Source organism: Vreelandella massiliensis (assembly GCF_900155385.1).
Classification (GTDB): domain Bacteria; phylum Pseudomonadota; class Gammaproteobacteria; order Pseudomonadales; family Halomonadaceae; genus Vreelandella; species Vreelandella massiliensis.
In genome coordinates, this window is record NZ_LT699745.1 from 11578 (window position 1) to 69248 (window position 57671).

General features: G+C 60.3%; 49 protein-coding genes, 2 tRNA genes and 1 rRNA gene (1 of these 52 running past the window's edge). 20 read left to right on the forward strand and 32 right to left on the reverse strand.

Annotation, left to right across the window (positions count from 1 at the left end):
* Positions 1 to 49: 49 nt before the first annotated feature.
* Together BQ9846_RS04780 and tyrS are read right to left on the reverse strand one after the other, a co-directional pair.
* Positions 50 to 1583: ribosomal RNA gene (locus BQ9846_RS04780) — 16S ribosomal RNA — on the reverse strand.
* A gap of 431 nt (positions 1584 to 2014) precedes the next feature.
* Positions 2015 to 3214 (reverse strand): tyrosine--tRNA ligase, encoded by a 1200-nt coding sequence (tyrS, locus tag BQ9846_RS04785; RefSeq protein WP_075879509.1) that lies wholly within the window; start codon positions 3212 to 3214, stop codon positions 2015 to 2017.
* Between the two features lie 141 nt (positions 3215 to 3355).
* On the opposite strand from tyrS, the gene BQ9846_RS04790 reads away from it, so the two are divergent.
* Positions 3356 to 4495, forward strand: a complete 1140-nt coding sequence (locus BQ9846_RS04790; protein WP_075879510.1) for an anhydro-N-acetylmuramic acid kinase — start codon at positions 3356 to 3358, stop codon at positions 4493 to 4495.
* A 20-nt stretch (positions 4496 to 4515) separates the two neighbouring features.
* Here BQ9846_RS04790 and BQ9846_RS04795 read toward each other — a convergent pair whose 3' ends face one another.
* On the reverse strand, positions 4516 to 5667 hold the full coding sequence (locus BQ9846_RS04795) for a PilT/PilU family type 4a pilus ATPase (RefSeq protein WP_075879511.1): 1152 nt from the start codon (positions 5665 to 5667) through the stop codon (positions 4516 to 4518).
* A 22-nt stretch (positions 5668 to 5689) separates the two neighbouring features.
* Positions 5690 to 6724 (reverse strand): type IV pilus twitching motility protein PilT, encoded by a 1035-nt coding sequence (locus tag BQ9846_RS04800; RefSeq protein ID WP_075879512.1) that lies wholly within the window; start codon positions 6722 to 6724, stop codon positions 5690 to 5692.
* Between the two features lie 33 nt (positions 6725 to 6757).
* Here BQ9846_RS04800 and BQ9846_RS04805 point away from each other — a divergent pair, with 33 nt between their 5' ends.
* The 6 genes from BQ9846_RS04805 to BQ9846_RS04830 all read left to right on the forward strand — a co-directional run bounded on the left by BQ9846_RS04805 (position 6758) and on the right by BQ9846_RS04830 (position 11356).
* Entirely contained in the window at positions 6758 to 7462 is a 705-nt protein-coding gene (locus BQ9846_RS04805) for a YggS family pyridoxal phosphate-dependent enzyme (RefSeq protein WP_075879513.1), read from the forward strand.
* A gap of 63 nt (positions 7463 to 7525) precedes the next feature.
* The gene (proC, locus tag BQ9846_RS04810; RefSeq protein WP_075879514.1) at positions 7526 to 8353 is read left to right on the forward strand and encodes a pyrroline-5-carboxylate reductase; all 828 of its coding nucleotides are present in this window, start codon (positions 7526 to 7528) and stop codon (positions 8351 to 8353) included.
* A 62-nt stretch (positions 8354 to 8415) separates the two neighbouring features.
* Positions 8416 to 9009: a YggT family protein gene (locus tag BQ9846_RS04815; RefSeq protein ID WP_075879515.1), complete on the forward strand. Its 594-nt coding sequence runs from the start codon at positions 8416 to 8418 to the stop codon at positions 9007 to 9009.
* A gap of 60 nt (positions 9010 to 9069) precedes the next feature.
* Positions 9070 to 10287 carry a homoserine O-succinyltransferase MetX gene (metX, locus tag BQ9846_RS04820; protein ID WP_075881645.1) on the forward strand — a complete coding sequence of 406 codons (1218 nt, stop codon included), beginning with the start codon at positions 9070 to 9072 and terminating at the stop codon, positions 10285 to 10287.
* Positions 10287 to 10886 (forward strand): methionine biosynthesis protein MetW, encoded by a 600-nt coding sequence (gene metW, locus BQ9846_RS04825; RefSeq protein WP_075879516.1) that lies wholly within the window; start codon positions 10287 to 10289, stop codon positions 10884 to 10886. Before metX ends, metW begins: the two co-directional genes overlap by 1 nt.
* Before the next feature lie 17 nt (positions 10887 to 10903).
* Positions 10904 to 11356 (forward strand): DUF4426 domain-containing protein, encoded by a 453-nt coding sequence (locus tag BQ9846_RS04830; RefSeq protein WP_075879517.1) that lies wholly within the window; start codon positions 10904 to 10906, stop codon positions 11354 to 11356.
* On the opposite strand, the gene sfsA is transcribed toward BQ9846_RS04830, so the two are convergent.
* Both sfsA and BQ9846_RS04840 read right to left on the reverse strand, forming a co-directional pair.
* Positions 11353 to 12084 (reverse strand): DNA/RNA nuclease SfsA, encoded by a 732-nt coding sequence (gene sfsA, locus BQ9846_RS04835; RefSeq protein ID WP_075879518.1) that lies wholly within the window; start codon positions 12082 to 12084, stop codon positions 11353 to 11355. The two genes, BQ9846_RS04830 and sfsA, sit on opposite strands and share 4 nt — an antisense overlap.
* The gene (locus BQ9846_RS04840) at positions 12081 to 13232 is read right to left on the reverse strand and encodes an aminotransferase class I/II-fold pyridoxal phosphate-dependent enzyme (RefSeq protein ID WP_075879519.1); all 1152 of its coding nucleotides are present in this window, start codon (positions 13230 to 13232) and stop codon (positions 12081 to 12083) included. The genes sfsA and BQ9846_RS04840 overlap by 4 nt, the downstream gene beginning before the upstream one ends.
* A 198-nt stretch (positions 13233 to 13430) precedes the next feature.
* On the opposite strand from BQ9846_RS04840, the gene dksA reads away from it, so the two are divergent.
* The 5 genes from dksA to BQ9846_RS04860 all read left to right on the forward strand — a co-directional run bounded on the left by dksA (position 13431) and on the right by BQ9846_RS04860 (position 19346).
* Positions 13431 to 13868: an RNA polymerase-binding protein DksA gene (gene dksA, locus BQ9846_RS04845; RefSeq protein ID WP_075879520.1), complete on the forward strand. Its 438-nt coding sequence runs from the start codon at positions 13431 to 13433 to the stop codon at positions 13866 to 13868.
* Between the two features lie 100 nt (positions 13869 to 13968).
* Positions 13969 to 14859, forward strand: a complete 891-nt coding sequence (gene gluQRS, locus BQ9846_RS04850) for a tRNA glutamyl-Q(34) synthetase GluQRS (RefSeq protein ID WP_075879521.1) — start codon at positions 13969 to 13971, stop codon at positions 14857 to 14859.
* A gap of 18 nt (positions 14860 to 14877) precedes the next feature.
* Entirely contained in the window at positions 14878 to 15054 is a 177-nt protein-coding gene (locus BQ9846_RS16755; RefSeq protein WP_165697901.1) for a hypothetical protein, read from the forward strand.
* Positions 15044 to 17995 (forward strand): ATP-binding protein, encoded by a 2952-nt coding sequence (locus BQ9846_RS04855; RefSeq protein ID WP_075879522.1) that lies wholly within the window; start codon positions 15044 to 15046, stop codon positions 17993 to 17995. The genes BQ9846_RS16755 and BQ9846_RS04855 overlap by 11 nt, the downstream gene beginning before the upstream one ends.
* Positions 17973 to 19346 carry a sigma-54-dependent transcriptional regulator gene (locus BQ9846_RS04860; protein ID WP_075879523.1) on the forward strand — a complete coding sequence of 458 codons (1374 nt, stop codon included), beginning with the start codon at positions 17973 to 17975 and terminating at the stop codon, positions 19344 to 19346. Before BQ9846_RS04855 ends, BQ9846_RS04860 begins: the two co-directional genes overlap by 23 nt.
* A 206-nt stretch (positions 19347 to 19552) precedes the next feature.
* Here the strand turns inward: BQ9846_RS04860 and BQ9846_RS16455 are convergent, their stop codons facing one another.
* Entirely contained in the window at positions 19553 to 19930 is a 378-nt protein-coding gene (locus BQ9846_RS16455) for a hypothetical protein (RefSeq protein ID WP_144049378.1), read from the reverse strand.
* A 294-nt stretch (positions 19931 to 20224) separates the two neighbouring features.
* Here BQ9846_RS16455 and pcnB point away from each other — a divergent pair, with 294 nt between their 5' ends.
* The 6 genes from pcnB to BQ9846_RS04890 all read left to right on the forward strand — a co-directional run bounded on the left by pcnB (position 20225) and on the right by BQ9846_RS04890 (position 25700).
* On the forward strand, positions 20225 to 21631 hold the full coding sequence (gene pcnB, locus BQ9846_RS04865; protein ID WP_075879524.1) for a polynucleotide adenylyltransferase PcnB: 1407 nt from the start codon (positions 20225 to 20227) through the stop codon (positions 21629 to 21631).
* Positions 21632 to 21634: 3 nt separating this feature from the next.
* Positions 21635 to 22135 carry a 2-amino-4-hydroxy-6-hydroxymethyldihydropteridine diphosphokinase gene (folK, locus tag BQ9846_RS04870; RefSeq protein ID WP_075879525.1) on the forward strand — a complete coding sequence of 167 codons (501 nt, stop codon included), beginning with the start codon at positions 21635 to 21637 and terminating at the stop codon, positions 22133 to 22135.
* 85 nt (positions 22136 to 22220) lie between these two features.
* Positions 22221 to 23012 carry a 3-methyl-2-oxobutanoate hydroxymethyltransferase gene (gene panB / locus BQ9846_RS04875; RefSeq protein WP_075879526.1) on the forward strand — a complete coding sequence of 264 codons (792 nt, stop codon included), beginning with the start codon at positions 22221 to 22223 and terminating at the stop codon, positions 23010 to 23012.
* A 50-nt stretch (positions 23013 to 23062) separates the two neighbouring features.
* Positions 23063 to 23953, forward strand: a complete 891-nt coding sequence (gene panC, locus BQ9846_RS04880; protein WP_075879527.1) for a pantoate--beta-alanine ligase — start codon at positions 23063 to 23065, stop codon at positions 23951 to 23953.
* 14 nt (positions 23954 to 23967) lie between these two features.
* A complete protein-coding gene (gene panD / locus BQ9846_RS04885) occupies positions 23968 to 24348 on the forward strand; it encodes an aspartate 1-decarboxylase (protein ID WP_075879528.1) in 381 nt (126 codons plus the stop codon).
* Between the two features lie 173 nt (positions 24349 to 24521).
* Positions 24522 to 25700, forward strand: coding sequence for an acetyl-CoA C-acetyltransferase (locus BQ9846_RS04890; RefSeq protein ID WP_075879529.1), 1179 nt, complete (start codon positions 24522 to 24524; stop codon positions 25698 to 25700).
* A 110-nt stretch (positions 25701 to 25810) separates the two neighbouring features.
* Here BQ9846_RS04890 and pnp read toward each other — a convergent pair whose 3' ends face one another.
* The 15 genes from pnp to rlmE form a co-directional block, all read right to left on the reverse strand.
* Entirely contained in the window at positions 25811 to 27973 is a 2163-nt protein-coding gene (pnp, locus tag BQ9846_RS04895) for a polyribonucleotide nucleotidyltransferase (RefSeq protein ID WP_075879530.1), read from the reverse strand.
* A gap of 172 nt (positions 27974 to 28145) precedes the next feature.
* On the reverse strand, positions 28146 to 28415 hold the full coding sequence (gene rpsO / locus BQ9846_RS04900; RefSeq protein WP_075879531.1) for a 30S ribosomal protein S15: 270 nt from the start codon (positions 28413 to 28415) through the stop codon (positions 28146 to 28148).
* A gap of 127 nt (positions 28416 to 28542) precedes the next feature.
* Positions 28543 to 29466: a tRNA pseudouridine(55) synthase TruB gene (truB, locus tag BQ9846_RS04905; protein ID WP_075879532.1), complete on the reverse strand. Its 924-nt coding sequence runs from the start codon at positions 29464 to 29466 to the stop codon at positions 28543 to 28545.
* The gene (rbfA, locus tag BQ9846_RS04910; RefSeq protein ID WP_075879533.1) at positions 29466 to 29870 is read right to left on the reverse strand and encodes a 30S ribosome-binding factor RbfA; all 405 of its coding nucleotides are present in this window, start codon (positions 29868 to 29870) and stop codon (positions 29466 to 29468) included. The genes truB and rbfA overlap by 1 nt, the downstream gene beginning before the upstream one ends.
* A gap of 18 nt (positions 29871 to 29888) precedes the next feature.
* A complete protein-coding gene (gene infB, locus BQ9846_RS04915) occupies positions 29889 to 32444 on the reverse strand; it encodes a translation initiation factor IF-2 (protein WP_075879534.1) in 2556 nt (851 codons plus the stop codon).
* A gap of 27 nt (positions 32445 to 32471) precedes the next feature.
* Positions 32472 to 33986, reverse strand: coding sequence for a transcription termination factor NusA (gene nusA, locus BQ9846_RS04920; RefSeq protein WP_075879535.1), 1515 nt, complete (start codon positions 33984 to 33986; stop codon positions 32472 to 32474).
* Positions 33987 to 34056: 70 nt separating this feature from the next.
* Positions 34057 to 34518 (reverse strand): ribosome maturation factor RimP, encoded by a 462-nt coding sequence (gene rimP / locus BQ9846_RS04925; RefSeq protein WP_075879536.1) that lies wholly within the window; start codon positions 34516 to 34518, stop codon positions 34057 to 34059.
* Between the two features lie 266 nt (positions 34519 to 34784).
* A tRNA-Met gene (locus tag BQ9846_RS04930) sits at positions 34785 to 34861 on the reverse strand.
* A 106-nt stretch (positions 34862 to 34967) separates the two neighbouring features.
* A tRNA-Leu gene (locus tag BQ9846_RS04935) sits at positions 34968 to 35054 on the reverse strand.
* 29 nt (positions 35055 to 35083) lie between these two features.
* Complete coding sequence (secG, locus tag BQ9846_RS04940) at positions 35084 to 35449, reverse strand: preprotein translocase subunit SecG (protein WP_075879537.1); 366 nt, start codon at positions 35447 to 35449, stop codon at positions 35084 to 35086.
* Between the two features lie 4 nt (positions 35450 to 35453).
* Complete coding sequence (gene tpiA / locus BQ9846_RS04945) at positions 35454 to 36203, reverse strand: triose-phosphate isomerase (protein ID WP_075879538.1); 750 nt, start codon at positions 36201 to 36203, stop codon at positions 35454 to 35456.
* A 63-nt stretch (positions 36204 to 36266) separates the two neighbouring features.
* Positions 36267 to 37631, reverse strand: coding sequence for a phosphoglucosamine mutase (glmM, locus tag BQ9846_RS04950; protein ID WP_075879539.1), 1365 nt, complete (start codon positions 37629 to 37631; stop codon positions 36267 to 36269).
* Complete coding sequence (gene folP, locus BQ9846_RS04955; protein WP_075879540.1) at positions 37631 to 38545, reverse strand: dihydropteroate synthase; 915 nt, start codon at positions 38543 to 38545, stop codon at positions 37631 to 37633. Before folP ends, glmM begins: the two co-directional genes overlap by 1 nt.
* 108 nt (positions 38546 to 38653) lie before the next feature.
* Complete coding sequence (gene ftsH, locus BQ9846_RS04960) at positions 38654 to 40663, reverse strand: ATP-dependent zinc metalloprotease FtsH (RefSeq protein WP_075879541.1); 2010 nt, start codon at positions 40661 to 40663, stop codon at positions 38654 to 38656.
* 229 nt (positions 40664 to 40892) lie between these two features.
* Complete coding sequence (gene rlmE, locus BQ9846_RS04965; RefSeq protein WP_075879542.1) at positions 40893 to 41540, reverse strand: 23S rRNA (uridine(2552)-2'-O)-methyltransferase RlmE; 648 nt, start codon at positions 41538 to 41540, stop codon at positions 40893 to 40895.
* A 101-nt stretch (positions 41541 to 41641) separates the two neighbouring features.
* Between rlmE and yhbY the strand changes: the two genes are divergently transcribed.
* On the forward strand, positions 41642 to 41968 hold the full coding sequence (gene yhbY, locus BQ9846_RS04970) for a ribosome assembly RNA-binding protein YhbY (RefSeq protein ID WP_075881646.1): 327 nt from the start codon (positions 41642 to 41644) through the stop codon (positions 41966 to 41968).
* Positions 41969 to 42083: 115 nt separating this feature from the next.
* Here the strand turns inward: yhbY and greA are convergent, their stop codons facing one another.
* From greA to grpE, 7 genes are all read right to left on the reverse strand, one after another.
* Entirely contained in the window at positions 42084 to 42560 is a 477-nt protein-coding gene (gene greA / locus BQ9846_RS04975; RefSeq protein ID WP_075879543.1) for a transcription elongation factor GreA, read from the reverse strand.
* A complete protein-coding gene (gene carB / locus BQ9846_RS04980) occupies positions 42557 to 45787 on the reverse strand; it encodes a carbamoyl-phosphate synthase large subunit (protein ID WP_075879544.1) in 3231 nt (1076 codons plus the stop codon). The genes greA and carB overlap by 4 nt, the downstream gene beginning before the upstream one ends.
* A gap of 73 nt (positions 45788 to 45860) precedes the next feature.
* Entirely contained in the window at positions 45861 to 47006 is a 1146-nt protein-coding gene (gene carA, locus BQ9846_RS04985; protein ID WP_210433196.1) for a glutamine-hydrolyzing carbamoyl-phosphate synthase small subunit, read from the reverse strand.
* Positions 47007 to 47298: 292 nt separating this feature from the next.
* A complete protein-coding gene (gene dapB / locus BQ9846_RS04990) occupies positions 47299 to 48108 on the reverse strand; it encodes a 4-hydroxy-tetrahydrodipicolinate reductase (protein ID WP_075879546.1) in 810 nt (269 codons plus the stop codon).
* A gap of 116 nt (positions 48109 to 48224) precedes the next feature.
* On the reverse strand, positions 48225 to 49379 hold the full coding sequence (gene dnaJ, locus BQ9846_RS04995) for a molecular chaperone DnaJ (RefSeq protein WP_075879547.1): 1155 nt from the start codon (positions 49377 to 49379) through the stop codon (positions 48225 to 48227).
* A gap of 110 nt (positions 49380 to 49489) precedes the next feature.
* Entirely contained in the window at positions 49490 to 51421 is a 1932-nt protein-coding gene (gene dnaK, locus BQ9846_RS05000; protein WP_075879548.1) for a molecular chaperone DnaK, read from the reverse strand.
* 129 nt (positions 51422 to 51550) lie between these two features.
* Complete coding sequence (gene grpE, locus BQ9846_RS05005; protein ID WP_075879549.1) at positions 51551 to 52192, reverse strand: nucleotide exchange factor GrpE; 642 nt, start codon at positions 52190 to 52192, stop codon at positions 51551 to 51553.
* Between the two features lie 176 nt (positions 52193 to 52368).
* Here grpE and recN point away from each other — a divergent pair, with 176 nt between their 5' ends.
* Positions 52369 to 54042, forward strand: coding sequence for a DNA repair protein RecN (gene recN / locus BQ9846_RS05010; protein WP_075879550.1), 1674 nt, complete (start codon positions 52369 to 52371; stop codon positions 54040 to 54042).
* A gap of 99 nt (positions 54043 to 54141) precedes the next feature.
* Here the strand turns inward: recN and ilvN are convergent, their stop codons facing one another.
* The 3 genes from ilvN to clpB form a co-directional block, all read right to left on the reverse strand.
* The gene (gene ilvN / locus BQ9846_RS05015) at positions 54142 to 54633 is read right to left on the reverse strand and encodes an acetolactate synthase small subunit (protein WP_075879551.1); all 492 of its coding nucleotides are present in this window, start codon (positions 54631 to 54633) and stop codon (positions 54142 to 54144) included.
* Positions 54633 to 56357, reverse strand: a complete 1725-nt coding sequence (locus BQ9846_RS05020) for an acetolactate synthase 3 large subunit (protein ID WP_075879552.1) — start codon at positions 56355 to 56357, stop codon at positions 54633 to 54635. The genes ilvN and BQ9846_RS05020 overlap by 1 nt, the downstream gene beginning before the upstream one ends.
* A gap of 410 nt (positions 56358 to 56767) precedes the next feature.
* Positions 56768 to 57671 carry the 3' portion of an ATP-dependent chaperone ClpB gene (gene clpB, locus BQ9846_RS05025; protein WP_075879553.1) on the reverse strand. Its footprint extends 1685 nt past the window's final position, so the window shows 904 of its 2589 coding nt (coding positions 1686-2589); its start codon lies off the right edge, out of view — the gene reads right to left on this strand; the stop codon is at positions 56768 to 56770.

Sequence of the window (57671 nt, forward strand, 5' to 3'; positions counted from 1 at the left end):
TGATCAGGTAATTCATTGTGAGCGCTTACCGCGAGGATGACGCATCGGTTAAGGAGGTGATCCAGCCGCAGGTTCCCCTACGGCTACCTTGTTACGACTTCACCCCAGTCATGAACCACACCGTGGTGATCGCCCTCTTGCGTTAGGCTAACCACTTCTGGTGCAGTCCACTCCCATGGTGTGACGGGCGGTGTGTACAAGGCCCGGGAACGTATTCACCGTGGCATTCTGATCCACGATTACTAGCGATTCCGACTTCACGGAGTCGAGTTGCAGACTCCGATCCGGACTGAGACCGGCTTTAAGGGATTCGCTGACTCTCGCGAGTTCGCCGCCCTTTGTACCGGCCATTGTAGCACGTGTGTAGCCCTACCCGTAAGGGCCATGATGACTTGACGTCGTCCCCACCTTCCTCCGGTTTGTCACCGGCAGTCTCCCTAGAGTTCCCGACCGAATCGCTGGCAAATAGGGACAAGGGTTGCGCTCGTTACGGGACTTAACCCAACATTTCACAACACGAGCTGACGACAGCCATGCAGCACCTGTCTCTGCGTTCCCGAAGGCACCCCGGAATCTCTTCCGGGTTCGCAGGATGTCAAGGGTAGGTAAGGTTCTTCGCGTTGCATCGAATTAAACCACATGCTCCACCGCTTGTGCGGGCCCCCGTCAATTCATTTGAGTTTTAACCTTGCGGCCGTACTCCCCAGGCGGTCGACTTATCGCGTTAACTTCGCCACAAAGTGCTCAAGGCACCCAACGGCTGGTCGACATCGTTTACGGCGTGGACTACCAGGGTATCTAATCCTGTTTGCTACCCACGCTTTCGCACCTCAGCGTCAGTGTCAGTCCAGAAGGCCGCCTTCGCCACTGGTATTCCTCCCGATCTCTACGCATTTCACCGCTACACCGGGAATTCTACCTTCCTCTCCTGCACTCTAGCTTAACAGTTCCGGATGCCGTTCCCAGGTTGAGCCCGGGGCTTTCACAACCGGCTTATTAAGCCGCCTACGCGCGCTTTACGCCCAGTAATTCCGATTAACGCTTGCACCCTCCGTATTACCGCGGCTGCTGGCACGGAGTTAGCCGGTGCTTCTTCTGCGAGTGATGTCTTTCCTAACGGGTATTAACCATTAGGCGTTCTTCCTCGCTGAAAGTGCTTTACAACCCGAGGGCCTTCTTCACACACGCGGCATGGCTGGATCAGGGTTGCCCCCATTGTCCAATATTCCCCACTGCTGCCTCCCGTAGGAGTTCGGGCCGTGTCTCAGTCCCGATGTGGCTGATCATCCTCTCAGACCAGCTACGGATCGTCGCCTTGGTGAGCCATTACCTCACCAACCAGCTAATCCGGCATAGGCTCATCCGATAGCGCGAGGCCGAAACCCCGCTTTCTCCCGTAGGACGTATGCGGTATTAGCCTGGGTTTCCCCAGGTTATCCCCCACTACCGGGCAGATTCCTATGTGTTACTCACCCGTCCGCCGCTCGTCAGCATCTAGCAAGCTAGATCTGTTACCGCTCGACTTGCATGTGTTAGGCCTGCCGCCAGCGTTCAATCTGAGCCATGATCAAACTCTTCAGTTTAAAATCATACAGTTCTTGCCTGCCCGAAGGCAGAAGCGAACCAATCTTGGCTCAAGGTTTCAAACGAATTCAGTCAAATTGACATTTGACGAGTCGCTTGCCTTGATAATAGGTGATTTGTCACCCTCATCGGCAAGCGCCCACATGAATTACCTGATCAAATTCTTAAAGAGCGTGTCACTGAAGCGCTTCGATAACCGGAAGCCCTTGCCTCAGCGAGGAGGGCGTATTCTACGCATCCCTGAGTGTTTGTCAATCGCTATTTTCAGTGGCTGAATTCAGCAATGTAGGTGAGCAGACAATCGCTCTAACCTACTGACAAACCGAAGGTTTCCACCTTCATTTACCGCTGGTAACGCTTGGCGTCCCCGGCAGCGGATGCGTACTTTACGGGCTCAACGCCGGGTTGGCAAGGGGCTGTGAGAAAAAATTCACATAAGCGTCACGCGGGCGTAACGTTTCTTCCCTGCTTGAATGACATATGCCTTGCCTGTGGGCAGCATGGTGTCTTGAGCAACAACCTCCCCATCGACTTTTACGCTGCCATTTTTCAGCATATCTTTGGCCTGAGCACTATTTTTGGTCAGCCCCGAGCGGTTTAGCACAGCCGCAATCGGTGCCTGCTCGCCACCCTCAAAATCAACCTCTACTTCCGGCAAGTCCGCGGGCAGCTCTCCGTCCGCTAGCTGATTGCCGGCGGATTTATGCGCATTCGCGGCGGCTTCGTCATCGTGGTAGCGGGCAATCAGTTCGCGCGCCAACACCATTTTGATATCACGCGGGTTAGCACCCTGCTCGACGTCGCGCTTAAGCACCTCAATCCCTTCGTTCGACTTCAGCGATAAAAGCTCAAAGTAGCGCCACATCAAGCTATCAGGCATAGAAACCAGCTTGTTGAACATCGACCCGGGCGATTCGTCAACGCCAACGTAGTTACCCAGCGACTTGGACATTTTCTGCACGCCATCCAAGCCCTCCAGCAGCGGCATGGTGATCACGACCTGGGGTTCTTGGCCGAAGTGCTTTTGAATCTCGCGCCCCATGAGCAGGTTGAACTTCTGGTCCGTACCGCCGAGCTCAACATCCGCCTCAAGGGCAACCGAGTCGTAGCCTTGCACCAACGGGTAGAGAAACTCGTGAATCGCGATGGACTGGTTGGCCTTGTAACGCTTCTCGAAATCGTCACGCTCAAGCATGCGCGCCACGGTGCTCTGCGCGGCGAGCTCGATCATCTTGGCGGCGGTGAGTTCGCTAAACCACTCGGAGTTAAAGCGCACCTCGGTCTTTTCCGGGTCGAGGATCTTGAACACCTGCGCTTTATAGGTCTCAGCGTTGGCTTTGACGTCAGCCTCGGTGAGCGGTTTGCGCGTCACGTTTTTGCCGGTAGGGTCACCGATGCGGCCGGTAAAATCCCCGATCAGGAAGATAACGGTATGCCCCAACTCCTGGAACTGGCGCATTTTGGTCAAAAGCACGCTGTGGCCAAGGTGCAGATCAGGCGCTGTAGGATCAAACCCCGCTTTAATACGCAGCTTGCGACCGGAGGCCAGCTTTTTTTTCAACTCATCCTCTAGCAGGATTTCATGCGTACCTCGCGACAACAGGGCTAACGCCTGATCCACCTCGCTCATTGCTTCTCTCCATTGACTCAAACTGCCCGCCAGGGCATTTAGGGTGATAAATAGCGCACGATGTTACCATGCCGGCTACATTTGGTTGAGCCTTTGCGCTCGCGACGTTTTGAAACCTGCGCCAGCCTCTAGAGAAGCTCTATGCACGAGAGACACCACGACAACGCGCCTGAACGCTATATCGGTTTGATGTCCGGCACCAGCCTTGATGGTATCGATGCGGCGCTGGTTGAGTTCCCTTCTGACGCTGTTCCACGCCTGGCCGCCACGCACGCTGTCACGATGCCGCAGGCGTTGCGCGAGGCACTGCTGGCAGTGTGCCACGCTGAAAAGGTGAGCTTTGCCCAACTCGCCGCTGCCGAAGAGGGCTTTTGCCAACTGCAGGCCGATGCCGTGAATGCCCTACTGCGCCAACAGGCGCTGTCACCGTCCGATATCCGCGCCGTTGGCAGCCACGGCCAAACCATTGAGCACGCCCCGCAGGGCCATAACGGAGGACCGGCCTATACGCTGCAGCTGGATAACCCCAGCCGACTCGCCGAGCTGACCGGCTGTCGCGTCGTGGCTGACTTTCGTCGCCGCGATTTAGCCGCCGGCGGGCAGGCGGCCCCGCTAGCGCCGGCTTTTCATCAAGCGCTGTTTCAAAGCCCAACAGAAGCACGCGTCGTGCTCAACCTCGGGGGGTTTGCCAATGTGACGTGGTTACCGCCAGGCGACGCCCCCCCTCTGGGGTTTGATACCGGCCCGGCCAACGTGCTGCTGGATGCGTGGTTTCAGCGCCACCAGAAAGGCGCGTTCGATCGCGATGGCAAGTGGGCTGCTGGTGGAAACGTCGACGCCGCGCTGCTGGCGCGCCTGCTAAGCGAGCCGTTTTTTCATCAGCCGCCGCCGCGCAGTACGGGCCGTGAGCGCTTTCACCTGCCCTGGCTTGAGCGTCACTTGTCCGGCCAAGAGTCGCCCCAAGCGGTGCAAGCGACACTGGCGGAGCTGACCGCTAAAAGCGTTGCGCAGGGGGTTAAGCACTTGCTGAAGGAAAAAGCCTTCACGCTGATCATCGCCGGCGGCGGCGCCCACAACGGCGATCTGTGCCAACGGCTAGCGCGCCTTCTACCGCAAGCAACGCTCAGTACGCCGGATGCTTGGGGCTGGCCCGCCGACTGGATTGAAGCCGGGGCGTTTGCCTGGCTCGCGCATCGGCGTTTGCACTACCTGCCAAGCAATTTACCCAGCGTCACCGGTGCCGCCGGCCCCCGGGTGCTCGGTGGCGTTTACGCCCCTTAAGCACCGCGCTGGGAAAGCGGCTAAAAGTCATCTTCGTCGCGCAGCGCAAGGCCGCTTGGCACCTGCTCATCCAGCGATAGATTCGCGTCGGCGCCGCCGTACTTGAGCATCATGCGCAGGTCATTTGCGGAATCCGCGTGGGCAAGCGCCACTTCTTCGGTGATATCACCGGCTTGATGAAGGTCAAACAGCGCCTGATCGAAGGTCTGCATGCCGCCGTCGCGGGATTTCGCCATGGCGCCTTTGATTTCGCCGACCTCGCCTTTGCTGATCAAATCCGCGATACGCGGCGACTGCAGCATGATTTCGATCGCCGGGCAGCGCCCGCTCCCTTTCTTGGGCAGCAGCTGCTGGGCCACGATGGCGCGCAGGTTGAGCGACAGATCCATCCAGATCTGCTCGTGACGCTCATGGGGGAAAAAGTTGATGATACGATCGAGCGCCTGGTTGGCGTTGTTGGCGTGCAGCGTCGCCAAGCAGAGGTGCCCCGTTTCGGCGAAGGTGAGCGCGTGCTCCATGGTTTCGCGGGTGCGTATCTCGCCGATCAGAATCACATCCGGGGCTTGGCGCAGGGTGTTTTTCAGCGCCACCTCGAAAGATTCGGTATCGATCCCCACTTCGCGCTGATTGACGATCGCGCGCTTGTGCGGATGGATGTACTCGATCGGGTCCTCGACGCTGATGATATGCCCGCCGACGGTTTCGTTGCGCTGCTGGATCATCGCCGCAAGCGTGGTGGATTTCCCCGTGCCGGTGCCGCCGACCACCAGCACTAGCCCGCGCTTGGCCCGCGCCAGCTCGCCCAGGGCGGGCGGCACCCCAAGACTCTCTAGCTTGGGGATTTCCAGAGAAATGCGGCGAACCACCATCGCCATCTGGTTGCGCTGCTGAAACGCGCTCACGCGAAAGCGGCCTTTATCGCCAAGGCTCAGGGCGAAATTAGCCTCCCGCTCCTCCTGAAAGCGCTGGCGCAGCCCTTCTGGCACGGTGTGGGTCACCAGCTCTTTTACTTGGTGCTCGCTGAGCGGCTGCTTGCCCAACGGCGTTAAACCATCCGACATCTTAAAGCTCGGCGGCGCGCCGACTGAAATCAGCAAATCGGAAGCCTGCTGCTCGACCATAATCCCCAACAGCTGATGCAGCCACTGGGTTGGCGTAACGGTTTCGCTCATACTGCTCTCCTTGGTTGCCCGGTTAGATCGACAGTTCGCCCTTGGCCCGCGCCTGCGCCTCTTCGCGGCTTACCTTGCCTTCTTTCACCAGCTGGGTGAGCGAGGCGTCGAGCGTCTGCATCCCCAGGTTGCCGCCGGTTTGAATGGCCGAATAGATCTGCGCCACCTTGTCCTCGCGGATGAGGTTACGCACGGCGGAGGTGGCAATCAGAATCTCGTGCGCCGCCACGCGCCCGCCGCCTTGGCGTTTGAGCAGCGACTGCGACACCACCGCCTGCAGCGACTCCGACAGCATCGAGCGCACCATGGATTTCTCCTCACCGGGGAAGACGTCGATGATACGATCAATCGTCTTGGCCGCCGAGGTGGTATGCAGCGTGCCAAACACCAGATGGCCGGTTTCCGCCGCCGTGAGCGCCAGGCGAATGGTTTCCAGGTCGCGCAGCTCGCCGACCAAAATGACGTCTGGGTCTTCGCGCAGGGCACTGCGCAGCGCGTCGGCAAAGCTGTGCGTGTCGCGATGCACTTCGCGCTGATTGACCAGGCAACGCTTGCTGGTATGCACAAACTCCACCGGGTCCTCAATGGTCAAGATGTGCTCGTAGCGGTGGTTGTTCACGTAATCGATCATCGCCGCCAGCGTCGTACTTTTACCCGAGCCGGTGGGGCCGGTCACCAGCACAAGGCCTCGTGGCAGCATGGAGAAGCGCTCGAATACCTCGCCCATTCCCAGCGTTTCCATCGTCAGCACTTCGTTGGGAATGGTACGAAACACCGCGCCCGCGCCGCGAGCTTGGTTAAAGGCATTGACCCTGAAGCGCGCCACACCCGGCACTTCAAAGGAGAAATCGACTTCCAGGTGCTCCTCGTACTCCCGCCGTTGGCGGTCGCCCATGATGTCGTAGATCAGCTTACGGACCTCATTATTGTCCATTGCCGGCACATTGAGCCGGCGAATATCGCCGTCAACGCGTATCATGGGCGGCAATCCTGCCGATAAGTGCAGGTCAGAGGCATTCTGCTTTGCCGAGAATGCCAGCAGTTCGGTAATATCCATCTCACTTCCCCAGCTGCGGTAAGGTGCTTGAGTATGACAGACATTGCCCTTGATGCGTCACTCGCCAACGCCCGGGCGCGTTTAGCGCGCGCGCTGGACGCTGCCGGCCGACCTCCGGATGACGCCAGGCTACTTGCCGTCAGCAAGACCAAGCCCGCCTTGATGATCCGCCAGGCGTGGCAGCTTGGGCAGCGCGAATTCGGCGAAAACTACCTGCAAGAAGCGCTGGACAAGCAAACGGAGCTGGCCGATCTCGACGCTATCGTGTGGCATTTCATCGGCCCGCTGCAATCGAACAAAACCCGCGCCGCCGCCGAGCACTTTGATTGGGTCCACAGCGTCGATCGGCTCAAAATCGCCAAGCGCTTAAGTGAGCAGCGTCCTGAGGCACTCGACCCGCTCAATGTCTGCCTACAGGTCAACATCAGCCGGGAAGTGAGCAAATCCGGCGTGCTGCCCGAAGCGCTCCCTGAGCTTGCCGCTGCGGTGGCCGAACTGCCGCGCCTGCGTCTGCGCGGGCTGATGGCGATTCCCGCCCCGGCGGAATCGTTAGAGGCGCAGCGTAAACCGCTTGCCGCTTTGCGCTGCGCGCAGGAAAGCCTTAAGCAAGCGCTACCCGAGGCGCCGCTGGACACGCTCTCCATGGGCATGAGCGACGATCTCGAGGCCGCTATTTTGGAAGGCGCTACGCTGGTACGTTTAGGCACGGCCATTTTTGGCGCCCGCGCGCCGCGTTGACGCGCCCTTCTCACTCATTCCAGGCTCTTACTTAACTAGGCCCCTTATTAAATAGGACTTCCCATGGCGAATCACATCACCTTTATCGGCGCCGGCAACATGGCCAGCGCCATTATCGGCGGCCTCATCGACAGCGGCGTCTCCCCGTCCACCATCACGGCCACCTCACCCGATGACGCGATGCTTGCCCCGGTGCGCGAGCGCCTGGGCATTCATACCCATACCGATAACAGTGCCGCCGTCGCTCAGGCCGATGTCGTCGTGCTGGCAGTGAAGCCGCAAATCATGCGCGAGGTGTGTGAGGCGATGCGCGACAGCGTTCAGCGCCAAAAGCCGCTGATCATCTCGATTGCGGCCGGCTTGGATGCCGATACCATCGACGCGTGGCTGGGTGGTGGCAACGCCCTGGTGCGCTGCATGCCTAACACGCCTTCACTGGTGGGCATGGGGGCTAGCGGCCTGTTCGCCAACGCCCACGTCAGCGCAGAGCAGCGCGACGTTGCCACTGAGCTAATGGAGGCGGTGGGGCTTGTTGAGTGGGTGGACGACGAAAAACTGTTAGAGGCGGTCACGGCCGTTTCCGGTAGCGCACCGGCCTACTTTTTCTTAATGTTTGAAGCCATGGAGGAAGCCGGAGCGAAACTGGGATTACCCGCCGAAACCGCCCGCCGCTTGGCGATACAGACCGCCCTGGGCGCGGCCACCATGGCCAAACAGAGCGACAAAGACCCAGCCACGCTCAAGCAAAACGTGATGTCGCCCGGCGGCACCACCGAACGGGCCATTGCCCATCTGGAAGCGGCCAACTTGCGCACCACCATGGAAGAGGCGATGCAAGTCTGCGCCAAACGTGCCCAAGAAATGGCCCAAGAGCTAAGCGGCACATCTTAATCAACCACGCGATTATACCTACGCACTAGCACGCACCATCACGTGACGACGGAGAGAACATAATGGGCAACTCACTGGGCAGCGCCGGGCTAATGCTGGTCAACTCCCTGATCAACATTTACCTGTTTATCTTGATGCTGCGCTTTTTGCTGCAAGCCTCGCAGGCAGATTATTACAACCCGCTGAGCCAGTCGGTGGTAAAAATCACCCAGCCGGTGGTGGGGCTTTTTCAAGGGTTTCTGGGCCCCGTTGCCGGCCGGTTTGACCTTGCCACCCTCGCCGCCGCCTTTGTCCTCAAAGTGTTGAGCATGGTGGGGATCTTTATGGTGATCGGCGTGGGGTTGCCGCCCATTGCGGGGCTTTTGATCGGCGGGGTGGCAGCACTCGCCAACGCGATTTTAAAGATTTACTTCTTCGCGCTGATCGTGATGATTATTTTAAGCTGGGTCGCCCCCAATGCCAGCCACCCCGGCGCGCTTCTGGTGATGCAGCTTGTCGAGCCCATCATGGCCCCGGTGCGCAAGGTGATTCCACCGCTGGGTATGATCGATCTCTCCCCGATCGTGGTGTTCATCGCCATCAACTTGATTGATGGGTTAGTCGTCGGCGCACTGGTGCGCGCGGCCGGTATTTCCGGCGCGCTGGTCGGGCTTTAATGGCTCGCGTAAGGCTTACGTCGTTGAAGATCGTTCTAGCAAGCGGGGTTTATGCCGTTCATGCCTGATTCACACACCGCAGCGACCCAGTCCCCCCCGGCGAAGGCGCTTCCGGCGGGCTCCGTTGGGGTCGTTACCCCGGAAACCGCGCATTTTGATACGCCACTTGCCCTGGCGTGCGGCAAGGTGCTCCCCGAGTATGACTTGGTTTATGAAACCTACGGCACGCTCAACGCTGAGCGTAGCAATGCCGTGCTCATTTGCCATGCCCTCTCCGGGCATCACCACGCCGCCGGTTTTCACAGCCCTGAGGATCGCAAGCCAGGCTGGTGGGACGCGCATATCGGGCCAGGGAAATCGATCGACACCAATCGTTTTTTTGTCGTCTCGCTCAACAATCTCGGCGGGTGCCACGGCAGCACGGGGCCACTGAGCCACAACCCCGACACCGGGCGCCAGTGGGGGCCGGACTTCCCCATGGTGACGGTTAGCGACTGGGTCGAAAGCCAAGTGCGGCTAGCGGACTACCTTGGCATCGAGCGCTGGGCCGCCGCCGTGGGCGGAAGCCTCGGCGGTATGCAGGTGATGCAGTGGAGCATGGCCCACCCTGAGCGCATCGCCAACGCCGTGGTCATTGCCGCCACCCCGCGCCTTTCGGCGCAGAACATCGCCTTCAACGAGGTCGCGCGCCAGGCGATTCGCTCCGACCCCGACTTTCACGAGGGCTGGTACGGCGAGCACGACACCGTGCCCAAACGCGGGCTCAAACTCGCGCGCATGGTGGGCCATATCACCTACCTTTCCGAAGACGCCATGGGCAGCAAGTTTGGCCGCGATTTGCGCAGTAGCGATTTGCACTTCGGTTTTGACGTTGAGTTTCAGGTGGAGTCTTACCTGCGCCATCAGGGCGACACCTTCTCCACGACGTTCGACGCCAACACTTACCTGCTGATGACCAAGGCGCTGGACTACTTCGACCCGGCGGCGATCTACGGGGGCGACCTCTCCCGGGCGCTGGCGCCGGCGCAGTGCCCGTTTTTGGTCATCAGCTTCTCCAGCGACTGGCGTTTTCCGCCTTCGCGCTCCCGCGAGCTAGTCGATGCGCTGATTCACGCGGGCAAACCGGTGAGCTTTGCCAATATCGATTCGCCCTACGGCCACGACGCTTTCCTGCTGCCCGATGAGCGCTATCACGCCATGTTCAGCGCCTTTATGCAGCGCGCCGCACGCGAGCTGAACCTGGACACGCCAACGACGCATAAGGAGGCGCTATCGTGATGCGCGCCGATCTCGACATCATTTACGACTGGGTGCCCCAAGGCGCTCGCGTACTCGACCTTGCCTGCGGTGATGGCGTGCTGCTTGAAGCGCTGGCCAAGCACAAAAACGTGGGCGGCTATGGGTTGGAAATTGACCCGCAAGGCATTACTCGCTGTGTCGAACGCGGCGTGAGCGTCATCGAGCATAACCTCGACGACGGCCTCGGCAGTTTTAGCGATAACAGCTACGACCTGGTGATCATGACCCAAGCGCTGCAGGCGCTACGCCGCCCGGATAAGATGCTTGATGAAATGCTGCGCGTCGCCGAGGAGGGCATTATCACTTTCCCCAACTTCGCCTACTGGCGCCACCGGGTGCATTTAGGGCTTCGCGGCTACATGCCGGTGTCCAAGTCGCTGCCCCATGCCTGGTACGATACGCCCAATATTCACCTGTCGACCTTCAACGATTTTGAACATCTGTGCCGCGATAAGGGTCTGATGATCGTGGATCGTGCCGTCGGCGTCGGCGACCATCGCGGCCACTGGACGTCGCGCCTGTGGCCCAACTTATTTGGCGAAATCGCCATTTTTCGCGTTCGTCGTCGCAGAACCTAAATGGGAGAGAACACCTCATGCTGAAACGCGCTTTACTCGCCACCGTTGCCCTCGCTGGCTTAAGCCTCACCGCGCTTAGCGCCAATGCCGAGCAGTATACTCAGGTGGGGGATTATCAAATCCACTACAGCGCGGTCAGCACGCGCTTTTTGACCCCGGAGGTCGCCCAAGCGTACAAGCTGCAGCGCAGCGCGAACCTTGGGTTGGTGAACGTCAGCGTCCGTGAAAAGCAGGAGGACGGCGGCACAACGCCCGTCAACGCCAACGTGAAGGGCAGCGTAGGGGATCTAGCCGGGAACCAAGAGTCGCTCAGCTTTCGCACCGTGCACGAAGATGACGCCATTTATCACCTAGCGACCTTCGTTCTGCGCGATGATGAATCAATGCGCTTCGAGCTCGACGTGCAGTACGACCGCAACGCCGAGCCCGAACCGGTCAATTTTACCCAGCGCTTTTATATCGAACGTTAAACCCGTACCGCTAACGCCCGCGAAAGCCTAACCGCCGTGGGCGTTTGCCCCTCGCGTTCAAACGCCACCCCATACGCCAGCACCTCAACCCCGTGCTGGTGTGCCTCTCGCAACGCCTCAGCGTAAGCCGCATCGATATGCGCCGCTGGGGCGACATCCTCAATGCCCTCGTGGGCCACACAGAACAGCAGCACCGCACGTTCGCCGGCCTGGGCGAGCCGGGCAAGCGTTTGCAAGTGCTTGGTGCCGCGCACGCTGACCGCGTCGGGGAAATAGCCATGGCCATCGGCCTCTTTGAGGGTGACTTGCTTCACTTCGATATAGGCGCTGCCCCGCGCCGGGTCAGAGAGCTGAAAATCGAGCCGCGCGCCTTCGACCTTCACTTCGCGCTTGAGCGTGGCGTAGCCCGCCAGCGGTGCTACGCTCCCCTCGGCCAGCGCCGCCTCGACGATGCGATTGGCACGCCCGGTATGCACCGAGGCTAGCGCTTGCGTGCCATCGGGCTGGGGCAGCGCGATCAGCTCCCACGTCCAGGCCAGTTTACGCTTGGGGTTGTCGCTGGGGGACAGCCACACCCGCGCCCCCGGCACATTGACCGCTTTCATCGAGCCGGTATTGGGGCAGTGGGCCACCACCTCACGGCCATCGTCGAGGCGTACATCGGCCAGAAAGCGCTTGTAGCGCTTGAGCAAAACACCCGGCACAAGGGCGGGATAGCGCAGCGTCACAGCCGGCTCACAAAGCGGGCGATGCGCTCAACCGCCTCCTCAAGCCGGGCCACGTCGTTGGTGAACGCAATGCGCACATGGTGCTCGCCGCCGCGCACGGCGAAATCGACCCCTGGCGTGATGGCCACGCTCTCTTCCTCGAGTAGGCGCTGACAAAACGCTTGGCTATCGCGGCTGTAGCGGGAAATGTCCAGCCACAGATAAAACGCTCCCTGCGGCGGCACATCGGGCGCGAGCCCCAGGCGCGCAAGCCCTTGAAGCAGCACATCACGGCGGGCTTTCAGCGTTTGCCGACGTGCCTCCAGAATTTCCCGGCACTCGGGGGTAAAGGCGGCCAGCGCCGCGTGCTGCGAGGGCGTCGGCGCGGCGAGAAAGACGTTCTGCGCCAGGCGCGTTAGTGGCTCGATAGCCGCCTCCGGCGCCACCAGCCAGCCCAGGCGCCAGCCGGTCATGCCGAAGTATTTGGAGAAGCTATTGACCACGAAGGCGTCATTGGAGAGCGACAGGGCGGAGAGCGGCGCCTCGTCGTAGTTAAGCCCCTGGTAAATTTCATCCACCAGGAGCGTGCCGCCGCGCTCGGCCACCGCGCCGGCGAGTGCGGCGGCGTCAAGCGTGTGCCCGGTCGGATTCGAGGGCGAGGCGAGCATCGCCAAACGCGTCTCGGGCCGCCAGTGCTCGGCGACAAGCGCGCCGTTAAGCTGCCAGCCGCTATCCCGCCCCACCGAGACCGCGCCCACCTCGGCCCCTGCAAGCGCCATGAAGTGACGGTTGCACGGGTAGTTAGGGTCGGCCATGAGCACACGATCACCCGCCTCCACCAGGAGTTGGCTGGCCAGAAGCAGCGCGCCGGAGGCCCCGGGGGTGACGATAATCCGCGACGGGTCGACAGCCGCGCCAAAGTGCTCGGCGTAGTGGCGCGCAATCGCTTCGCGTAGCGCCGGCAGCCCTGCCGCCGGGGTGTAGCGCGTCCGCCCTTGGGCCAGCGCCTCTTGGCCGGCGGCAATCACCGGCTCAGGGGTAGGAAAATCGGGCTCGCCCACTTCCAGATGGATCACATCGTGCCCCGCCGCTTCCCGGGCTTGGGCCATTTCTAACAGGTGCATCACCCGAAACGGGGCCACCTTAGCCACTCGTGAATTCCACGCCATGCTCGCTCCTTGTTGTGTCACGCCCTGCCCGCGCGCCTAACGTCCGCGTGGTAGTCGTGTGCTGGGTAAACCATCGTATAAAACGCAGTATTATGCTTGCAAAGGCGACATTTTTCAGCTAAACAAGCATCCCTTTGGCGTAAGATCATTACCTCGCCTGATGGTCGATCAGCAGTCATTTATGGAAGGGACAGCCCCATGCCAGTAGCAGAAAAGAAACCGGAAGTGTCCAAGCCCTTCACCCCGTACGAGCCGGCGCCGGGTGAAGAGTATATGAACGAGCAGCAGCTGGAACACTTTCGTCAGCTCCTGCTGGATTGGAAGCAGGATCTTATGGAAGAGGTGGACCGCACCGTTCGCCACCTGCAAGAAGACGCCAACAACTACGCCGACCCGGCCGACCGTGCCACCCAGGAAGAGGGCTTTAGCCTGGAACTGCGCACCCGTGACCGTGAGCGCAAGTTGCTGAAAAAGATCAACGAGACGCTGGAAAAAATCGACGAGGACGATTACGGCTTCTGCGAAGCGTGCGGCGTCGAGATCGGCATTCGTCGCCTGGAAGCGCGCCCTACGGCGACACTGTGCGTCGATTGCAAAACCCTGGCCGAACTCAAAGAGAAGCAGCTAGGCGGTTAAACCACTCATGCGCACCTTTTTAACGGGCACTTCAACACGAGTGCCCGTTTCTGTGTGCGCCCCACGTTGGCGTACAGCGACAGCCTGATAAGATAGCGCCATGCCTACACACTCTCCCTATCGCGGCCGCTTTGCCCCGACCCCCTCCGGGCCGCTGCACCTAGGCTCACTGGTGGCGGCGCTGGGCAGTTTTCTCGATGCCCGCGCCGTACAAGGGCACTGGTTTGTGCGGATCGAGGATATCGACCCGCCGCGCTGCCCGGCCGGGGCGGCGGATACGATTCTGCGCCAGCTAGAGGCGTTTGGCTTGCACTGGGATGGCGAGGTACGCTTTCAGCACCGCCGCGACGACGCTTATCAACACGCGCTGGAGCGGCTCAAGGCAGCGGGCTTGGCCTATCCCTGCAGCTGCTCGCGCAAGCAGTGGCGCGATTACCCTATCTACCCAGGCTGGTGCCGCGACGGCGTTTGCGAACCCGAAAAGCCGCTCGCCTGGCGATTGCGCAGCGACCTTGGCGAGCGCCCCATCCGCTGGCAAGACCGCCTGTTTGGGGAGCAAACATTCGACCCGGCGACGCTGGGCGATGTGGTGCTCAAACGCAAAGACGGGCTCTGGGCGTATCAACTAGCCGTGGTGGAGGATGACGCCGCGCAAGGCATCACCGATGTGGTGCGCGGGATCGACCTGCTCGATAACACGCCCTGGCAGCGCCAATTACAGCGCGCGCTGGGCTACCCCGAGCCGCGCTACCTACACCTGCCGTTGATCGTCACCCCAGCAGGGCAAAAGCTCTCCAAGCAGAACCTCGCCCCACCGCTGGCCGACGACCCGGCCTTGATTCGACGTCAACTTTTTTGGGCACTTAAGGCGCTGGATCAAGCGCCACCGGTGGCGCTTGCCGAGTCGCCCCCACAAGAGCAGCTTGCCTGGGGCATTGCAAACTGGTCGGTGACCCGCATGGCCGCCACTGACCAGCGCCCTGCGCCCTGACGCGTTGAAGGAGTCGCGATGTACGTTTACCGGATCATGCTGTTTTTGGTGTTTGGCGGCTACCTGCTCTCGCCGCTTTTGATGAACGGCTGGGGCAACCCGGATATCGCCTGGTATCGGCCGTTTCTGATCTGGGGCGGCTTGATCGCCCTGACGCTGTGGCTGGAGCAGAAAAGGAAGCTGGATGAGCGTTGATGTCACCTCTGTGCTACTGCTCGGCGTGGGCTATCTCGCCCTGCTGTTCGGCTGCGGTATTGCCGTGGAGCGCGGCTGGGTGCCGGTGCGCATTACTCGCCATCCCGCCGTCTACACCTTGGCGCTGGGCGTCTATGCCAGCGCCTGGGCCATCTACGGCAGTATCGAACTCGCCGCCAATGCGGGCTTTGGCTACCTCGCCTACTACTTAGGCCCCGCCGGGGCCTTTCTGCTCGCACCGGTGCTACTGGTGCCGATCCAGCGCATCACGCGCACCTATCAGCTCGCCTCGCTGGCCGATCTGTTCGCGTTTCGTTTTCGCTCGCGCTGGGCGGGCACACTGGTCACACTGGTGAGCCTGCTCGCGGTGCTGCCGCTTTTGGGCATTCAGGTCAAAACCCTCGGCGAGGCCATCAATACCATGACGCACAGCCACATGGGGCCCGAAGTCTCACTGCTGCTGTGCGTGATGATCGCTGCGTTCGCGGTGTTTTTTGGCGCTCGCCACAGCCACCTTCACGCTCGCCACGACACCCTGCTCGCGGCCATTGCGTTTGAATCGATCGTCAAACTCGCCGCCATGCTGACCCTCGGTGCCGTCGCCCTGTGGGGCGTGTTTGAGGGCCCGCAGCACCTGCAGCAGTGGCTCGCAAGCGAAGGGCACGCGCTGCAATCGCAAACACCGAAGCTGGAGCCGGCCCACTGGCGCACCCTGCTGCTGCTCTTTTTCGCCGCGGCGTTTTTGATGCCGCACCTGTTTCATATCACCTTTGCCGAGAGCCTCTCGCGCCACACCCTGCTTCAAGCCAGCTGGACACTGCCGCTGTTTTTACTGCTCATGGCGCTGCCGGTGCCGCTGATCTGGTGGGCGGCGCAAGCGCAAGCTGACGCGCCGATCACACTGCCGGCTTACGCCGCTTACGTCATCCATTCCCACCCTTGGGTCGGCGCGCTAGCATTCGTGGGCGGCTTGGCCGCGGCGAGCGGCACGATGATCATGATTTCATTGGCACTCTCCGGCATGGTGCTCAACCATATCGTGCTGGTGGCAAGCCCGCCCGAAGCCCGCACGGATCTCTATGGCTGGCTACGCTGGCTGCGCCGGGGGCTCATTGTGGCGGTGATTATCAGCGGCTGGCTGTTCTACACCGGGGTGGGGCACCATCAAGCCCTCACGCCTCTCGGGCTTGCCGCCTTTGTCGGCATGGCACAGTGCCTGCCCGGCATGTTGGCGCTCCTTTACTGGCCCGGCGCCAACCGCAACGGCATGATCGCGGGGCTGCTCGCGGGGGTCTTCATCTGGCTCTGGGGCCTATGGCTGCCGCTGTTTGTCACCATTCCGGTGCCCACGCTGCCCTTTACGCCGCTCATCCCTCCCGAGTCACCGCTCTGGTATCAGGTCACCCTGCTCTCGCTGGCGGCCAACATTGTGCTACTCATCACCGTTTCGCTGTTTAGTCGCACCTCCGAAGGGGAAAAATCCGCTTCCGAGGCCTGCTCGGTGGATGCCGTGATCCGCTCCAAGCGCCTGCCGCTGGAAGCCGCCACCGTGGAGGATTTCACCACGCACCTAGCCCAAGCGCTGGGCGACGAAGCGGCTCGCCGTGAGGTGGATCGCGCGCTCAAGGCGCTGCATATCAACCACCAGGAGCGCCGCCCCTATGCGCTGCGCCGGCTGCGCGATCGCATTCAGGCGAACCTGTCGGGCCTGATGGGGCCGTCGGTGGCACGGGATATCGTCGACCGCTACCTGCCCTATCGCCACGACGATGCACCGGTCACCGACGATATTCACTTTGTGGAAAGCCGCTTGGAAGCTTACCGCTCGCGGCTCACCGGGCTGGCCCGCGAGCTCGATGGCCTACGTCGCCACCATCGCCAAACCCTGACCCACCTGCCGGTGGGGCTTTGCGTGTTCGGCGATGACAGCGAGCTGTTGATGTGGAACCAGGCACTGGCCGAGCTCTCCGGCATCAGTGGCGATAGCGTCATCGGCTCGCGCCGCGATAGCCTGCCGGAACCGTGGCCCACGCTGCTGGGTCGCGCGCTTGAGAGCGACAACGCCCCGCTTTATAAACAGCCGGCGCATCTGCATGGGCGCGACTACTTTTTGACCCTGCACAAGGCCGACCTTAGCGGTCACGATAGCCGCGGCGGCAGTGTCGTGCTGATCGAGGATCACAGCGAGATGAAGCGCCTTGAGGACGAGCTGGTCCACGCCGCCCGTCTCGCCTCCATCGGTCAGCTTGCGGCGGGTGTCGCCCATGAGATCGGTAACCCCATTACCGGTATATCGTCGCTTGCGCAAAACCTGCGCTACGATACCGACGACCCGGCACTGCTGGAAACCGCCGACCATATTCAGACGTTGACCCAGCGCGTCACCAAGATCGTTAATTCACTGGTGGGCTTCGCTCATGGGGGTCGCCAAAGCGTGCCGCTGCCCAGCGAGCCGGTCGATCTTGCGACTATCAGCGAAGACGCGCTGCACTTGATCCACCTGGCGCGCTCGGGCGAGGATGTCACGCTGACCCATGATTGCCCTGCGGGGATTGTCGTTCGCGGTGACGCGCAGCGGCTGATCCAAGTGATGGTGAACCTACTTAGCAACGCCCGCGACGCCTCAACCCCCCATGGCCATGTCGTGATCAGCGCGGGGGTGGAGGATGCCACCGCCTGGTGGCAAGTCCGCGATGATGGCCACGGCATCGACCCCTCGGTTCGCGATCGGCTGTTCGAGCCGTTCACCACCACCAAGCCCGCCGGGGAGGGAACGGGGCTTGGGCTCTCGCTGGCGTACCAGATCATCACCGAGCACCAGGGCAGAATTGACGTGGCGTCTCCGCCGCCTGACCACTCCCGCGGCACAGCCATTACGCTATGGCTTCCGCTTTACCAACAGGACGATATAACGCCCCATGGCCAAGATTCTGATTGTTGAAGATGAAGCGATCATTCGCAGCGCGTTAAAGCGCCTGCTGGAACGCCACGACTACCACGTCAGCGAGGCCGGCAGCGTTGAGGCGTGCGCGCCGATTGAGCTCCACGGCTTTGATTTAATTATTAGCGATTTGCGCCTACCGGGTGAGCCCGGCACCGCCTTGATCGAGCGCGCCGCCCCGGTGCCGGTGCTGATCATGACCAGCTATGCCAGCATGCGCTCGGCGGTGGAGTCGCTTAAACAGGGCGCGGTGGATTACGTCGCCAAGCCGTTCGACCATGCCGAGCTTGTGGAAACGGTGGCTCGGATTCTGCACCAGCAGTCGATGCAGAAAAGCGAACCGCCGAATGTGACCGATGAGCGCGGCGGCCGCCAAACCATGATCGGCGACTGCGCCGGCATGCAGCAGGTGTATACCCGCATTCGCAAAACCGCGCCAGCCGACGTCACCGTGCTGATTCAGGGCGAATCCGGCACCGGCAAAGAGTTAGTGGCGCGCGCCATTCACCAGCAGAGCCAACGCGTCAAAGCGCCGCTGATTTGCGTGAACTGCGCGGCGATCCCGGAAACGCTGATCGAATCGGAGCTTTTTGGCCACGAAAAAGGCGCCTTCACCGGGGCCAGCGCCGCGCGCACCGGCTTGGTGGAAGCCGCTGACGGCGGCACGCTGTTCCTGGATGAGATCGGCGAGCTACCGCTGGATGCTCAGGCACGCCTGCTGCGCGTGCTGCAGGAGGGGGAGATTCGCAAGATCGGCTCGGTCGAGACCCGTCATGTCAATGTGCGCTTGATCGCCGCCACCCACCGCGACCTGCGGGCGCTATCCAAGAGTGGGGAGTTTCGCCTTGATCTCTACTACCGCTTAAACGTCATGCAGATTGACCTGCCGCCGCTGCGGGAGCGCGGCGACGATGTCCTTGAAATCGCCGATATCCTGTTGGAGAAAGCCTGCAAGCGCCATCACCGCGAAGGGCTTAGGCTCTCCCGCGCCGCGCGCCAGGACCTGCGTGACTACCCTTGGCCCGGCAACGTGCGCGAACTGGAAAACGCCCTTGAGCGCGGCGTGATCCTCGCCGAGGGGCATTTGATTCACCCCGATGATCTCGGTCTTGCACCGACGGCCACGCGCCCCAAGCCTAGCGCCCCGGCGCCAACGGTCGAGAGCGGCGACGACCCGGCGGAGGGCGATCTCTCCCTGGAGGATTACTTCCAGCATTTCGTGCTGGAGCACCAGGATCATATGAGCGAAACCGAACTGGCCCAAAAGCTCGGCATCAGCCGCAAAAACCTCTGGGAACGGCGTCAGCGCTTGGGTATTCCCCGCAAAAAAACCGCCCGCCGGCCCTCCTAGCCACTCCCTCTGCGACCATGGTCTACTTCACGGGAGTCACTGTTTTTTATCCTTCCTGGGCGCTCCCACTCACTGTTACCTCCGCACACAGCGCCCGCCCCAAACCAGGCCAAAAGCGGGTAACACTTTCCTATGCGCACCTCGCTTTTACCGCCCTTAAAAAATCTAATCATCTGAAAATAAAAGACTTTCAAAATAGTGGCACGTCAAGTGCAGTGTATCTGGGTAAGAAAAACAACCTTGACAAATATGGGCTGTGCGGCGGTCGCTCTTAAACGAGACCTAACAACAACAATACCCGACACCGCACCCACCTCGGCCACAACAAAAACAAAACAGGCCAGGTTTAGAGATAGCAGCGCAAACAAAAACAACGGCAGCATCTCAACTTGCGGCGAGGCAACAACAATAACACAGCGCAAGGTGCCCACTAGGACGCGACGTACGTCACCAAGGCAAAACAACAATAACGCCGAGATAGACGTACAGCCTGGCAACAAAAACAACACGCCAGGTGGAGAGAATCGCGATTGGATTATTGCTTTGAATACGAGGCGGTCGGGCTCAAACCAGTGCTTAGCCACGGTGTTACCACCCTGGCTGTCACACCAGGAGCTTACGCCCACCGACTGCGGTGCGTATTCAGGGCGATGTGCCAACATGAAGAAAAACAGCAGCACGGACGCTGGGTACTATTTTTAAGTACTTTTTAAGTACTTAACCGCTTAATAGGGGAGGCCATCATGGCCTCCCCTTTCTGCGTTTAACCCCGCCTTTAGCACGCTCATACACGCTCTGGCCATGCGCTGCGCTTTGCAAGGCGCAAAGCGTCGGCTACACTCAGCCACTTTACGTAGTTTGCGACGCCTATTCGCCGCATGTTTAAAGGATTTATTCGCTTTCTGAGCAACGACCTCTTACATCATCCGGGAGAGCATTTGAAATCCCCGCTCGAATCAAAAAAACATCCTGAAGGGCTTACGCCGCGCATTATCCCGCGCTCTGAGCACCCGGTTTCCCGTCAGCACATCAGCGACGCCGCGCTCAAGGTGCTTTATCGCCTGGATGGCGCTGGCTTTGACGCTTTCCTCGTGGGTGGCTGCATCCGCGATGCCCTTCTGGGTCAAATGCCCAAAGATTTCGACGTGGCGACCAACGCCACGCCCGAACAGGTGCGCGAGCTTTTCCGCAATTCGCGCCTGATTGGGCGGCGTTTTCGCATTGTTCACGTGCGCTTTGGCCGCGAGGTCATCGAGGTCACCACGTTCCGTGGCAAGCCCCAAGACGCGCACGGCGACCACATCGCGCACCAGTCCGACGATGGGCTACTGCTGCGCGACAACGTCTGGGGCAGCATCGAAGAGGACGCACTGCGCCGCGACTTCACGGTGAACGCCCTCTACTACAGCATCGCTGATTTCAGTATCCACGATTTTGCCGATGGCGCGCACGATATCGAAACCCGCACCCTGCGGCTGATCGGCGACCCCGAGACACGCTACCGCGAAGACCCGGTGCGTATGCTACGTGCGGTGCGTTTTGCCTCCAAACTCGACTTTACGCTGTCGCCTGAAACCGAGGCGCCGATCTACGACCTCGCCCCGCTGCTGCTGCAAATTCCGCCCGCGCGCCTGTTCGATGAAGTCCTCAAACTGTTCATGGCAGGCCACGGCTTGATGACCTTCCGAATGCTCAGCCATTACGGCCTGTTTGGCATGCTCTTCCCCGAGTCGGAAGAAGCCATGGCGGACGCCGCGTGGGCCGAGTTGCTCATCGAATCGGCGCTGATGAACACCGATAAGCGCATCGCCAACGGGCGCCCGGTGACCCCGGCCTTTCTGCTCGCCGCGTTTCTATGGGCGCCGGTGGTGCATCGCCAAGCGCAGCTTGAGCGCGAAGGCATGCCGGCCATCCCAGCGCTTCAGGCCGCCGCTCAGCAGGTGATCTCGCGCCAACTGCAGCACACCTCGATCCCCAAGCGCTTTGGCATGCCCATGCGCGACATCTGGGAGCTGCAGGCGCGGCTACCCCAGCGCCACGGCAAGCGTGCGTTCCAAACCCGCGAGCACCCACGCTTTCGCGCCGCCTATGACTTGCTTCTCCTGCGCGAGCAGGCCGGCGAAATACCGCGCGGGCTGGGCGATTGGTGGACGGCCTTCCAAGAGGGCGACGAGCACGAACAGCGCCGTTTGATTCAAAAAACCGGCGGCGACCCGGCAAGCCAAGGCCCCAAGAAAAAGCCGCGTAAGCGTCGGCGGCGCAAGCCACGCCAAGACGCGGAGTGACCCATGCTGAACACGTCGTTGGCGTATATTGGGCTCGGCAGCAACCTTGAGGACCCCGTGCAGCAGGTGGAGCAGGCCCTTTACGCGCTTGACCGGCTGCCGCTAAGCCGCTGTGTGGGCACCTCCTCGCTCTACCGCAGCCAGCCAGTCGGGCCGCAGGATCAGCCCGATTTCATCAACGCCGTGGCGGCACTGGAAACCCGGTTATCGCCACTTGCCCTCTTGGATCAACTGCAAGCGCTGGAGCAGCGCCACCGCCGCCGGCGAGAGCGCCGCTGGGGTCCGCGCACGCTGGATCTTGATATGTTGCTGTTTAATCACACCGACATTGATCATCCTCGACTGCGCGTGCCGCACCCGCTTATGCACACGCGCGCGTTCGTGCTTGGCCCGCTCAACGAGTTGGCGCCGCACTTGCGTCTCAACGGTGAACGCCTTGAGCAGTGGCTCGCGCCACTTGGCAACACCATCACCCGACTCGACAGCAAGCGCGTATTTGAGTAACAATTGCCGGTTACGTCATATCGGGCGCCGGTTTAACGGCGCTCACCGTGACCTTCCGGCCTAACGCAGAACACGAGATCACACCATGAAAACCGTCACCCTGAGCACGCTGCAGGCGTTCAAACGCGCCGGCGAAACGTTCAGCTGCTTGACCGCCTACGACGCCTCCTTCGCCCACGCCGCCAGCCAAGCCGGTATTGAAGTGCTGCTGGTCGGCGATTCCCTGGGCATGGTGCTGCAAGGCAAGCAAAGCACCCTGTCTGTGACGCTCGACGATATTGTCTATCACACCCGCTGCGCCGCACGCGGCAAAGGGGCGAGCCTTTTAATGGTCGACCTGCCCTTTATGAGTAACGCCAGCACGGAGCAACTGCTGCGCGATTCAGGCGAGCTGATGCGCGCCGGCGCCGAGTTGGTCAAAGTCGAAGGTGAGGCGTGGATGGCCGCGGGCATTCGCGAACTGACCCGCCGCGGCGTGCCGGTATGCGCCCACCTGGGGCTGACACCACAGACGGTGTATCAGCTAGGCGGCTATAAAGTGCAGGGGCGCGATGCCGAGCGCGCCGAGCAGATCATTGATGACGCCAAAGTGCTGGTTGACGCCGGGGCCTCGGTCATTCTGCTTGAGTGCGTTCCCGCGAGCCTGGGCAAAGCCGTGACGGAGGCACTCGACGTGCCGGTTATCGGCATTGGCGCCGGCCCAGATACCGACGGCCAGATTCTGGTCATGCACGATATCCTTGGCGTGACCCACGGCCGCACCCCCCGCTTTGTTAAAAATTTCCTGGCCGAGGCCGATACCATCCAGGGCGCCTTCCAGCGCTACCACCAAGACGTCAAACAGCGGGTATTCCCGGCCCCTGAGCACTGTTTTTAAATCGACAACGCGCTGATGGATTCAGCGGATCGCTGCGTTTCGGAGCTTCTATGCGTACCTTGCGAGACATTTCAGACCTGCGTGACGCGCTTAGCGAATACCGCCAGCGTGGCCAGCGCATCGCCTTGGCCCCCACCATGGGCAACTTGCACGCGGGCCATCTCGCGCTGATCGAAACCGCGCGCCAACACGCCGATGTGGTGGTCTCAAGCCTGTTCGTTAACCCGATGCAGTTTGGCCCCGGGGAGGACCTTGACGCCTACCCGCGCACCTTTGAAGCGGACCAACAGGCGCTCACCGACGCCGGCTGCGATGTGCTGTTTGCCCCCACCACGCAGACACTCTACCCCCGCGGGCTCGATCACCAGACCTGTGTACACGTACCTGACGTCAGCGAAGGCTTGTGTGGCGGTGATCGCCCGGGGCACTTCGATGGCGTCGCCACCGTGGTGACGATGCTGTTCAACCTGGTGCAGCCAGACATCGCCTGCTTTGGCGAAAAGGATTATCAGCAGCTCGCGGTTATTCGCAAAATGGTGGCCGATTTGCACATGCCCATCGAGATTGTGGGCGTGCCGATCGTGCGCCATGAGGATGGCCTCGCGCTGTCGTCACGCAACGGCTATCTAAGCGCTGAAGAGCGCGCCAAGGCGCCGGCGCTCTACCGCACCCTGAAGACTCTGCGCGATGCCCTTGAAAAGGGTGAAAACCCGCACAAAGCACTACAACAGGGCCGTCAAGCGCTGTATGATGCCGGTTTTGAGCCCGACTACCTTGAATTACGCGATCGCACGCTTGGCCCGGTGGATACCGCCACTCGCGATGCCGTACTACTCGCAGCCGCTAAACTCGGGCGCGCGCGGCTAATCGATAACTTGACCTTAACGCTCCCCGCTGCAACCGACACATCCGCTGACGCCGATTCCGCGCCAGCTCAGTAATAAAGGTATACCCCATGCAAACCATTATGCTCAAAGCCAAGCTCCACATGGCGCGCGTCACTCACGCAGTCCTTAACTACGAGGGCTCCTGCGCCATCGACGGTGATCTGCTGGATATGGCCGGCATCCGTGAAAACGAGCAGATTCAAATCTACAACGTGGAAAACGGCGAGCGCTTCACCACCTACGCCATTCGCGGTGAAGAGGGCTCGAAGATGATCTCCATCAACGGTGCCGCCGCCCATCTGGCAGGCCCGGGCCACCGCGTCATCATCTGCAGCTACGCCCACTACGCCGAGGCGGAGCTCGATGATCACCAGCCGGCGCTGGTGTACCTGCAAGAAGGCAATATTGTCAGCCACACCAGCAACGCGATTCCGGTACAGCTTGCCTGATTACCTAGGCTATCTTGCTGATTAACGGGCCGTTCTTACGGCCCGTTTTTATTTGCTGCAAAAAGCGTATTGCCGCATCGCACAACCTTCCCCTATGCTACAGGGAGGCTTTAACGCAAATGCCAAGATAGGCATCCATGAATGCCTGATTCACGCTACCCAGGAGTTCTCTTATGCAAGACGTGGTGATTGTTGCTGCACGCCGTACCGCTGTCGGCGCTTTTGGTGGTTCCCTCGCTGGCATTCCGGCAAGCGATCTCGGCGCGCTGGTGATCAAAGATATTCTTAGCTCAACGGGTGTCGCCCCCGAGCAAATCGATGAAGTGCTGCTCGGTCAAGTGCTGACCGCCGGCGTGGGCCAAAACCCGGCGCGCCAAGCCTCCATCAAGGCGGGGCTTCCCGACGCCGTGCCGGCCATGACGATTAACAAAGTGTGCGGCTCAGGCCTGAAGGCCTTGCACCTGGGCACCCAGGCGATTCGCTGCGGCGATGCCAGCGTTATCATTGCCGGCGGCCAAGAGAACATGTCCGCCTCACCGCACGTGCTGCCCAACTCGCGCACCGGCCAGCGCATGGGCGATTGGAAAGCGATTGACACCATGGTCCACGATGGCCTGTGGGACGCTTTCAACGATTTCCATATGGGCATTACCGCTGAAAATCTTGGCGAGAAGTACGGCATCACGCGCGAGGAGATGGACGAGTTCGCCGCTGCGTCACAGAACAAAGCCGCTCAAGCGATCAAGGAGGGTAAGTTTAAGAGCCAGATCGTGCCGGTGGAGATTCCCCAGCGCAAAGGCGACCCGGTCGTGTTTGATACCGACGAGAATCCGCGTGAGGTCACCGCTGAAAAGCTAGGTGGCATGCGCCCGGCGTTCAAGAAAGACGGTACCGTTACCGCCGGCAACGCCTCCTCGATCAACGACGGCGCCGCCGTGGTCATGCTCTGCTCCGCCGAAAAGGCCAAAGAGCTCGGCCTTGAGCCGCTCGCGCGTATCGCGGCTTACTCCAACGCCGGTGTCGACCCGGCCATCATGGGCATTGGCCCGGCACCGGCGACTCGCCGCTGCCTGGAGAAAGCCGGCTGGAGCCTGGATGACCTCGACCTGGTCGAAGCCAACGAAGCGTTTGCCGCCCAAGCCCTGTCAGTCAATAAAGAGCTGGGTTGGGACACTTCCAAAGTAAACGTCAACGGCGGTGCGATTGCGCTGGGCCACCCGATTGGCGCCTCTGGCTGTCGTGTGCTAGTGACCCTGCTGCACGAAATGATTGCCCGCGATGCCAAAAAAGGCCTCGCCACGCTGTGTATCGGCGGCGGCCAGGGTGTGGCACTCGCCATCGAGCGTAGCTAAGTTCATCCGCGTTTCGCCACGCTAACGGCTAAAAAGAAACCGCCCCGGGATTGTCCCGGGGCGGTTTTTTCATACTTGCGGGGTGTTTAAGAGAGGAGAAAAACCGGGCTTTACAGCTCGGTTGCCGCCTGCTCGGCCTCAAACGCCGCCTTCTCTTCTTCGGTGATCTCCTTCATCGAGAGCTTCACGCGGTTGCGGTTATCGATATCGAGCACCTTCACCACGACCTCGTCGCCTTCGTTGAGGTAATCACGCACGTTGTTAACACGCTCCGGCACGATCTGCGAAATATGCACCAGGCCGTCGGTGCCCGGCATGATGTTCACAAAAGCACCGAAGTCGGCGATGCGCACGACCTTGCCCTTGTAGAGCTTGCCGATTTCCGCTTCCGCCGTGATCGCGAGTACAGTGTCGATAGCCGCTTTGGCAGCGCGTTTATCTTCGGCGTAGATACGCACGGTGCCGTCGTCGTCCAGATCGATAGAAGCGCCGGTGTCTTCGCAGATTTTGCGAATCGTCGCGCCGCCTTTGCCGATGACGTCGCGAATCTTATCCGGGTCGATCTTGATCGTCGCCATGGACGGGGCGTTATCGGAAACCTCGGTACGGCTCTGGCTGATCACCGTGTTCATCTGCTCCAGAATATGCAAGCGCGCTTTGTGCGCCTGGTGCAGTGCCGTTTCCATGATCTCTTCGTTGATACCCTCGATCTTGATATCCATCTGCAGCGCGGTCACGCCCTCTTCGGAGCCGGCCACTTTGAAGTCCATATCACCAAGGTGGTCTTCATCGCCGAGGATATCGGTCAGTACCGCGAAAGCGTCCTCATCTTTCACCAGGCCCATGGCGATACCCGCCACCGGCGCCTTGAGCGGCACGCCGGCATCCATCAGCGCCAGTGAAGAGCCGCATACCGAGGCCATGGAGCTTGAGCCGTTGGACTCGGTAATTTCCGAGACCACGCGGATGGTATAGGGGAAGGCGTCTTCCGACGGCAGCATCGCCTGGACACCGCGACGCGCCAACCGGCCGTGGCCAATTTCACGCCGCTTCGGCCCGCCCATAAAGCCCGCTTCGCCCACGCAGTACGGGGGGAAGTTGTAGTGCAGCATAAAGCGATCTTTGCGCTCGCCTTCCAGCGATTCGATCAGCTGCGAGTCACGCAGGGTACCCAAGGTCGCAATGGCGATGGCCTGGGTTTCGCCGCGGGTGAAGACGGCGGAACCGTGGGTCTTGGGCAGCGTGCCGACTTCAATTGCGAGCGGACGTACCGTCTGATTATCGCGGCCGTCGATACGCGGCTCGCCCTTGACCACGCGCGAGCGTACCACGCGTTTTTCCAAGCTAGCGAACGCCCCTTTCACTTCATCAACGGGGAATTTGCCTTCCGTTACTTCGCCTTCGACGGCGACAAGCTGCGCAAGGGCTTCTTCTTTCGCGGCGGCCAAGGCGTCTTGACGCGCCATTTTGTCGGTAATGCGGTAGGCATCGCCCACTTTGGCTTCAAAGGCGTCGGCAATGGCGGTTTTCAGCGCGATGTTCTCTTGTACCGGCTGCCACTCCCAGCGCGGCTTGCCTGCCTCGGCGACCAGTTCGTTGATGGCGGTGATGGCGGCCTGCATCTCTTGGTGGCCGTAAAGCACGGCACCGAGCATTTCGTCTTCAAGAAGCTCTTTGGCTTCCGACTCGACCATCAGCACGGCTTTCTCGGTGCCGGCCACGACCATGTCGAGCTCAGAGCCGGTCAGCTCTTCAACGGTGGGGTTGAGGAAATAGCCCTGCTCTTCGTTGAAGCCGACCCGCGCTGCACCGATCGGGCCGTTAAACGGCACGCCGGAAATGCCCAGCGCCGCCGAGGTGCCGAGCATCGCGGCAATATCGGGGTCGTGGTTACGGTCGGTGGAGAGAACGGTACAGATGACCTGGACTTCGTTCATAAACCCTTTAGGAAAGAGCGGGCGGATCGGGCGGTCGATTAGCCTTGAAGTCAGCGTCTCTTTCTCGGTGGGGCGCCCTTCACGCTTAAAGAAGCCGCCGGGAATCTTGCCCACGGCATAGGTTTTCTCTTGGTAATGCACCGAAAGCGGGAAAAAGGGCTGGCTAGGGTTCGCCTCCTTTTTCGCCACCACGGTACACAGTACGACGGTCTCGTCCATCGTGACCATCACGGCACCGGTGGCTTGGCGGGCAATACGCCCGGTTTCGAGCGTGACGGTGCTGCGACCGTACTGGAACGTTTTTTTAACCGGATTCACGGCAACTTCCTTTAACATTAATATCAACTTGTCTTTTCGTGGGGTCGTTTTGACTCGCCACTATTCTAGGCGCTGGAGCGTCTTAGGGCCACCGCTTCTCTGTTCACAGACACGTCACAGACGAGCCGCCATAGAAAAACGGGCAGCTCCCAAGGAGCTGCCCGTTTTGACTCTCTTCGCCGGTAAAGATTTAGCGACGCAGACCCAGACGCTGAATCAGCGACTGATAACGCTCAAAATCTTTACGCTTGAGGTAATCCAAAAGCTTACGACGCTGGTTAACCATGCGGATCAAGCCACGGCGAGAGTGGTGATCCTGCTTGTTGGTTTTGAAGTGATCCTGCAGGCCGTTGATGTTGGCGCTCAGCAGAGCCACTTGCACTTCCGGGGAACCGGTGTCGTTTTCACCGCGACCGTACTCATCGACGATCTGGGCTTTCTGTTCAGCAGTTAATGCCATCTGTCTCTCCAGTAAGCAATATGCCTAATAAATGAATGGGTGAGACCACGCATATTTGCAGTCTCAGTCGTGCATGGTGCGCAAACGTTACGTTTACGCGGCGGCCTTAGTTGATCAAGAGAGTTGATCAAGAGACCAACAGCCGCTTGGGTGCCACTTCCTCGGCACCTTTTACCACGCCAAGGCCAATAAACGCCTTGCCGTGATAAAGCCGTATCAGCGTATCGACACCCAACGACGCGACATCGAGGTGAACGGACTGCCCATGGATCAAACGCTGATAGTCGCTTTCCGCCACTTCAAGCGACGGTAAATGCTCGACCAGCACATCCACCGGCATCAGCTCGGCTTCTTTTGCCTCTTGGCCCGTTAGCGCTTCGAGTGCTTCCAGCGTCCACATCGTGTGGGTGCCAAAAGTCTCCACGCCAAACGGCCCGGTCTTGAGTCGCCTTAACGCGCTGATATGCGCACCAGCGCCAAGCGCTTGGCCAATGTCTTCCGCTAATGTGCGAATGTACGTGCCTTTGCTACAGCTGACTTCCAGCTCAAAAGCGTTTCCATCTCGCGACAGCAGGCGCGCATCATACACGCTTATGCGCCGTGCTGCACGCTCAACGTGCTTGCCTTCCCGGGCGAGTTCGTAAAGCTTTTTACCCTGATGTTTCAGTGCCGAGTACATCGGCGGTACCTGCTCAATCTCGCCGCGAAAGCGCGCGATCACCGCCTCGATATCCGCATCGGAAAGCGCCGGCACCTGACGGCGCTCAAGCACTTCGCCTTCGGCATCGCCGGTATCGGTGATCACCCCGAGTTCGACGCGAGTGCGATATACCTTATCCGCCTCCAACAGGTGGGACGAAAACTTGGTGGCTTCGCCTAGGCAGATGGGCAATAAACCGGTGGCCATGGGGTCTAGCGTGCCGGTGTGACCGGCCTTCTGCGCCTGATACAGACGGCGCACCCGCTGCAGGGCGTGATTGCTCGACATCCCTTTCGGCTTGTCCAGCAAGAGCACGCCGTTGACCGGCAGACCTCGGCGGCGACGCGCCATTAGCGCGTCTCCTCGCCATCCACCTCGTCGTCATCGCCTTGGCGGTCGCGGTCGCTCGCCACCGCTTCATCAATCAACGATGACAACTGCTGACCGCGCACCACGCTTTCATCGTAATGAAAGCGCAGCTCGGGCACGTGGCGTAGCTTGACGCGTTTGGCAATTTGGCTGCGCAAGAACCCGGCAGCACGCTTTAGCACCTGCAGGTTCTCTTTGATCCGCTCCGGCGCCTGCTCACCTAGCAGGGTAATGTAGACATCGGCGTAGCCCAGGTCGCGGCTGACGTCCACGCCGCTGACCGTGACCATGCCCAGACGCGGGTCTTTCACTTCGCGCTGGATGAGTACCGCCAGCTCCTTCTGGAGCTGGTCGGCTACCCGGTCGGTACGCTTAAATTCGCGCATGCAAAACTCCCGACAGCCTTAAAGGCTGCGCTCGACCTTCACTTGGTCGAAGACTTCGATTTTGTCGCCGACCTGGACATCGTTGTAGTTCTTCACCCCGATGCCACACTCGACGCCACTGCGCACTTCCTGCACGTCATCTTTGTAACGGCGCAAGGATTCGAGCTCGCCTTCGTAGATCACCACGTTGTCACGCAGCACACGGATGCGCTTGTTACGGTGGACGGTACCTTCGACCACCATACAGCCTGCCACCGCGCCAATCTTGGGCGCCCGGAAGACATCGCGCACTTCGGCCACACCGACAATCTCTTCTTTCCACTCCGGTGCCAGCATGCCACTCATGGCCTGCTTCACCTCGTCGATCAGCTGGTAGATCACGCTGTAGTAGCGCAGATCCAGGCCTTCACGCTCAATGATCTCGCGGGCAGCGGCATCGGCACGGACGTTAAAGCCCACCACGATGGCGTCACTGGCGAGCGCCAAGTTGGCATCGGTGCCGGTAATACCGCCGACGCCGGAGGAGACCACCGCCACTTCCACTTCACCGGTGGAGAGCTCTTCGAGAGCGCCTTTGATCGCTTCCAGCGAGCCTTGCACGTCGGCCTTGAGCACGATGTTGAGCTTGGCCACTTCGTCTTGGCCCATCTGGCTGAACATGTTCTCAAGCTTGGCTTTCTGCTGACGCGCCAGGCGCACTTCGCGGTATTTACCTTGGCGGAAGTTAGCCACTTCGCGGGCTTTCTTCTCGTCCGCCAGCACCATGAAGTCGTCACCGGCATCCGGAGTGCCGTCCAAGCCCTGAATCTCGACCGGCATCGCCGGGCCAACGGCATCCACCTGCTTGCCTAGCTCGTTGGTCAGCGCGCGCACGCGACCGTAGTGCAGGCCCGCCAGGACGATATCGCCCTTTTTCAGCGTGCCGTTTTGTACCAGCACGGTGGCTACCGGGCCACGCCCTTTATCCAAGCGCGACTCGACCACCACGCCTTTGCCCGGCGCTTCCGGTACGGCGGTAAGCTCAAGCACTTCGGAGACCAGCTGAATCGCTTCAAGAAGCTCTTCGATGCCTTCACCGCTTTTCGCCGAGACGTGAACGAACTGCGTATCGCCGCCCCACTCTTCGGAGATAACGCCGTGCTGAGAGAGTTCGTTTTTCACCCGATCTGGATCGGCGCCGTGCTTGTCGATTTTGTTGACCGCCACCACCATCGGCACGCCGGCGGCTTTAGAGTGCTCAACGGCTTCGATGGTTTGCGGCATTACGCCATCGTCGGCCGCCACGACCAGAATCACCACGTCGGTGGCCTGAGCACCACGGGCACGCATGGCAGTAAACGCCGCGTGGCCGGGTGTATCCAGGAAGGTCACACCGCCATGCTCATCTTCCACATGGTAGGCACCGATGTGCTGGGTAATACCGCCGGCTTCACCGGTGGCGACTTTTGCTTCACGGATATAATCCAGTAGCGAGGTCTTACCGTGGTCGACGTGGCCCATCACGGTGACGACCGGTGAGCGGGTAATCTCCTCACCCTCGTAGGAGATACCTTCCAGCACCTCGGTCTCCAGGGCATCATCCTTAACCAGCTTGGGCTTGTGGCCCATCTCTTCCACCACGATCGCGGCCGTATCCTGATCGATGGTCTGGTTGATGGTCACGGCCGCCCCCATGGTGAACATGGCCTTGATGACTTCGTTCGCCTTGATCGACATTTTGTCGGCCAGCTCCGCCACGCTGATCGATTCGGGGATCGATACTTCGCGCACGATTGGCTGCGTCGGCTTCTGGAAGCCGTGCTTACCGTTACCGCTTTGGCTTGCACCGCCACGACGGCCACCGCGACGCTCGGAACGCTTGGCTTTTTTAGCGCCACCACGGCGACGCTCTTCGCGGTCGCTGCGGTCATCGTCATCGTCACGACGCCCTTTTTTCTTCGCTGCCGCCTTTTTGGGCGGTGCTGTACGGCGGTCGCTGCGACCCTCCTTGGGCGGTGCCGGCGGCTCTTCTGCCACCGGTTCGCTGGCCTCTTCCAGCTCCGGCACAGGAATATCAAGCTCGGTCGGCACCTCGGCTTTTTGCTTCGCCGCCGCTTCCTGCTTGGCTTGCTCTTCGGCCTGTTTGCGTTCGGCTTCTTCCGCTTTGCGTTTTGCCTGCGCCGCTTCACGCTCTTCAGCATCGCGGGTTTTGCGCTGCGCTTCCGCCTGGGCCATATCCCCTACCAGCTGGCGAGGACCAGCGTGTTTGGGTTCCGGCGCCTTGGGCTTCTGTTCCTCTTCGGAGCGCTTGACGTAGGTCTTTTTCTTACGCACTTGCACTTCGATGGTTTTGCCACGCTCACCCGTTTTGATCTTGCTGCGGGTTTTACGCGTTAGCGTGATGCGGTTTTTACCGCTATCACCCTCACCGCCGTGGCTCTTTTTCAAGTAGTTGAGCAGGGTGCGCTTATCCTCTTCGGAAACGGCATCGGTTTCCGAACGGTGCGCAAGCCCGGCTTCTTTCATCTGTTCCAGCAGGCGAGGGACATCGCGCCCCACCTTTACTGCAAAATCTTTCACTGTCATATCTGACATCTTGACCCTCCTCAGCCCGTGACCTGTTTACTGTGTGTTCGAATCGGATGTGGTGTCGTCTTCGAACCAGGGCGCACGGGCAGTCATGATCAGTGCCGCTGCGCGCGCTTCGTCCAACTCCTCGATATCGACCAGATCGTCGACAGACTGCTCGGCGAGATCTTCCATGGTGACGATGCCACGGCTAGCCAGGATAAAGGCCAGGTGACGCTCCATACCGTCCATTTCTAGCAAGTCGTCTGCCGGCTGGGCACCGTCTAGCGCTTCTTCTGAGGCGATTGCCATCGTCAGCAGCTCGTCTTTAGCCCGTGCGCGCAACTCCTCGACCAGTGCCTCATCGAACTCTTCGATTTCCAGCATTTCGTCAAGCGGCACGTAGGCAACTTCTTCCAGCGTGGTAAACCCTTCTTCAACCAGCAGGCGGGCCACATCCTCATCCACGCCGAGCTGGTGAACGAAGGTATCTACCAGGCTATCGATCTCTTGTTCACGCTTCGCTTCGGACTCCTCTTCGGTCATGACGTTGATACGCCAGCCGGTCAGTTCAGAAGCAAGGCGTACGTTCTGTCCGCTACGGCCAATCGCTTGCGCAAGGTTGTCCTGCGCCACTGCGACATCCATCGCGTGAGCGTCTTCATCAACCAGAATCGAGGCCACATCGGCCGGCGCCATGGCGTTGATCACTAGCTGTGCTGGGTTGTCGTCCCATAGCACGATGTCCACGCGCTCATTTTGCAGCTCAGACGACACCGCCTGAACACGCGAGCCGCGCATGCCCACGCAAGCGCCAACCGGATCGATACGCCGATCGTTGGTTTTCACCGCGATCTTCGCGCGTGAACCGGGGTCGCGAGCGGCCCCTTTGATCTCGATCAGCTGCTCGGCGATTTCAGGCACCTCGATTTTAAACAGCTCAATAATCAGCTCGGGACAGGTGCGCGACAGCAGAAGCTGCGCGCCGCGCGCTTCCGGGTCAACCTGAACCAAAAGCGCCCGCACCCGCTCGTTCATGCGGTAGCGTTCGCCGTGAATCATTTCGTTGCGCGGCAAGAACGCCTCCGCGTTATCGCCCAGATCGATCACCAAGCCATCGCGTGTGGTCTTTTTGACAATCCCCGCCACCAACTCGCCTTCACGGTCAGCGTACTGGCGCACTACTTCCGCGCGCTCTGCCTCGCGCACTTTCTGCACGATGACTTGCTTAGCCGTCTGTGCGGCAATGCGGCCAAATTCAGCGTTTTCAATCTTCTGCTCGACCACATCGCCCAGTTTCAGCGGTGGATCACGCTGTTCGGCGATGCTCTCTTTGATCTCGTAGTCGGGTGTTTCGAACTCGTCGTCCTCGACCACCGTCCAGTAGCGGAACGTTTCGTAATCACCGGTGCGCCGATCGATATGCACGCGCACATTCGCTTCTTCTTTGTCAAAGCGCTTACGCGATGCGCTGGCTAGCGCCGCTTCTACCGCTTCAAAAATGACATCGCGGGGGACACCCTTCTCGTTAGAGATCGCGTCAACGACCATTAAAATTTCTTTACTCATGCGTTTGCCTCGCCAGAAAACCTGTCCTTATGTGCAAAAGCCCGGCATTTCCGCCGGTCGCGTCACCCGCTCAGTCGTCAAACTGAGGCACGATGTTAGCCTGATCAATGCTTTCAATCGGGAAGCAGTACTCTTCTCCCTCAAACTGAAGCAGGACTTCATCGCCCTCAATCCCGGCTAGCAGCCCCTTAAACTTGCGTCGACCATCAAAGGGCATGCGCAATTTCAGTGCCACTTGGTGACCCTGGAAACGTGCAAAGTGATCGAGCGTATAGAGGGGGCGCGCCATACCCGGCGACGAGACTTCCAGCCGATACTCACCGGCGATAGGGTCTTCAACATCCAACACGGCGCTCACTTGGCGACTGATATCAGCGCAGTCTTCGACGCTAACACCGCTTTCGCGCTCAATGTAGATCACCAGACGCGAATGCTTACCCTGGGAAAGGTGGTCGATACCCCATAGCTCAAAGCCCATGGCAGTAACAACGGGTTCGATCAGCGCATAAAGCGCAGCGTGTTTTGTGGCCACAGACAAAGCTCCTATAGCCGTTGCATCAGGCACCTGGCCAGGAGTTGATAAGAAAGCTAGGTGGCTGATTGGCGTTACCCGGAAACGTGTCTCCGGTAACCCGGTAGACATCCGCTAGTGAGATACTGTCGTCAGCAGCCATAACAAAACAGCTGCTAACAAAAAGCCCCTTCACAGGAAGGGGCTTTTTAGAGAAACCTGTATACCATCTTTACCATCAACGCTTTTATCGTTTGCCTGGCAAAGCCAATCGGCGTTGATTGAAATGGTAGCGGGGACCGGATTTGAACCGATGACCTTCGGGTTATGAGCCCGACGAGCTACCAGACTGCTCCACCCCGCATCAATCTAGGTGGACAATAATAGACACTTAACAACATTTCGTCAAGGTCTGTTTTCGTCTTTGGTGCCAATCCTGATCTGGGAAGCTGGCGTACCAGCGCTTCAGATGGTGCCGAAGGCGGGACTTGAACCCGCACGACCGTAAGGTCACTACCCCCTCAAGATAGCGTGTCTACCAATTCCACCACTTCGGCATCAGGGGAGGCTATTGAAAAACAGCGCTTTACTGCTCGCTGCTGCTTTCCTCTAGCACTGGCGCGGCATTATCCATGCTTTCTTCGCCTTCGTCAAGCATTGGAACGCTTTGTTGTTGCTCAATAATGCGCGCGTCGGGAATACCCGCTTCGGGCGCCTGCCCGGCCTGGGTCGCAAAGTACGCCAACGCCATGGAGGTCACAAAAAACGCTGCTGCCAGAACGCCGGTGAAGCGCGCCAGAAAGTTGCCGCTGCCGCGCGAACCAAAGACCGTTTGCGAGGCACCGCCACCAAAGGCAGCGCCTGCTTCAGCGCCTTTCCCCTGCTGAAGCAGGATCAAAACCACCAGGGCGATCGCAATCACCACATGAACCATTAAAATTGCAACTTGCATGGAGTTATCCTGCTGACTGACAAATAGCGTGGAAGTCATCGATCTTAAGCGAGGCACCGCCCACTAGACCGCCGTCGATATCTGGCTGCGCGAGTAGCTCAGCCGCGTTTTTGGCATTCATGCTGCCGCCGTACAAGAGCCGCAGCTGCTGTGCCAGCTGTGTATCAAATTCTCCTTGGTACGCGCGAATACCGCTCATTACGTCTTGCGCCTGCTCCGGGGTCGCGGTGCGCCCGGTGCCGATCGCCCATACCGGTTCGTAAGCGATCACCACCTGCTCACGCTGCTCGGGCTCAAGGCGGGCCATCACATGCCCCACCTGGCGCAACACCACCTCCATGGTGCTGCCGCTATCACGCTCTTCAAGGGTTTCCCCCACGCATAAAATAGGCGTAATGCCGACATTAAGCGCCGCTAGCGCGCGCGCCAAAACGTGATCATCTGTTTCGCGGTAGAGCTGGCGACGCTCAGAGTGTCCGATCAACACATACGCCACGCCAAACTCTTTGAGCATACGCCCGCTCACTTCCCCGGTATGCGCGCCGGCGTTTAGCGGGTTTAGCGTTTGCGCCCCGAGCTTAAGCGGCGTGCCGTGGAAGGCGTGACGCGCGGCATCGAGATACGGGTAGGGCGGAATCACCGCGATATCCAGTGCTTCGGGCAGTGTCGCATCACGAAAACGCTCACCGAAGGCATGAATCAACTCAGCGGAGCCGTTCATCTTCCAGTTTCCGGCAATTAAGGGCGTTCGCATGGGGTATCCTCACTCATGGTGGGCCGAAATGGTATAGGAGCGGACTGCGCAAAACAACCGCTGTCAAGTCGCGGTGTGCGGCCCGAGCAGCGCTTGTACCTGATCGGCTAGCGACTGCGCCATGCCGTCCACATCCAGATGCGCACGCCCTTCCACCATGACACGAATCAGAGGTTCAGTGCCGGAGGGGCGCAACAGCACCCGCCCTTCGCCTCCAAGCTCGCTTTCGGTCTTGGCCACGGCTTGCTGCAAAGCGTCGGACGCCATGAGCTCTTTTGCCTCGCTCCCTGGCGCCAGGCGCACGTTCACCAGCGCCTGGGGGACTTTTTCCAGGCCGCGCAGCAGCATCGGCAATGCTTTCTTCTCGCGCACCATCATCGCCACCACCTGAAGCGCGGCGACAATGCCATCGCCCGTGGTCTGCGCATGGCCGCATACCACATGGCCCGAGGACTCCCCGCCAAGCTCCCAGTCGTTTTCGGCCATACGCTCCATGACAAAGCGATCACCTACCTTGGCACGTTCAAAGGGAATGCCCATTTTTTCCAAGGCCATCGCCAAGCCAAAGTTGGTCATCAGCGTACCCACGACGCCGCCTTTTAACAGGCCGCGTTTATAGCGATCCCGAGCAATCAGGTAGAGGATATCGTCACCGTCGACTTCCCGACCGTCGGCGTCAACCATCAGCACACGGTCGCCATCGCCATCAAAGGCAACGCCCAAGTTCGCGCCCTGCTGTATCACCGCCGCGCGCAGCGCCGCCGGGTGGGTCGAGCCCACCTGCTGGTTGATATTCATCCCATCTGGCGTGGCCCCGATAACGCTCACCTCGGCACCCAGCTCGCGAAACACATTGGGCGCAATGTGGTACGTCGCCCCATGCGCGCAGTCGAGCACCACGTTCAGACCGTGCAGGCTCAACCGATCCGGCAGGGTGGACTTACAAAACTCGATATAGCGGCCGGCGGCGTCGTCGATGCGCATCGCCTTGCCTAGCTGCACGGAGTCAGCCGTGGTCAGGGGCGCATCCAGCATCGTCTCGATGCGATCTTCGACCTCGTCAGGCAGCTTTTTGCCCTCGGCCGAGAAAAACTTGATGCCGTTATCGGCGAAGGGGTTGTGCGAGGCGGAAATGACAATCCCGGCATCGGCGCGGAAGGTGCGGGTCAGGTAGGCAATCCCGGGTGTCGGCATCGGCCCGAGCAGCGCCACGTCAACGCCGGCGGCCGAGAGCCCCGCCTCCAACGCCGACTCAAACATGTAACCCGAAATGCGTGTGTCTTTTCCGATCAACACCCGGGTGCGGCCCGATGGGCGGCGCAGCACCTGCCCGGCCGCCCAGCCCAGCTTCAACATGAAATCGGCGGTGATCGGGGCTTGGCCCACCGTGCCGCGAATACCGTCCGTGCCAAAATAGCGACGTGCCATCACGCCTCCTCCTGATGTTTAAAACTGCCGTCTTGAAAACAGCCTTCCTGAAGGACCGCCCAGGTCATGTTCACGGCATCCACGGTGGCGCCCACATCGTGAACGCGCAAAATGCTGGCTCCGCGCTCCACGGCCAACGCCGAGAGCGCAAGCCCACCGTGCAGGCGCTCCTCCACCGGGCGGCCCAACACTTTTCCGATCATACTCTTGCGCGACATCCCCACCAGCAGTGGAAGCGCCAACGCCTGTAGGGTGTCCATGCGTTTCAGCAGGCGCAGATTATGCTCGACCGTCTTGCCAAAGCCAAAGCCCGGGTCGATCAGCAAACGATGGCGCTTAAGCCCGGCGGCTTCGCACTCCTCAATGCGCTTGGCGAGATACTCGGCCACTTCCGTCTCGATCGGGCGGCTATAGTGGGGTGACTGCTGCATGGTCTGCGGCTCGCCCTGACGGTGCATCAAGCAGACCGGTAGAGCGCTCGCCGCCGCCGCCGCGAGCGCGCCCTCGCGCTCCAGCGAGCGTACGTCGTTGATCATTCCGGCACCGAGCGCGCTGGTTTCTCGGATGACTTGGGCGCTGCTGGTATCCACCGACACCAGCGCGTCGAGTTCGCGCACCAGCGCCTCAACCACCGGCGCAACCCTATCGAGCTCCTCCTGCTCGCTGACCGACGCCGCACCCGGCCGGGTCGACTCTCCGCCTACATCAATGATCGCCGCGCCCTGCGCCAGCATCTGCTCGGCGTGACGCAGCGCATCGTCCAACGCGTTGTGCTGGCCGCCGTCGGAAAAAGAGTCAGGCGTCACATTGAGAATCCCCATCACGCGGGGAAAGGAGAGATCAAGCCAGTGGCGACCGCAGCGCAGGTGGGAGACCTCGTTGGTCGCGCGGTAAGAAGCAGGATTTGAAGTCATGCAAAAGCCTAGTAGGGAAAGCGTCGATAATGTCGACTGCCAGGATAACAAAAAGACGCCCGAGTGGGGCGCCTTTGCGGGGCTTGCTTACCTGGGGCAAGCCTAGGTTTAAGAGCCTGCTGGACCGCCCAAGGGATCAGACGGGCGGCGACTCGGCTCTTCATCGTCCTCGTCGCCATCGTCATCTCCGTCGCTTGCGCGCGGTGCGTCGTCGTGCGCCTGCTCTGAGGGCTTCTCTTTATCCTTGCCTACCGGCGAGCCGCCGCCTGAAGAGTCACCGTCGTTCCAGCCCTCCGGTGGGCGTGGATCGCGACCTTCCATGATGTCCTTGAGCTGATCGGAATCAATGGTTTCGTACTTCATCAACGCTTCCGCCATGGCGTCGAGCTTATCGCGATTCTCTTGGAGAATCTTCTCTGCTTGCTCGTAGCAGCCGTCGATGATTTTGCGCACCTCTTTATCGAGACGCGTGGTTGTCTCACCCGACTTCATTTTGGAGCCGCCCTGACCAGGGCCACCGAGGAACTGGTGCGACTCGTCCTCGTCGTACATGATCGGCCCCATCTCGTCGGAAAAGCCCCACTTAGCGACCATGTTGTGCGCCAACTCCGTGGCGCGCTTGATGTCATTGGACGCCCCGGTGGTCACGCCGTTGGGTCCTAACGTCATCTCCTCGGCGATACGGCCGCCGAACAGTGAGCAGATTTGGCTGATAATCTGCTGACGAGACAGGCTGTAGCGATCCTCTTCGGGTAAGAACATGGTGACACCCAGCGCTCGACCGCGCGGAATGATCGTCACCTTATAAACCGGGTCGTGCTCCGGCATCACCAAGCCGATGATAGCGTGGCCCGACTCATGATACGCCGTGTTGAGCTTCTCCTTGTCGGTCATGACCATGGACTTGCGCTCGGAGCCCATCATGATCTTATCTTTGGCCTGCTCAAGCTCCTCCATGCTAACCAGGCGTTTGTTACCGCGAGCGGCAAACAGGGCGGCTTCGTTAACCAGGTTGGCCAAGTCGGCACCGGAGAAGCCGGGCGTTCCGCGGGCGATCAGCTGTGGCTTGACGTCATCCGCCAGCGGTACCTTGCGCAGGTGAACGCCGAGAATATGCTCGCGGCCACGAATATCGGGCAAACCGACGGTGACCTGACGGTCAAAGCGGCCCGGGCGGAGAAGCGCCGGGTCGAGCACGTCGGGGCGGTTGGTCGCGGCAATAACGATGATGCCCTCATTCGGCTCGAAACCGTCCATCTCGACCAAGAGCTGGTTGAGCGTCTGCTCGCGCTCGTCGTTACCGCCGCCCATGCCGGCACCGCGCGAACGGCCCACGGCGTCGATTTCATCGATGAAGATAATGCAGGGGGCCTGCTTTTTCGCCTGCTCAAACATATCGCGAACACGCGAGGCACCCACACCGACGAACATTTCCACGAAGTCGGAACCCGAGATCGAGAAAAACGGCACTTTGGCTTCGCCGGCGATCGATTTAGCGAGCAGGGTTTTACCTGTCCCGGGCGGACCCACCATCAGCACGCCGCGAGGAATCGTGCCCCCTAGACGCTGGAACTTGCTCGGGTCGCGCAGGAAGTCAACGAGCTCCTCGACCTCCTCTTTCGCTTCGTCACAGCCGGCGACGTCGGCAAAGGTGGTTTTGATCTGGTCGTTTGAGAGCAGCTTGGCCTTGGATTTACCAAAACTCATCGGGCCGCCCTTACCCCCACCGGCGCCGCCCTGCATCTGGCGCATGAAGAACATGAAAATGGCCAGGATCAGCAGAATCGGGAAGCTGGCAATCAGCAGCCGCGTCCAGATGCTCTGCTGATCGGGCTCTTTACCCACGACGGTCACGTCGTTGGCCAGGAGATCGTCCATTAACTTAGGGTCTTCCGCCGCCGGGCGGATGGTTTGGAACGACGAACCATCGGTGCGCTCGCCATTGATGGTATAGCCATCGATGGTGACACTACGCACTTGCTGATTTTGCACCTGCTGCACGAACTGGGAATAGTTCATGGTTTGAGGCGCGCTTTCGGTGTTGAAGTTGTTGAACACTGTCAGCAGCACGGCCGCAATGACCAACCACAAAATCAGGTTCTTTGCCATATCGTTCAAGGGGCTACCCTCATTACAAAAATCTGTCAGTTAACGTTCGATACTGAGACCATACACCAGCATCAAGCGTTCAACCATTGCCAAAGCGCATGCGCTTTGGGCCTGTCATGCCACGTGCGTATCAACGTTAGTGTTTCATAAGCGTACTGTGGCACATATCGCAACCGCCTGTCTGGCAATCGGGCTGATAGCGCATCGCTATCTTTCATTTAACCCGGCACGCCGTGTTTTAACCGTTAAATCCATCCGCGAGCAAATAGACTTCTCGCGAACGCGCCCGTGATGCCTCCGGCTTACGCGTGACCACTCTTTTGAAGTCGTCGCGCAGCGCTTTTAAGTACGCATCAAACCCTTCACCTTGAAACACCTTGGCCACGAAGCGACCGCCGGGCGAGAGCGTATCCCGGGCAAGTTCCAGCGCCAGCTCCACCAAATACATCGCCTGTGGCTGATCAATCGCCGCCATACCACTCATATTGGGGGCCATGTCCGACATAACAAGGTCAACGGGGCGATCATTGAGCCGTTCGAGAATCGCATTAAGCACGCTCTCTTCGGTGAAATCGCCCTGAATAAAGTCAACGCCGGCCAAGGCGTCCATGTCGAGTATATCCGAGGCGATCACCACCCCCTCGGGGCCAACCTTCTCCGCGGCCACCTGACTCCAGCCCCCCGGCGCGGCGCCGAGGTCGATCACGGTCATCCCGGGGCGAAAGAGCTTATCCTTCTCATCCAGCGCCAGAAGCTTATAGCTTGCCCGGGAGCGATAGCCGTCCTGCCAGCTCTGCTTGACGTAGGGATCATCAAAATGCTCTTTCATCCAGCTGCCGCTGGCTTTACTTGCGAGGCGTTTACCGCCTTTGGGCTTTTGCTGCATGGAGGAATCTAATCGTAGAAGTCGGGATGAGCGCTTTCACCTCGCGGCATTTCGCCGTAAGATGGAGCGTTAAGCGCAAACTTGGGATACCGCAAGATACCATGAGCTTGTCACAGGCACAAAAGAAAGCATTCCGCAGCATTGGCCACTACCTCAACCCGGTCGTGACCGTCTCTGAAAACGGCGTTTCAGACAACTTGCTCGCGGAGCTTGAGCGCGCACTGCGCGACCACGAATTGATCAAAGTGAAGCTCGCCCTGCCCGAACGCGAGGATCGCGCCGCCATGCTGGTCGAGCTGCTTAACGCCAGCCAAGCCGAACAGGTCCAGAGCATCGGCAAAGTGGCGCTTCTTTACCGTCACAACCCGCAAGCCAACCCAAAGCTCTCCAACATCACCCGCTTTGAGAATCACCACGGGCGCCGCTAACGGCTCGTGACTCTGACGCGAACCTTCGCGTTGATTGAGCGCTCTTCTTAAACAAATCGCCCCGCTGCTGCCAGCGGGGCGATTTGCATTGAGAAGCGAGGAGAGCCTTACGCGGTTAAATGTGCTCGACGCTCTCGATTTCGTACTCGACGTCGCCGCCCGGGGTTTTCACCACGACCACATCACCCTCTTCCTTACCGATCAGCGCACGCGCAATGGGTGAGGTGACGGAAATACGGCCCGCCTTGATATCGGCCTCATCCTCACCGACGATGCGATAGGTGACTTCCTCATCGGTATCGAGGTTTAAAAGCTCGACGGTCACTCCGAAGATCACTTTGCCGGTTTTGGGCAGCTTGGTGACATCAATGACCTGGGCGCTGGAGAGCTTGCTCTCGATCTCCTGAATGCGCCCTTCGATAAACCCCTGCTGCTCGCGCGCCGCGTGGTATTCGGCGTTTTCCTTAAGGTCGCCGTGCTCACGTGCTTCAGCGATGGCCGCGATCACCTGGGGGCGCGCTTCACCCTTAAGATGATTGAGTTCATCACGAAGACTTTTTTCGCCCGCGACAGTCATCGGGACCTTATTCATTGACTTGCTCCTGCATGCAATTCCTGAAGGCGCCGCACCGTAATTTCCCGCCCGTACTCTAGCGCCATACAAACAGCATTAGCGCCCGCCAAGGTGGTCGCATAGGGCACCTTGCGCGCGAGAGCAGTACGGCGAATCACTGAAGAGTCGTTGATCGCTTGGCGACCCTCAGTGGTATTGACGATGTAGGCGATTTCGTCGTTCTTCAACAGATCGACGATATGGGGGCGGCCTTCGTAAACTTTATTGACGTGCGTCACACTCAGGCCGGCGGCTTCCAGTGCGGCTGCCGTACCGCGTGTGGCACATAGCGTAAAGCCCAATGTTAGCAGAGAACGCCCGACTTCGATAATCCCTTCCTTGTCCGGTTCGCGCACCGAGAGAAACGCCTTGCGCGGCCCTTCAAGCGCGGGGATCGCCTCGCCCGCGCCAAGCTGCGCCTTAAAGAACGCCTCAGCGAAGGTAGCGCCCGAGCCCATTACTTCGCCGGTGGACTTCATCTCGGGTGACAGGATGGGGTCAACGCCGGGGAACTTATTGAACGGGAAGACCGCCTCTTTGACGCTATAAAAGTGCGGCACGATTTCGCGCTCGAAGCCCTGCTCGGCCAGGGTTTTACCCGCCATGCAGCGCGCCGCCACCTGAGCGAGCGACGTACCAATGCACTTGGAGACAAACGGCACGGTACGCGAGGCGCGGGGGTTGACCTCGATCACATAGATCTCGCCGTCCTGCCAAGCGAGCTGGACGTTCATTAGCCCCTTAACGCCCAGCTCCACCGCCATGCGCTTGACCTGCTCGCGCATTTCGTCCTGCACCTCGGCCGGCAGTGAATAGGGCGGCAGCGAGCAGGCGGAGTCACCGGAGTGGACCCCCGCCTGCTCGACGTGCTGCATGATGCCGCCAATTACCACTTGCTGGCCGTCCGATACCGCGTCGATATCAATCTCGATCGCCGCGCTCAAAAAGTGGTCGAGCAGCACCGGCGAATCATTGGAGACCTTAACCGCGTGGGTCATGTAGTTCTCAAGCTCGGAGGCGTCGTAAACGATCTCCATGGCACGGCCACCCAGCACGTAGCTTGGGCGCACGACCAGCGGGTAGCCGATTTTCTCAGCCTTGGTGAAAGCGTCTTCGAAGCTGCGCGCGGTGGCGTTGGGCGGCTGCTTGAGACCCAGCTTGTCGATCATCTGCTGGAAGCGCTCACGGTCTTCGGCGCGGTCGATGGCATCAGGCGTGGTGCCGATAATCGGCACGCCCGCCGCTTCGAGTTCCCGTGCCAGTTTGAGCGGTGTTTGGCCGCCAAACTGCACGATCACGCCGACCGGCTGCTCTTTGTCCGCGATTTCGAGCACGTCTTCAAGCGTCACTGGCTCAAAATAGAGGCGGTCACTGGTGTCGTAATCGGTGGAAACGGTCTCCGGGTTGCAGTTAACCATGATGGTTTCATAGCCGTCATCGTGCATGGCAAAGGCGGCGTGAACGCAGCAGTAGTCAAACTCAATGCCTTGGCCGATACGGTTGGGGCCACCCCCGAGCACCATGATCTTCTGGCGATCCGACACTTCTGCCTCGCACTCCTCTTCATAGGTGGAGTACATATAGGCGGTATCGGAGGCAAACTCGGCGGCGCAGGTATCCACCCGCTTATAGACCGGGCGAATGCCCTGCTTTTGGCGCGTCTTGCGGAACTCCTTTTCCGACACGCCCAACAAGCGCGCCAGGCGGGCATCACTGAAGCCTTTGCGCTTGAGCAGATAAAGCTCGCGGGCGGAAAACTCCGACAGCGAGCGCTTGGCCACTGCCTGCTCGGTAAGCACCAAATCCTCGATCTGCACCAGGAACCAGCGGTCGATATTGGTCAGCGCGAAGACGTCATCGACGCTCATCCCCGAACGCATGGCGTCGGCGACAAAGAAGATACGCTCGGCGCCGGCGGCCTGCAGCTCGCCCTTGATCAGCGCCACGGCTTCGTCGGTGAACTCGGTCACGACCGGATCCAGCCCGTCATTGCCGGTTTCCATGCCGCGCAGCGCTTTTTGCAGCGACTCCTGGAAGGTGCGGCCAATCGCCATCACCTCACCCACCGACTTCATCTGCGTGGTCAGGCGATCATTAGCCTGGGGGAACTTCTCGAAGGTGAAGCGCGGGATCTTGGTGACCACGTAGTCGATGGACGGCTCGAAGGAAGCCGGTGTGGCGCCACCGGTGATGTCGTTGGAAAGCTCGTCCAGGGTGTAGCCTACCGCAAGCTTGGCAGCGATTTTGGCAATCGGGAAGCCGGTCGCTTTCGACGCCAGGGCCGATGAACGCGAAACACGCGGGTTCATTTCGATCACCACGACGCGCCCGGTTTTCGGGTCGACGCCGAACTGCACATTAGAGCCCCCGGTCTCGACGCCGATCTCGCGCAGCACCGCAAGGCTTGCGTCGCGCATGATCTGATACTCTTTATCGGTCAGCGTCTGCGCCGGCGCCACCGTGATCGAGTCCCCGGTATGCACCCCCATGGGGTCAAAGTTTTCAATCGCGCAGACGATAATGCAGTTATCGTTTTTATCGCGCACGACCTCCATCTCGTACTCTTTCCACCCCAAGAGCGACTCATCGATCAACAGCTCATGGTTATTGGAGAGATCAAAACCGCGGCCACAGATCTCCTCAAACTCCTCCTTATTGTAAGCCACGCCGCCGCCGGAGCCGCCCATGGTGTAGGAGGGGCGAATAATCACCGGAAAGCCGAGCTCGCCCTGGATCTCCCACGCCTCGGCCATGGTATGTGCCACCTTGGCTTTGGGGCACTCCAGGCCGATGTTTTTCATCGCCTTATCGAACAGATCGCGGTCTTCGGCTTTGTTGATGGCATCGGCGTTGGCGCCGATCATCTCCACGCCGTACTTGGCCAGCACGCCGTGCTTATCGAGCTCCAGGGCGCAGTTGAGCGCGGTCTGCCCGCCCATGGTGGGCAGAACGGCGTCGGGGCGCTCGGCTTCGATGATCTTTTCCACCGCCTGCCAGGTGATCGGCTCGATGTAGGTCGCGTCGGCCATTGCCGGGTCGGTCATGATGGTGGCGGGATTGGAGTTGACCAGAATGACGCGGTAACCCTCTTCACGCAGCGCTTTACACGCCTGCGCGCCGGAGTAATCAAATTCACAGGCCTGGCCGATCACGATCGGGCCAGCGCCAATAATCAGAATGCTTTGTATGTCGGTACGCTTAGGCATATCGGTTCCCGCAAAAATGGTGACGAATAACGACGAATCTAAAACGGTTTTCGCGCAGTGGTCCGCAAGCGGCTTACCGGCGCGCCCACATCATGGCCACGAAGCGGTCAAACAGGGGCGCCACGTCGCGCGGGCCGGGGCTCGCTTCCGGGTGGCCCTGAAAACTGAAGGCCGGACGGTCGGTCAGCTCAATCCCTTGCAGCGTGCCGTCAAAGAGCGACCGGTGGGTTGCACGCACATTGGCGGGCAGGCTCGCTTCGTCAGCGGCGAACCCGTGGTTCTGGCTGGTGATCATCACCGTGCCGCTATCGACATCGACGACCGGGTGGTTGGCGCCGTGGTGGCCGTGACTCATCTTCACCGTCTTCGCGCCGCTTGCCAGCGCCAGTAGCTGATGGCCAAGGCAAATGCCGAATACCGGAATCTGGGTTTCAAGAACCTCCTGGATCGCCTTGATGGCGTAGTCGCAGGGCTCGGGGTCGCCGGGGCCGTTAGCCAGAAACACGCCGTCCGGGTTCATCGCCAGCACCTCGGCGGCGGGCATCTGCGCCGGCACCACGGTCAAGCGGCAGCCGCGCGAGGCGAGCATGCGTAGAATGTTGCGCTTGACGCCGTAGTCGTAAGCCACCACATGGAGAGGCCGCTCGATGGTGGCGGCGTCTTGATACCCCTTACCCAGCGCCCACTCGCCTTCGCTCCACTCGTAGGGTGCCTGGCAGGAGACCACCTTGGCCAAGTCCATCCCTTTGAGACCGGGGAATGCTCTGGCCGCTTCCAGCGCGCGCTCCACGGCGTCGTCGCCCTCGGCTTCTGCCCCTGCAAGAATCGCCCCGTTCTGCGCGCCTTTGTTGCGCAGAATCCGCGTTAACCGGCGGGTATCGATATCGGCGATGCCCAGCACGTTCTGGCTTACGAGATAGTCCGACAGCGTCTGCTCGCTGCGAAAGTTGCTGGCGAGCAGCGGCAGATCGCGAATCACCAGCCCCGCCGCGGCAATCGTGGCGGACTCGATGTCTTCGCCGTTAACGCCGGTATTGCCGATATGGGGATAGGTCAGGGTCACGATTTGGCGGGTATAGGAGGGATCGGTGAGAATTTCTTGATAGCCAGTCATGGCCGTATTGAACACCACTTCACCGCTGGTTTTTCCTTCGGCGCCGATAGCGGTGCCGTGGAACACACTGCCATCCTCTAGGGCCAATATCGCGGGTTTGCTCAATGCGGGGTTATTCAAGACATATCCTCCCATGCTGGTGAACGCCAGTCGGCGCTGGCTCAGCGTTCCGGTAACGGCGTTTGCGGGCAAACGTCGGGTCGTAAAAAAGCGGGACGAAGCCGATTAAAAAATCGGTCTCATCCCGCTTGTTGTTCTTTTCCATGATGCAGCCATCATGTGTGTTCAAACTGCTGCTGGGGCTTTTTATCAGCCACCCGGCCAAAATTTTTGCAATGTTACAGGATTTCGGCCCCAGCGGCTAGCCCCCGTTACCTAGGTTTCACTGGCTCGGGCCTTATTGGCCGAGACCCAGCACATCCTGCATGTCGTAACGGCCGCTCTCTTGGTCCGCGACCCAGCGGGCCGCCCGCACCGCGCCCTTGGCAAAGGTCATGCGGCTTGACGCCTTATGGGTGATTTCGATGCGCTCGCCTTCGGTGGCGAACATGACCGTATGCTCGCCGACGATATCGCCCGCGCGCACGGTGGCAAAACCGATCTCTTTATCCGTGCGCGGCCCGCACTGACCCACACGCTCAAACACACCGTGCTCTTTTAAGTTGCGCCCCAAGCTCTCGGCCACCACTTCGCCCATCTTGAGCGCCGTACCCGAGGGCGCATCGACCTTGTGGCGGTGGTGCGACTCGATCACTTCGATATCGTAGCCTTCATCGCCCAGCGCTTTGGCGGCGGTCTCTAAGAGCTTCAGCGTCAGGTTAACCCCGACGCTCATATTGGGGGCAAACACCATCGGCACGCGGTCGCGAAAACCATCGAGTTCGGCGATTTCGGCGTCGCTCATGCCGGTGGTGCCAATCACGATGCGCTTACCGTGCTCGGCACAAAACGCCAGGTTCGCAAGCGTGACCTTCGGCGCGGTGAAGTCAATCAGCACCTCCACGTCGTCGCCCAGCGCCTCCAGCGAATCCACCGCCACAACGCCTTTTTTCCCCACGCCCGCCAACTCACCAATATCCGCCCCGGCAAGCGAACTCCCCGGCTCCACAACGCCCCCGGCCAAGGTGGCGCCGGCGTCCTGCTCCACGGCGTTAACCAGCGTACGGCCCATGCGGCCAGCCACGCCTACTATGGCAATTCGAGTCATGCGAGCTCCTGCGTGTTGGGTTTAGCGTCGGATGAAAAATTATACCAGAAACACAATACCCCGATGGCATCCACCACCGGGGTATTTTGCGATGTGTCGCTACCTGCTAGGCGACACTACGGCTTCATATCTTCAAAGAACTTCTTCACGCTGTCGAAAAAGCCGGTTTTCTTGGGTGAGTGGCTGTGACTGTTGCTGCCGTCGAAGCTCTCTTGTAGCTGACGCAGCAGGTCTTTCTGCTCGTCGTTGAGGTTGACGGGCGTTTCCACCACCACCTTGCACAAAAGATCCCCCGGCGCGCCGCCGCGGACCGGTTTGACGCCCTTGCCCTTGAGGCGAAACATCTTGCCGGTTTGCGTCTCGGGGGGAATCTTCAACTTCACGCGGCCATCGAGCGTGGGCACTTCCAGCTCGCCGCCGAGTGCGGCATCGACGAAGTTGATCGGCACGTCGCACTGTAAGTGCTTGCCGTCACGCTGGAAGATATGGTGCGGCTTGATCGCCACCTGCACGTAGAGATCGCCGGGCGGGCCACCGTTAATGCCGGCCTCGCCCTCGCCGTTCAAGCGAATGCGATCCCCGGTATCGACCCCCGCGGGAATCTTGACCGACAGGGTGCGCGTCTCGCGCACGCGCCCTTCGCCGTTACACTTATGGCACGGCACTTTGATGTGCTGGCCAGAGCCGTGGCAGGTCGGGCAGGTTTGCTGCACGGCGAAAAAGCCCTGCTGCATGCGCACTTGGCCGTGGCCGGCGCAGGTGGGGCAGGTCTCTTTGCTTGAGCCCGGCTCGGCGCCGTCTCCGTCGCAGCGGTCGCAGTTGATGTGGCGCGGCACGCGGATATCCACGGTGGTACCGGACACCGCGTTCTCAAGATCGAGCTCAAGGTTGTAGCGCAGATCACTGCCGCGCGCGGGGGCATTGGGGCCACGACGGCGCCCGCCACCGCCACCAAAGATATCGCCGAACACGTCGCCGAAGATATCGCTGAAATCGCCGGCGCCACCGCCGCCGAAACCACCGCCACCAAAGCCGCCGCCCTGGCCGTCAACGCCAGCATGACCAAACTGGTCGTAGGCAGCGCGCTTTTCACTATCGGTTAAGACTTCATACGCCTCTGACACTTCGCGGAATTTCTCAGCGGCGGTGTCGTCGTCCGGGTTTCGATCGGGGTGATACTTCTGCGCCAGGCGGCGGTAGGCCTTTTTGATCTCTTTCTGATCAGCCCCTTTATCGACCCCCAGGACTTCGTAATAATCGCGTTTGGACATGGGTCCCACGCCTCCTGGTTATACGCTTTCAATGACGCCTTTAGCGGCCGGAAACAGCAACGCGGGAGTTGCCTCCCGCGTCACCACTTTCCTTGGCAGAAAGAGGTTGGTTACTGCTTTTTCTTGTCGTCGTTGACTTCTTCGTACTCGGCGTCAACCACGTCATCTTCCGGCTTGGTGCCCGCTTGCTCGCCGCCTTCACCGCCGGCTTGCTCGCCTTCGGCCTGTTCAGCGTACATCTTCTGTGCCAGCTGACCTGAAGCTTCGGTCAAGGCGTCCAGCTTCTTCTGGATGTCGTCTTGATCATCGCCTTTCGTCGCTTCTTCAAGCTCGGTGATGGCGGTTTCGATGTTCTGTTTCTCTTCATCGGTGGCCTTGTCACCGGCTTCTTCCAGCGTCTTGCGGGTAGCGTGGATCATGCCATCCGCTTGGTTGCGCAGCGCCACCAGTTCCTCGAACTTCTTGTCTTCGTCGGCGTGCGCTTCGGCGTCGCGCACCATCTGCTCGATTTCGTCATCGGTCAAGCCGCTGGAGGCCTTGATCACAATCGACTGCTCTTTACCGGTAGCCTTGTCTTTCGCGGAAACGTTCAAGATACCGTTGGCATCGAGGTCGAACGCCACTTCGATCTGCGGCACACCGCGCGGCGCCGGCGGAATGTCGGCGAGGTCGAAGCGACCCAACGACTTGTTCTGCGAGACTTGCTTACGCTCACCCTGGACCACGTGAATCGTCACGGCGGTCTGGTTGTCATCCGCGGTGGAGAAGGTTTGCGTCTTCTTCGTCGGGATGGTGGTGTTCTTCTCGATCAGCGGCGTCATCACGCCACCCATGGTTTCGATACCCAGGGTCAGCGGTGTGACGTCGAGCAGCAGCACGTCTTTAACATCGCCGCCGAGCACGCCGCCCTGAATCGCGGCACCGACCGCCACGGCTTCATCGGGGTTGACGTCCTTGCGCGCATCCTTGCCGAAGAAGTCAGCGACTTTCTTCTGTACCTGCGGCATGCGGGTCTGGCCGCCGACCAGGATCACTTCATCCACTTCAGAAGCGGAGAGGCCTGCGTCTTTCAGGGCCACCTTGCACGGCTCCAGCGAGCGCTGAACCAGTTCTTCCACCAGCGACTCGAGCTTGGCGCGGGTCACTTTGACGTTCAAGTGTTTCGGCCCGGTGTTGTCCGCCGTGATGTACGGCAGGTTCACATCGGTCTGCTGGGCGCTGGAAAGCTCGATCTTGGCCTTTTCAGCGGCTTCCTTCAGACGCTGCATGGCGAGGTTGTCGCCAGAGAGGTCAATACCGCTGTCGGACTTGAACTGATCGACCAAGTAGTTGATCAGCGCCAGGTCGAAGTCTTCGCCGCCGAGGAAGGTGTCGCCGTTGGTGGCCAGCACCTCAAACTGCGTTTCACCGTCAACGTCGGCCACTTCGATGATGGAGATATCGAAGGTACCGCCACCCAGGTCATAAACCGCGATGGTCTTATCGCCGCGCGACTTATCCATGCCGTAAGCCAGCGCCGCCGCCGTGGGCTCGTTGATGATGCGCTTCACTTCCAAGCCCGCGATACGGCCGGCGTCTTTGGTCGCCTGACGCTGGCTGTCGTTGAAGTAGGCCGGCACGGTGATAACCGCTTCGGTCACTTCTTCGCCAAGATAGTCCTCGGCGGTTTTCTTCATTTTCTTCAGCACTTCCGCGCTGACCTGCGGCGGTGCCATTTTCTTGCCTTTCACCTCCACCCAGGCGTCGCCATTGTCGGCTTCGGTGATTTTGTACGGCACCATTTTGATGTCTTTCTGTACGACGTCGTCTTTGAAGCGACGACCGATCAGACGCTTGATGGCGTACAGGGTGTTTTCCGGGTTGGTCACGGCTTGGCGTTTCGCCGCCTGACCTACCAGCGTCTCACCGTCATCGGTGTAGGCGATGATAGACGGCGTGGTGCGGCCGCCTTCGGCGTTTTCGATGACCTTAGCACTGTCACCGTCGAGTACGGCGACACAAGAGTTTGTGGTGCCCAGGTCAATACCAATAATGCGTCCCATAGTAGAAACCTCAAATTCGTTAATGAAGGAACGTAAAAAAACGTTATATCTTTTGCGTTAGCGGCGTTTACCGCGTGGTTGACCCCTTATTTGGGGGTGGCTTGCGGCATTTCAAGGGCTTTTTTCTGCCTATTCACCCGCTTTTTGACTGACCACCACCATCGCGGGGCGTACCAAGCGGCCGTTGAGCAGGTAGCCTTTTTGCATCACTTCCATCACCGTGTTGGGCTCCATCTCGGGGTTGGGCACCATCGTCAACGCCTCATGCACCTGCGGGTCGAAGGGCTCGCCATGAGGCTCTATCGGCTCGACGCCGAATTTGCCGAGCACATCGAGCTGCATTTTCAGCGTCATGGAAACGCCTTCGCGGTGCGCTTCGGAGGCTTCGCCCTCCATCGATTCCAGCGCTTTCTCCAAGCTATCCACCACCGGCAAAAGCTCTTTGACGAACTTCTCCAGGGCGAACTTGCGCGCTTTTTCCGCTTCCTGCTCCGCGCGGCGACGCACGTTTTGCGCTTCGGCCGCTTCGCGTAGGGCTTGGTCTTTCGCCTCGGCCAAGCTCTGCTTGAGTTCCTCAACCTCCGCTGCCAAGACTTCCGCTTCGGGGTTATCCGTCGAGGTGGCAACGGTGTCTCCCTCGTCTTCGATCAGGCCTTCAAGCTCCCCCTCTTCGAGGCGCTCTTGCGCCTTTTGCTCGGGCGTTTCCGCTTCCTGCTCTTGCTCTTCGCGGGCGAGCTCTTCATCTAGCGGGGTTTGCGGTTCTTTAGCCATGCGTCACTCCTAATAGGCAAACAGTGGTCATTTTAGGTTTGCAGGGGTATATGGGGGCCAAGCGTTTCAACTCAAGAGGTCGATGCGTTTCTCTATTGAAGTGCCCTAGCAGCTACTGTATAAATTATCCACTGTATAAAATCTCAAACCACCCTGCCCGGCGCCAGGAGGAACCCATGCTGACCCAGTTAGCGATTCAGGATTTCGCCATCGTTGACCACTTAGAACTCGACCTTACCGGCGGCATGACGGCCATCACCGGTGAAACCGGCGCCGGCAAATCGATTCTGCTCGGCGCCCTGGGGCTGTGCCTCGGCGAGCGCGCCGATGCCGGCAGCGTGCGCCACGGCTGCGAGCGCACCGACCTATCAGCACGCTTTGATATCCATCATTTGCCGGCAGCGAAAGCCTGGCTGAGCGAGCGCGAACTGCCCAGCGATGAGTGCTTGCTACGCCGGGTGGTCACGGCCAACGGGCGCTCTAAAGCGTGGATCAACGGCCAGCCCGCCACCGTCAGCGACCTGAAAGCACTGGGCGAGCACTTGATTCAGATTCACGGCCAGCACGCTCACCAAGCCCTGATGCGCGACGAGACGCACCTTGCGCTCCTCGATGACTACGCGGGGCTTAATCGTCGCACACATCAACTCGCGGAAACCTTTCGCGCCTGGCAAGCCGCTCGCCGGCGGTTAAAAAAACTCAGCGAAGCGGGCAGTGAAATCGAGGCCAAACGCCAGCTACTGCGCTATCAGGTCGAAGAGCTCGACCAGCTCGCCCTGGGTTCAGATGAACTCCCCACACTTGAGGAGGAGCAGCTACAGCTCGCCCACGCCGAGGAGATCTTGCGCGAAACCCAGTTTGCCGCCGACTGCTGCGCCAGCGACGAAGGCGGTGCGCTGTCGCTGCTGCACCGCGCCCACCAGCATTTGAGCGCGCTGCCCGGCAGCGATAAAGGGGCGCTTGCCAACACGCTTGCCATGTTGAATGAGGCGCAAATTCAGCTTGAGGAAGCCGCCAGCGAACTCGCGCGGCTATCCGGCCATACCGAACTCGACCCGGAGCGCTTGGCCTGGGTAGAGGATCGTCTGGGCGACATCCACCGCTTGGCGCGCAAGCATCACGTCGCGCCCGAGGAACTCTACAGCCAGCACCAGGCGCTGACCCGGGAGCTCGCCCAGCTCGGCGCCAGCGACAGCGATCTGGACGCGCTAAGCGAAGAGGTGGAGGCGCTGCGCGAGCGCTACCGCGGCGAGGCCAAAGCCTTAAGCGACGCACGGCAAAAAGCCGCGGCCCGGTTGGGCAAAGAGGTGCAGCAGCAGCTGGCGTTTTTGGCCATGGATAAGGCGCGCTTTGAGGTGGCGCTGGAGAGCCGCGACACCCCGGCGCCCGACGGCTTAGACCGCGTTCAATTTATGATCAGCGCCAACCCCGGCCAACCCGCGCGCCCCTTGGCCAAAGTTGCCTCGGGGGGCGAGCTTTCGCGCATCAGTCTGGCGATCCAGGTGGTGGCCGCGAGCCACTCGACCATTCCCAGCCTGGTGTTCGACGAAGTGGACGTGGGGGTTTCGGGGGCCACGGCGGAAATCGTCGGCAAGCTTTTGCGCAAGCTCGGCGACAGCGGCCAGGTCATGACCGTGACCCACCTGCCGCAAGTCGCCGCGCAGGCTCACCAGCACCTGCATATCGAAAAGCGCGCCAAGCGCAACACCACGCTGACCCATATGGCCCTGCTCGACGAAGGCGGCCGGGTCAGCGAGCTCGCGCGCATGCTTGGCGGGGTGAACCTCTCGGATCAAACGCTCGCCCACGCCCGCGAGATGCTCCACGCCAGTCAGCGCCCGCCGCATTAATCGCCAGCAAAACCTGCATAACCAAAACGCCCGCGCCGTTTTCACGGCGCGGGCGTTTTGATTCATAGCGCAGCCCAAGGCAGCGCGAGCGCTCAGGCGTTACAGCGACAACACCTTATCGCCGCGGGCGATGCCCGAGACGCCGGTGCGCGCCACTTCAAGAATACCCAGCGGCGCCATCGCGCTCAAGAACGCATCAAGCTTGGTCGCATCGCCGGTAATCTGCACGGTGTAGAGGCTCGGCGTGACGTCGACCACTTGCGCGCGGAAGATATCCGCCGTGCGCTTAACCTCGTCGCGCGCCGCTCCCAGTGCTTTCACCTTCACCAGCATCAGCTCGCGCTCAATGTGGTTGCCTTCGGTGAGATCCACCAGCTTGACCACGTCGATCAGCTTGTTGAGGTGCTTGGTGATCTGTTCTATCACGCGATCATCGCCCACCGTGGTCACGGTCAGCCGCGACAGCGACGGGTCTTCCGTGGGTGCCACGTTCAGCGTTTCGATGTTGTAATTACGCTGCGAAAACAGACCGACCACACGCGACAGAGCACCCGGTTCGTTTTCCATCAGAATCGAGATGATATGACGCATTAGGTACGCTCCGTTTTAGACAGCAGCATGTCACGCATGGAGCCTAACGGCACCTGCATCGGGTAGACGTGTTCGAAGGGGTCGACCTTCACATCGAGGAACACAAGCTCATGCTTGTCAGCAAAAGCGCGCTCCAAGGCCGGCTCTAGCTCGTCGATGGTGTTGACCGTGATGGCGGTAAAGCCGTACGCCTCAATCAGCATATGGAAATCGGGCAGCGACTCCATGTACGAGTGGGCGTGGCGGGATTTGTAGTTCAAATCCTGCCACTGGCGCACCATCCCTAGCGAGGCGTTATTCAGATTGACGATTTTCACCCCCACGCCGTACTGCTTACAGGTGGAGAGCTCCTGCATCATCATCTGGAAGCTGCCTTCGCCGGTGACACATACCACGTCGGCATCGGGGTAGTTCTGCTTGATGCCCATCGCCGCGGGGAAGCCAAAGCCCATGGTACCCAAGCCCCCGGAGGTAATCAGGCGATTGGGCTTATCGAACTTGTAGTACTGCGCGGCGAACATCTGGTGCTGGCCGACGTCGGTGGTGACGTACGCCTCGCCCCGGGTCACGCGGCACAGCGCCTCGACCACTTCCTGCGGCTTTAACACCTCACCCGGTTTAGAGGGCTCGTAAAGTTTGCCTTCGCGAGACTCGCGCCAGCCGTCGATCTGCTGCCACCAGGCGGTCAAGGCGTCGGGGTTGGCGATCTCTTTACCCTGCACCAGGCTGATCATCTCGTTGATCACGCTCGATGCCGGCCCCACGATCGGCACATCGGCGCGCACGGTTTTGGACACCGAACTCGGGTCCACGTCGACGTGGATGATCTTGGCCGTAGGGCAGAATTTCGAGGTGTTGTTGGTCACGCGATCGTCAAAACGCGCGCCGATGGCGATGATCAAGTCGGCGTGGTGCATCGCCATGTTCGACTCATAGGAGCCGTGCATGCCGAGCCACCCCAAGCACTGGCGATCGCTTTGCGGATAAGCGCCAATGCCCATCAGCGTGGTGGTGATGGGAAAGCCAAGCTTTTTGACCAGGTCGGTCAACCCTTCGCTTGCCTTGCCGGTCACCACGCCGCCACCGGTGTAAAACACCGGGCGCTTGGCCTTGAGCATCATCTCCACGGCTTTTTTGATCTGACCGGTATGCCCACGGGTGACCGGGTTGTACGAACGCATCTTGACCTTTTTCGGGTAGACGTATTCGTAGCGTTCGGTGGGGGCGGTCATATCCTTGGGAATATCGACCACGACCGGGCCGGGGCGGCCAGTCGAAGCGAGATAGAACGCCTTTTTCAGCACTTCCGGAATTTCGGAGGGGTGGCGAATCGCGAAGCTGTGCTTCACGATCGGGCGCGTCACGCCTACGATATCGGTCTCTTGGAAGGCATCATCGCCGATCAGGTGGCTCATCACCTGACCGCACAGCACCACCATCGGGATCGAGTCCATATAGGCGGTGGCGATACCGGTGACGGCATTGGTGGCGCCGGGGCCGGAGGTGACCAGCACGCAGCCGGGCTTGCCCGAGGCGCGCGCGTAGCCATCCGCTGCATGAGTGGCCGCCTGTTCGTGGCGCACCAAGATGTGTTTGACTTTGTCTTGGCGGAACAGCGCATCGTAAATATGCAGCGCGGCTCCACCGGGATACCCATAAATGTACTCAACGCCCTCATCTTGCAAGAAGCGGGCGATCATATCTGCGCCGGAAAGCAGTTCCACAGTGTCTCTCCCCTGGAGGTCTCGAGTGCCATACACAGGCCGGATGCCTGTTTTAGTCGAGTGCGGCGGTATGCCGCTGCCGGTTACGCCGGCACCTGATGCCAAACCCTGGCATTAGACCCGGTTAGGGCCTGCACTCTCTCACGGCGGATCGCCGCGTCGGGGCGTTGGCCAGGTCGGGCGGTTAGCCCAAGCCCGGAAGTCCTTCGGCGGGTAGAGGCGTTCGCCTACCCTTCGCGCGGGGATAGGGGGTTGCCCGTGGGTTCCGCGCCCGCAAATCAGGAAGGGGTAAGATTCCATTAGCGCCCTTGGCCTGTCAACCTCTCGCCGCCGTTCGAGACGAAATGACGGCGCAAAAACGCCCCACCGTGCTCGGTGAGGCGTCAAGGGGCGCGTAACGCTCGCGGCGATTAAACGCTAAACACCAGTTTGCCCTCTTCCGCGCTGACGCGAATAACGCTGCCGGGCGCGTACTTGCCGGCGAGCAACTCTTGGGCCAGCGGGTTCTCGATGCGGCTCTGGATCGCCCGTTTGAGCGGCCGCGCGCCAAAGACCGGGTCGAAGCCCACCACGGCGAGCTGCGCCATGGCGTCGTCGCTCACCTCAAGGCCCAGGTCGTGCTCGGCCAAGCGCGCTTTCAAGCGCTCTAGCTGAATGCCGGCGATGGCTTGGATCTGCTCTTGCCCCAGCGCGTGGAACACCACCACTTCATCGATACGGTTAATTAGCTCTGGGCGGAAGTGGTTGCCCACGACTTCTATGACCGCGTTTTTCATGCCCTCATAGTCGCTCTCCTCACCGCCCATGCGCTGAATGATGTCCGAGCCCATGTTCGAGGTCATCACAATCACGGTGTTACGGAAGTCCACCGTGCGGCCCTGACCATCGGTCAAGCGGCCATCCTCAAGCACCTGCAACAGGATATTGAACACATCGGCGTGGGCCTTCTCCACCTCGTCGAGCAGCAGCACCGAGTAGGGCTTGCGACGCACCGCCTCGGTCAAATAGCCGCCCTCTTCATAGCCGACATAGCCGGGAGGCGCGCCGATCAGCCGCGCCACGGAGTGCTTCTCCATGAATTCCGACATGTCGATGCGCACCATCGCCTCTTCGGTGTCGAACAAAAAGTTCGCCAGCGATTTGCACAGCTCGGTCTTGCCCACCCCGGTCGGGCCGAGGAACAGGAAGGAGCCGTTGGGGCGATTGGGGTCGGCAAGCCCGGCGCGGGAGCGGCGCACGGCGTTGGCCACCGCGGTGACCGCTTCGTCCTGACCGATCACCCGCTCGTGCAGCGCCTCCTCCATGCGCAAAAGC

Coding starts and splice junctions, on each gene's coding strand:
- grpE (WP_075879549.1), bottom strand. CDS start 52,192: ATGGCTAAAGAACCGCAAACCCCGCTAGATGAAGAGCTCGCCCGCGAA.
- nusA (WP_075879535.1), bottom strand. CDS start 33,986: ATGAGTAAAGAAATTTTAATGGTCGTTGACGCGATCTCTAACGAGAAG.
- panD (WP_075879528.1), top strand. CDS start 23,968: ATGCAAACCATTATGCTCAAAGCCAAGCTCCACATGGCGCGCGTCACT.
- secG (WP_075879537.1), bottom strand. CDS start 35,449: ATGCAAGTTGCAATTTTAATGGTTCATGTGGTGATTGCGATCGCCCTG.
- pnp (WP_075879530.1), bottom strand. CDS start 27,973: ATGTTAAAGGAAGTTGCCGTGAATCCGGTTAAAAAAACGTTCCAGTAC.
- infB (WP_075879534.1), bottom strand. CDS start 32,444: ATGTCAGATATGACAGTGAAAGATTTTGCAGTAAAGGTGGGGCGCGAT.
- BQ9846_RS04805 (WP_075879513.1), top strand. CDS start 6,758: ATGACAGACATTGCCCTTGATGCGTCACTCGCCAACGCCCGGGCGCGT.
- BQ9846_RS04890 (WP_075879529.1), top strand. CDS start 24,522: ATGCAAGACGTGGTGATTGTTGCTGCACGCCGTACCGCTGTCGGCGCT.
- BQ9846_RS04795 (WP_075879511.1), bottom strand. CDS start 5,667: ATGAGCGAAACCGTTACGCCAACCCAGTGGCTGCATCAGCTGTTGGGG.
- panC (WP_075879527.1), top strand. CDS start 23,063: ATGCGTACCTTGCGAGACATTTCAGACCTGCGTGACGCGCTTAGCGAA.
- greA (WP_075879543.1), bottom strand. CDS start 42,560: ATGAATAAGGTCCCGATGACTGTCGCGGGCGAAAAAAGTCTTCGTGAT.
- carB (WP_075879544.1), bottom strand. CDS start 45,787: ATGCCTAAGCGTACCGACATACAAAGCATTCTGATTATTGGCGCTGGC.
- recN (WP_075879550.1), top strand. CDS start 52,369: ATGCTGACCCAGTTAGCGATTCAGGATTTCGCCATCGTTGACCACTTA.
- panB (WP_075879526.1), top strand. CDS start 22,221: ATGAAAACCGTCACCCTGAGCACGCTGCAGGCGTTCAAACGCGCCGGC.
- pcnB (WP_075879524.1), top strand. CDS start 20,225: ATGTTTAAAGGATTTATTCGCTTTCTGAGCAACGACCTCTTACATCAT.
- BQ9846_RS04830 (WP_075879517.1), top strand. CDS start 10,904: ATGCTGAAACGCGCTTTACTCGCCACCGTTGCCCTCGCTGGCTTAAGC.
- dnaK (WP_075879548.1), bottom strand. CDS start 51,421: ATGGGACGCATTATTGGTATTGACCTGGGCACCACAAACTCTTGTGTC.
- tpiA (WP_075879538.1), bottom strand. CDS start 36,203: ATGCGAACGCCCTTAATTGCCGGAAACTGGAAGATGAACGGCTCCGCT.
- BQ9846_RS04815 (WP_075879515.1), top strand. CDS start 8,416: ATGGGCAACTCACTGGGCAGCGCCGGGCTAATGCTGGTCAACTCCCTG.
- metW (WP_075879516.1), top strand. CDS start 10,287: ATGCGCGCCGATCTCGACATCATTTACGACTGGGTGCCCCAAGGCGCT.
- yhbY (WP_075881646.1), top strand. CDS start 41,642: ATGAGCTTGTCACAGGCACAAAAGAAAGCATTCCGCAGCATTGGCCAC.
- glmM (WP_075879539.1), bottom strand. CDS start 37,631: ATGGCACGTCGCTATTTTGGCACGGACGGTATTCGCGGCACGGTGGGC.
- BQ9846_RS04855 (WP_075879522.1), top strand. CDS start 15,044: ATGAGCGTTGATGTCACCTCTGTGCTACTGCTCGGCGTGGGCTATCTC.
- BQ9846_RS04860 (WP_075879523.1), top strand. CDS start 17,973: ATGGCCAAGATTCTGATTGTTGAAGATGAAGCGATCATTCGCAGCGCG.
- ilvN (WP_075879551.1), bottom strand. CDS start 54,633: ATGCGTCATATCATCTCGATTCTGATGGAAAACGAACCGGGTGCTCTG.
- BQ9846_RS04790 (WP_075879510.1), top strand. CDS start 3,356: ATGCACGAGAGACACCACGACAACGCGCCTGAACGCTATATCGGTTTG.
- tyrS (WP_075879509.1), bottom strand. CDS start 3,214: ATGAGCGAGGTGGATCAGGCGTTAGCCCTGTTGTCGCGAGGTACGCAT.
- metX (WP_075881645.1), top strand. CDS start 9,070: ATGCCTGATTCACACACCGCAGCGACCCAGTCCCCCCCGGCGAAGGCG.
- dnaJ (WP_075879547.1), bottom strand. CDS start 49,379: ATGTCCAAACGCGATTATTACGAAGTCCTGGGGGTCGATAAAGGGGCT.
- rlmE (WP_075879542.1), bottom strand. CDS start 41,540: ATGCAGCAAAAGCCCAAAGGCGGTAAACGCCTCGCAAGTAAAGCCAGC.
- folP (WP_075879540.1), bottom strand. CDS start 38,545: ATGACTTCAAATCCTGCTTCTTACCGCGCGACCAACGAGGTCTCCCAC.
- proC (WP_075879514.1), top strand. CDS start 7,526: ATGGCGAATCACATCACCTTTATCGGCGCCGGCAACATGGCCAGCGCC.
- truB (WP_075879532.1), bottom strand. CDS start 29,466: ATGGCGCGTCGCCGCCGAGGTCTGCCGGTCAACGGCGTGCTCTTGCTG.
- dapB (WP_075879546.1), bottom strand. CDS start 48,108: ATGACTCGAATTGCCATAGTAGGCGTGGCTGGCCGCATGGGCCGTACG.
- BQ9846_RS16755 (WP_165697901.1), top strand. CDS start 14,878: ATGTACGTTTACCGGATCATGCTGTTTTTGGTGTTTGGCGGCTACCTG.
- dksA (WP_075879520.1), top strand. CDS start 13,431: ATGCCAGTAGCAGAAAAGAAACCGGAAGTGTCCAAGCCCTTCACCCCG.
- BQ9846_RS04840 (WP_075879519.1), bottom strand. CDS start 13,232: ATGGCGTGGAATTCACGAGTGGCTAAGGTGGCCCCGTTTCGGGTGATG.
- gluQRS (WP_075879521.1), top strand. CDS start 13,969: ATGCCTACACACTCTCCCTATCGCGGCCGCTTTGCCCCGACCCCCTCC.
- rpsO (WP_075879531.1), bottom strand. CDS start 28,415: ATGGCATTAACTGCTGAACAGAAAGCCCAGATCGTCGATGAGTACGGT.
- BQ9846_RS04800 (WP_075879512.1), bottom strand. CDS start 6,724: ATGGATATTACCGAACTGCTGGCATTCTCGGCAAAGCAGAATGCCTCT.
- folK (WP_075879525.1), top strand. CDS start 21,635: ATGCTGAACACGTCGTTGGCGTATATTGGGCTCGGCAGCAACCTTGAG.
- rbfA (WP_075879533.1), bottom strand. CDS start 29,870: ATGCGCGAATTTAAGCGTACCGACCGGGTAGCCGACCAGCTCCAGAAG.